This is a genomic window from Halomonas sp. IOP_31 (assembly GCF_021151495.1).
GTDB lineage: Bacteria > Pseudomonadota > Gammaproteobacteria > Pseudomonadales > Halomonadaceae > Modicisalibacter > Modicisalibacter zincidurans.
On record NZ_JAIRBP010000004.1, the window covers coordinates 106167 to 162323 of the forward strand.

Below are 56157 nucleotides of genomic sequence, written 5' to 3' on the forward strand. Positions count from 1 at the left end.
TGATTACTGTTAGAGTACTTAGAAGGGCTTAAGGATAGCTTAAGGAAAATCTGCCAGACTGGCGACCTGCAATAGGGACATCATAGGGCTCCATCGTGACAGCACCGCAGCTTTCCATTCTGATACCCGCCAAAGATGAGGCCGGCAACCTGCCTACGTTGCTCGACGAGATTCAGGCCGCCCTTGCGGATACCGACTACGAGATTCTGGTAGTCGACGATGCCTCGCGAGATGGCAGCTGGGAATTGCTTTGTCGGCGCGCCGAGCAGGATGCTCGACTGCGGCCCTTTCGTCACGCGCGCAGCGCCGGGCAGAGCACCTCGATCTGGCAAGCCGCCGGTGCGGCGCGGGGATGCTGGCTGGCAATGCTGGATGGCGATGGCCAGAACGATCCCGCTGATCTTCCGAGGCTTTTCGAACGCGCCCAGCGAGGCGATGTCACGCTGGTCATCGGCCAACGCACCAACCGTCGCGACGACTGGCTCAAGCGGCTCTCCTCGCGGGTCGCCAACGGCGTTCGCGCGGCGCTGCTCGATGACGCCACGCCTGATACCGGATGCGGCCTCAAGGTCATACGCCGCCAGGCCTTTCTCGACCTACCCTACTTCGACCATATGCATCGCTTCACCCCCGCGCTGGTGCTGATGCAGGGGGGCAATTGTCTATCGCTACCAGTCAATCACCGCCCGCGCGGCAGCGGACGCTCGCATTACGGGCTCAACAATCGGTTATGGGCCGGCCTGGTCGATCTGCTGGGTGTCATGTGGCTGCATCGACGTTCGCGTTTGCCCGCGCCGCTGGAAAGCGTCAGCGGGCCGACAACCCTGAGCAATGACCTGAGTACTGGAGAGCCTGCTCTGCCCGAGCAGGCTCTCCAGAGGGCCGGTCATGCAAGCACCTTGAAGGGGGTATCTCGGTGAGTCAGGAGTGGTTGTGGATCACCATCGGCTTTCTTGGCCAGGCGCTGTTCTCGGCGCGCTTCATGGTCCAATGGATCGCCAGTGAACGCGCCAAGCGCAGCATCGTCCCCAAGGCTTTCTGGTTCTTCAGCCTGGGGGGCGGCGCCACACTGCTCGCCTATGCGCTGTATCGACAGGACCCGGTGTTCATCGTCGGCCAGGGGGCGGGGCTGTTCATCTATGTCCGCAATCTGATGCTGATTCACCGGGAGTCCCGCCTGGAACAGGAAACCTCACGCTCTTAGCCCATTTCCTTCGAATGGTGAGTAGCCATGCAACGCCCCGCTTACCTTCGCGGCAAGCAGCACCTTAGCGGACTGTTGGTGCTGATCGCAGCCGTGCTCTTGCTGGCCCTGGGCATCGGCCTGCGCGATCCATGGCCGGCCGACGAGCCGCGCTTTGCTCTCAACGCGCTGGAGATGCTCGATACCGGCAATTTCTGGATTCCCCATCGCGGCGGCGAGCCCTACCCCGACAAACCGCCGATCTTCATGTGGGCGTCGGCGGCGGCGATCGCCCTGACCGGATCGGTGCGGCTGGGCTTTCTGCTGCCCTCGCTGATCGGCGCGCTGGGCACGCTGGGATTGGTGATGGATCTCGCGCGGCGGCTCTATGGTCGACGCATCGCTACGCTCACCGGCATCGCGCTGCTGACCACCCTGCAGTTCGTGCTCCAGGCCAAGACCGCGCAGATCGACATGCTGGTAACGCTGTGGACCACTCTCGGCGCCTACGGGTTGTTGCGGCATGCCCTGCTGGGACCGGCGCGGCGCTGGTGGTACATCGGCTGCGTGGCGATGGGGCTGGGGGTTCTCACCAAGGGCGTGGGCTTTTTGCCATTGTTGATGCTGCCAGCCTGGGGGCTGCTGGCGTGGCGCGGCCAGGCCGTCCGCCTGGCCTGGAAGGACCTAGCACTGGGGGTATTGGTCCTCCTTGCGACCATCGCGCTGTGGGTGGTACCGATGGTGCTGATTACTACGCTGAGCGACGATCCGACCCTTGCCGCCTACCGCAACAACATCCTGTTCAAGCAGACCGGCGAGCGCTATGCCGAGTCCTGGCATCATCTCGAGCCCTGGTACTACTACCTCGTCATGGTAATTTCCTGGGCCTGGCTGCCATTGATCCTGGGGCTGCCCTGGCTGCTGCCCGCCTGGTGGCATCGCGCTCGCCGGCTCGATGCCCGGATACTGCTGCCGCTTAGCGGAGTGGTTCTGCTGGTCGTGTTCTTCTCGTTGTCGCCGGGCAAGCGTGGCATCTATGTACTGCCGGGGATTCCGCTGCTGGTGCTGGCCATGGCGCCGTTGCTGCCGGGCCTGCTGAGCAAGCGCTGGCTGCATTGGCTGGGCGCTGCACTGCTCGCCCTCCTCGGCGGCATTTTCCTGAGCGCAGGCCTGCTCGGCGCGGCCGGGTTGACGGCGCTCGCCGAACTGGCCGCGAAACACGACCTGTCGCCGTGGCTGTGGTGGATCGTGCTGGGCCTGAGTGCGGCGGCGCTGCTTTATTGGCTACGTCCGCGACGCGGCATGCTGGCGCTGGCCAGCTGGCTGGTGGTGTTCTGGGTACTGTGGTCGACCTGGGGCTATGCCCAGCTCGATGCCACCCGCTCGCCACGCGACATGATGCAACGCGTCGAACGGATCACCGGTGACGATACCTGGCTGGCGATGGTCGACTTCGACGAAGAATTCCTTCTGCAAACGCGCCAGCCGACCGTCCACTTCGGCAACGCCACCCCGCTGGGTCGGCAGTTGCAGCGCGCCTATGCCTGGCTGAATGCCCAGCCTCGGCAACGCTGGCTATTCATCGATCAGAATAGGGCTGATGAATTGCAATGCGCCGATCTTTCGCTGGCCCGTGACCTGGGGTTGCAGAATGGCGATCGCTGGTGGTTGATACCGGGCAAGGCCTTCGGGGGCTGCCAGGGCGACACCCAGGCAGCGCCACTGTATGTCGTGCCAACCAGCCTGGAAACATCGCCGGACGATCGCTGAGCGACATCACTGCGCACTCGACCAGTCCTGGCTGCGTGTAGGCGGGGTCGGTGCGGGGCAATCGAGCATATTCGTCGACCAGCTGTCGCTGCGCAATTGATGGCAGCGATCGGGGCCTTCCAGCGGGTCGCGAAGGGACCGGCGATCATCGCTCGACACGCCGTCGACGATCACTTCGACATTGGGCGCCCAGCCGGGACGGTTGCGATGGCCGTTCCGGTCTCCGCCAGTGTAGCCACGCCAGCGATCACGACCGTCTTGCCAACCCATGCGCGGGTCGTCGCGGTGCCGGTCGCTGCCCGACGTCTGACTGCCGAACGTGATGTCATGGCGCCGCTCGTCGGCGGCCGCCGGGAAAGGCGTCGCGAGCAACAGGATCCCGGCCAGCATGAGGCCACCGGTCAGCGTCGGCTTGTGCTTGAGTCGCATCGACTTCTCCCCTTCAGGCCTGCCTTCACGGTAGTTCGCCATTCGTCTCGCCACCATGTGCCACCAGCCAATCCCACAGCAGCAACGCCTCGGGGCGCGGTGAGCGACGCGCCGGGCGCACCAGCCAGAATCCCTCGTCGCTGGGTACGCTCAGGGCGAACGGTGCCACCAGGTCGGCACGCTTGGCCAGCAGGCTGCGGTGGGCCAGCGCCACGCCGCCACCGCGGGCCGCCAGCGACAGCGACATGACCTGACTGTCGCATATCAGCGAGCCGCACTGACGGTCGAGCCCGGGCACCCCGGCGCGCTCGAGCCAGGCCGACCAGCCCACGGCAAAGCCCACCGCATGAATCAGCGTCTCGCCGGCCAGCGCCTGCGGCGTGGCCAGGCGTTCCGCCGTTCCGGCCGAGCAGGCCGGCAAGAGTTCTTCGTCACCCAGCGAAAAAGCCACCGAGCCCTCCCAGTGGCCGAGCCCGTAACGGATCTCGATATCCGCGCCTTCGGGCCCGAAGTCATCGCGCCAGATCGCGCTGACCAGCCGCACCACCACCTGCGGGTGCCGGCGATGAAAGTCGAGCAGCAGCGGCGCCAGCCAGGTCTGCTGCATCACCGGCGTGGCACGCAGCGTGACCGGCGCCTCGACGCGCGGACCGAACACTTCGGCAGTGCCCTCGGCGAGCCGCGCGAAGCCCTCCTGTACGCTCGGCAGCCAGGCCCGACCGGCCGGAGTCAGCGTCAGGCTGCGCGCATGGCGGACGAAGAGCTTCTGACCGAGGCGATCCTCGAGCAGGCGGATGCGCTGACTGACCGCCGACTGGCTCACCGCCAGCTCCTGGCCGGCCTGGGTGAAACTCAAGGTACGCGCCGCGGCCTCGAAGGCCTGCAGCCACAACATCGGAGGCATGGAATCCATGGAAAAGGCAGCCATTAGCTTAGCTTGGTCATTGACCGTAGATTAATCGTTTGTCCAAGGCCCACGCAAACGTCAAGCTGTGTCGCTCAATCGCTATCGACGTTCGCAACAGGAGGCTACCGATGACCACTGCGCATCCCGATCACACCCAGCAGACAGTCACTCGCCTGCGCGTCGACATGGGCGAACTGTCGGCCTACGACGACGGCCCCGCCCTGAACGACGCCGTGGCGAGCGGCGCGCGTGTCACCGTGACCTGGGACGATGGCGTTCACGGCCACTTCCCGTTGCTGTGGCTGCGCGATCATTGCCCGTGCGCCGCCTGCCGCCACCCGCTGACCCGCGAGCGCCTCTACCTGCCGCTCGAGGGTATTTCCGGTGCGCCGAGCGTCGGCCTCGACGACGGCATCCTGCGTGTGGCATGGGCCGATGGCCATCTCAGTCACTACGATCCGGTCTGGCTTTATCAGCGCCGCCTCGCGGAGACCGGCACCCAGCACACGCAAGCGCTGCCGGCGCGCCGCCCCTGGGCGCGCGACTTCCGTCCTACCTGCGTCCGTCATGCCGATTTCCTCGACAGGCCAGGCGAGCGCGAATGGCTCGAGGCGCTGTTGCGCGACGGCCTGGTGCTGCTCGAGGACGGCCCGCTGGCCGACGAGGAGGTCAGCCGGCTGGCCGGGCGCATCGGGCCGATGCGCGCCACCAACTTCGGTGCGCGCTTCGACGTGCGCTCCAAGCCCAACCCCAACAACGCCGCCTACACGGCCATCGGCCTGGCGTTGCACTCCGACCTGCCCAACTGGCGCCAGCCGCCGGACATCCAGCTGCTGTATTGCCTGCAGAACGAAGCCGAGGGTGGCGAATCGATCTTCGCCGACGGTTTCGCGGTGGCCGAGGCCTTGCGTGACGCCGACCCCGAAGCGTTCCGCGTGCTCGCCGAGACGCCCATCGACTTCCGCTTCCAGGACGAGGAGCACGACATCGCGGTCCGCGCGGCGGTGATTCAGCTCGACGCCGACGGCAACCCGCTGGAAGTGCGCTTCAACAACTGGATCCGCGACACCCTGCGATTGCCGCTGGACAAGGTCGAAGCCTGGTACGCGGCCTACCAGCGTTTCTGGCAGTTGCTCCACGACCCGCAACACCAGATCGAGTTCGCCCTCGAGCCGGGCCAGATGATCGCCTTCGACAACCGTCGCGTGCTGCATGGCCGACGCGCCTTCGATCCCAATACCGGCACGCGTCACCTGCAGGGCACCTATCTCGACCTGGACCTGCTGGAATCACGCCTGCGCGTGCTGGCGCGCTGAGCGGCGGGCCCTACTGTCGCTTGCCCGGGCCTCGCCCCCGGGCACTTTATGGCCAGCAGTCGTTGGTCACCGGCGTTTATCCCAGTATCCTGAGCGCGAACTCCTTCGCGACGAGCTGCACCACCCATGAACCGCTCCCTGGGCCTCGTCATCGTCCTGCTGCTCGGCCTGGTCGGCCTGGGCCTGCTCTGGCAATGGCTGGCGATGAACGATGCACTGACCCCGCAACGACTGATGGAAATGACCCGCTATGCGCTGAGCTGGCGCGATTCGCCCTGGGCGGCGCCAGTGGTCATGGGCGTCTACGTCGCGGCGACGCTGATGGTCTTTCCGCTGAGTATCCTGGTGGCGGTGACCGGTTTGCTGTTCGGCCCGCTATGGGGCTTCGGCTACGCGCTCGTCGGCACTTTGCTGGCCTCGGCCGTCACCTACTGGGTGGGCCGCAAGCTCGGCCGCGAAGTGCTGCTGCGCCACGGCGGCAAGCACCTCAATGGCCTGGCCAAACGACTCGCCGGACGTGGCATCCGCACCATGACGGTGGTCAACCTGTTGCCGCTGGCGCCCTTCACGCTGACCAACATGATGGCCGGCGCCTTCCACCTGCGCTTTCGCGATTACATGGTCGGTTCGCTGATCGGGATCATCCCCGGGCTGGTCGGCGTCACGCTGCTGGGCAGTCAGCTCAGAGAGCTGATTACCGCCGAGAATCGCAGCGAACTGGCGTGGGCATTGGGCGGAATCGCACTAGGCATACTGGTGCTGGTCGCGCTCAAGCGTTACGCGGATCGCAAGCAGCGCTCGCGCCGCCTGTAATGGCGCTGAGCGTCGCCGGTCATTTCTGCGGCGCTTCCGACTCGTCCTGCTTGACCAGCGGCAGGCCGAACATCGGCTCGTCCTGCAGCATCGAGCGCAACACCCGACCGCGATGGCGCAGCAACTGCCATTCCGCCTCGAGCCGGCCGCGGACGCGCTCCCAGGCCCCGTCGTCGGCATGGCTGACCGGGCCGCCGGCGGCGATCACCCGCCGATAGACCGCCAGGCAGGAATCCGCGCAGCACGCCTCGTCGCACGCCTCGGCGGTCGCCAACGCACCTTCGCGCAGCACCTCGCGCAACGCCGGGTCGATGAGCTTGTCGAGCGCCTCGCCGAATGCGGCGATATCGTCGCGCGCCAGTGACAGGCCGTTCTCGCCGTGGCGCAGCACTTCGCGCACCCCCGAGGCGTCGATCGCCACCACCGGCAGTCCCGCCGCCATCGCCTCGACCAGCACCATGCCCTGGGTTTCGCTGTGCGAGGCGAAGGCGAACACATCCATGGCATGATAGGCGTCGATCAACGCCTGATCGTGCAGCTTGCCGGAAAAGTGGAAGCGATCGGCCACACCCTGCTGGGCCGCCGCGCCGTGCATGGCGGCGCGCGCATCGCCATCGCCGACGATCAGAAAATGCGCCTCCGGGTGGCCGGCCAGCCAATCGGCCACCGCACGAGCCAGGAATGGCAGATTCTTTTCCTGGGCCAGGCGGCCGACGTGCCCCACCAGGTAGGCCGACTCGGGAATGCCCATCCGCCGGCGCAGCGCCCGGCCGTCGCCATTGGCGAAGCGGCGCGTGTCGACGCCGCTGGGCACCACGTACACGGCGCTGTTGGCGCCACGCCGGAACAGCAGACTGCGCGTGCTCTCGCTGGGGGCGATCACCGCATCGCAAAGATGGGTGTACTCGGTGGACAGCGCGACGGCGAAACGCTGCATGCGCGGCGAATCGCCCGGCACGTAGTGGGTGTAGTGTTCGTAGAGCGTGTGGTGGGTGAACACCAGCGGCAAGCCGTAGGTCTCGGCGGCCCGCGCGGCGGTATCGCCGAGCAGGAACGGGTGATGCGAATGGACGATGTCGGGTTCGAAGGCCTCGATGGCCTCGTAGAGCTGGCCGGGAATCGGCACCGGCAGCGAGAAATCGCTGCCGTTGAAGTGCTGCACCGCCGCCACACGGATCACGTCCGGCTCATGCCGCGGCTGGCCCTGCAGCTTGGGCGCCACCACCAATACCCGATGCCCTTCGGCCTGCAGGCGTCCCTTGAGTCGCTGGACCGACTCGCTGACGCCGCCCACGATCGGCCGATAAGTATTGGTAAACATGAGGATATTCAAGCCTTCGTCTCCCTTGGCACTCAGCACGCCCATGGGCGGGTGCACATCATATCAGGCCGAGCCGTGCTTGCCTGCTTTCGGGCTGCCGACATCCTGGGGCGGCACGCGTCCGGGCAGGTTGTCTTCAAGGTAGGCGATAAAGGCCCGTAACCGCGCGGGTAAATGCCGACGCGGCTCGTAGACGGCGTAGAAATCGGCCGCCACGCCGTGCCAGTCCGGCAGCAGGGCCTGCAGCTCGCCCCGTTGCAGGTAAGGGTAAACGTCCCACCATGAACGCAGCATGACGCCGTGGCCGTCCAGCGCCAGCCGCGTGACCACCTCGGCATCGTTGCTGGCCAGCCGCCCGCCGACCTTGATCGCCGCCGTCTCGTCGCCGCGATCGAAGCGCCACAGGGCATAGCCGCTGTCGTTCTCGCGCACCACCAGGCAGTCGTGGCCGGCCAGTTCGCGCGGATGCGCCGGCGCCGCGCGATGGGCCAGGTAGCTCGGGGCCGCACACAGCACCCGCCGATTGGCCAGGACACGCCGCGCCACCACGCGGGCATCCGGCGGCGGACCGACACGGATGCCCACATCGAAACCGTGATCGGCCAGATTGAGCGGGAAATTGGTCAATTCGAGCAGCACCTCGAGACGCGGATGCTCGGCGGTGAAGCGCGAGATCAGCGGCGCGACGTGGCGCCGGCCGAAGCCGAATGTCGCGTTGATCCGCAATTGGCCGCTGAGCACAGCCTGACGCGTGCTCAGCGTGCCTTCGAGCTCACCGAGATCATCGAGGATCGCCGCGCCGCGACGCCGGTAGAGCTCGCCCTCCGCGGTCAGCGTCAGTCGGCGCGTGGTGCGGCTGGCGAGTTCGACGCCAAGCCGCGCCTCGAGTTGCTTGAGACGCTTGCTTACCGCCGACAGCGACATGCCCAGTTCCTGCGCGGTAGCGGTGAGGCTGCCGCAGCGGGCCAGCTGCTGAAAGAACGCCAGGTCGTCGAGCGGCGTCATGAGGCGCGCTATTCTCCACTTTTCCGCAACAATGACTTGCATTCTAGCCTGATTATCTCGGCGCACCCAGGGTCTAGACTGGTGGACAGACGCCCACCGATCAACCAACGCATCAGGAGACGTTCCCATGAGTCACAAGATTGCCGTAATGGCCGGCGATGGCATCGGTCGCGAAGTAATGCCGGAAGGCCTTCGCGTGCTCAAGATCGCCGCCGAGCGCTTCGGTATCGCGCTGGATTTCAAGCACTTCGATTTCGCCAGCTGCGACTACTATCGCGAACACGGCAAGATGCTACCCGACGACTGGCGCGACACGCTCGGCGGTTTCGATGCGCTGTTCTACGGGGCGGTCGGCTGGCCCGACACGGTTCCCGACCATGTTTCGCTGTGGGGCTCGCTGTTGCAGTTCCGGCGCGGTTTCGATCAGTACATCAACCTGCGCCCGTGCCGCTCGATGCCCGGCATCAAGAGCCCGCTCGCCGATCGTCAGCCCGGCGACATCGACTTCTACGTGGTCCGCGAGAACACCGAGGGCGAATACTCGAGCATCGGCGGCAGGATGTTCGAAGGCACCGAACGCGAAGTGGTCATCCAGGAGACCGTGATGAGCCGCATCGGCATCGACCGGGTGCTCAAGTACGCCTTCGAGCTGGCCGCCCGGCGCCCGCGCCACAAGCTGACTTCGGCGACCAAGTCCAATGGCATCTCGATCACCATGCCTTACTGGGACGAGCGCGTGGCGGCGATGGCCAGGACCTACCCCGACGTCACTGTCGACAAGTTCCACATCGACATTCTCGCCGCCAACTTCGTCCTGCATCCCGACTGGTTCGACGTGGTGGTGGGCAGCAATTTGTTCGGCGACATCCTCTCCGACCTGGGCCCGGCGTGTACCGGCACCATCGGCGTCGCGCCCTCGGCCAACATCAACCCCGAGGGTCATTTCCCCAGCCTGTTCGAGCCGGTCCACGGCAGCGCGCCGGACATCGCCGGGCGCGGCATCGCCAACCCCATCGGCCAGATCTGGTCAGGCGCGATGATGCTCGAGCACCTCGGCCACGAGGACGCCGGCCGGGCGATCGTCGACGCCATCGAGGCGGTGCTCGCCGCGGGGCCGCAGCAGGCGCCACTGACGCCCGATCTAAAGGGCAAAGGCAGCACCGAAGCGCTCGGCAAGGCGATCGCCGAAAAACTGGCCGGCTGAACGCGATCAAGTCGCCCGACCGAACGGTCCCTCAGGCGTTATCGATGACCCGAAAGCGCGCCACCGCTTCATACAGCTGGCCCGACTGATCTTCCAGCGAACCCGCGGCGGCGGCGGCCTGCTGGACCAGCGCGGCGTTCTGCTGAGTCACCTGGTCCATTTGCGTCACCGCCTGACTGACCTGCTCGATCCCCGACGACTGCTCATTGGACGCCGCGGAGATTTCACCCATCAGGTCGCTGACCCGCTGGGCGCTGTCGCGGATTTCGCTCATCGCGCTGTCGGCCTGGTCGACCAGCTTCGCCCCGGTGTTGACTTGGCCCACCGAGCTTTCGATCAACGCCTTGATGTCGCTGGCGGCCTTGGCCGAGCGACCGGCCAGGTTGCGCACTTCGCTGGCGACCACCGCGAAACCGCGACCCTGCTCGCCGGCGCGCGCCGCCTCCACCGAGGCGTTGAGCGCCAGCAGGTTGGTCTGGAAGGCGATGCCGTCGATCAGCGTGATGATGTCGGCGATCTTGCCGGAGCTTTCGCGGATATCGCCCATCGTGGTGACCACCCGTGAAATCACTGCCTGGCCGCTGGCCACGGACTCCGTGGTCTGGGCGGCGAGCCGGTTGGCCTGGCCGGCGTTGTCGGCGTTCTGGCTGACGGTCGAGGTCAGCTGCTCCATGCTCGCGGCGGTCTCGGCCAGCGAGGCCGCCTGCTCTTCGGTGCGCGCCGAAAGGTCGTTGTTGCCGGTGGCGATCTCGCGGGTGCCGGTGTCGATCGACTCGCTGGCGCGGCGGATCCCCGCGATGGTCGCCGCCAGTTCGCCGCGCATGCGCTCGATGGCGTACATCAGGCTGCTGGTGTCGCCAGCGCGTAGCGGCGTCGGCCGGGTCAGGTCGCCGTCGGCGATGCGCCCGACCACGTCGGCCGCCGCACGCGGCTCGCCGCCCAGGCTGCTGTAGACGTTGCGAATCAACACCAGAAACACGGCCGTCAAGGCACCGCCGGCGATCAGCAGAATCGCCGCATATTGCCAGAGCTTGCCGATAAAGGCCGACTCGATATCATCCGTGTAGACGCCTGCCGCCATGTTCCACCCCCAAGGCTCGAAGCGCTCGACGTAGCTGAGCTTGGAGAGCAACGTCTTGTCCTCGGCGCTGCGCTGCGAGTGATAGGGCAAGTAACCGCCCTCCGAGGCTAGGCTGGCCAGATCGCGATAGACCGCCACGCCATTGGGGTCTTGATAGTCGCGCATGCTGGTGCCCGCTTCGCGACGCGGGTGGTAAACGATATCCGCGTTCGCATCGAACACGAACACATAGTTGTCGCGCTCCTCACCGAAGCGCATGCTATCGAGCGCCGCGATAGCCCGTTGCTGGGCGTCCGCCTGCCCCATCGCACCCGCCGACACTTGTGTCGCATAGCCCTCGAGCAGCGTATTCACCATGCCGACGACGTTGTACAGCGACCGCTGGCGGTCTTCGTACATGGTGTTGCGGCTCTGCCAGGCCATGCCGACGACGATAGCGATCATCACCAGCCACATCAGCGCCAGGGTCAGCCACATCTTCTTCTTGAGCGTCCAGCCTGCCAAACTGGGGAACGAGCGACTCGACGCTCCCCGAGAAGCACCCGCCCGGGAGCGACTCCCGTCATGCACCATCACCGCGCTACTCGCTGCCATCGTCTGCCCTCGCCTCTGCGTCTCGCCCATGTGGACTACCGTCTTATCGGCATCCCGGCTCGGACCTGAAGCGAGGCGGGCCATTTACCGCCCCGACGCCTCTTCAATGGCGCCGCGGAGCTGCCAGGGTTGATAGGGGCACGACCCCGAGCCTCAAGCGGGCCGGACGGTTTTCATTATCGCACCCGCCATTTTCATCAGCTCGACGTGAGCCCTTGCCGCATGTACAACCCCGCCGGATGGTAAGGCATCGCGGTGGCTAATCGGGCATTCGCCCGGCTACTGGCCAGTCAGCCGCAGCGCGTCTTTTCAGACCGCAGGATTTCAGACACCACGAGCCCGGATCACAAGAAAACAGACAGGCATGCCATGACACTCGAGACCTTCTTCGCCCAGTTGTGGGACGACTACATCGCCATGACGCCCCAGGCGCAGCGCATCCACGATGCATTCATCGCCGACGGCGAGACCATCATCAACGATCACGTCGCCTTTCGGACCTTCGATCGCGGGCCGATCACGTTGAGCGACCTGGAACCGCACCTGCTGGCACTGGGCTATACCCGCTACGAGCCCTACGACTTCGCGGCCAAGAAGCTGCGCGCCTATGGCTACCTGCCGCCGGCCGACGATCAGCCGCGGGTGTTTCTCTCCGAACTCAAGTGCGACGAGCTCTCGGACTCCGCCCAGCGCATCATCGACGCTCTCGTCGCCCAGATCGATCCCGCCCGGGTCGCCACCCCCGACGTGATGTGGGCCGGTCGGCTGTGGGACGCGCCGAGCTTCGAGGACTACCAGGCCTTGATGGCAGAGAGCGAGTACGCCGCCTGGCTGGCCATCATCGGCCTGCGCGCCAATCACTTCACCATCAGCGTCAATCAGTTCAGGACCTACGACAGCGTCGAGAAGGTGCTGGCCAAGGTCGAGTCGCTGGGACTGGGCATCAACGAATCGGGCGGTCGCATCAAGGGCTCCCCCGAGGTCCTGCTCGAACAGGGCTCGACGCTGGCCGACCGGGTCGAGTTCACCTTCGCCGGCGGCCAGGTCGAGAAGATCCCCAGTTGCTACTACGAATTCGCCAAGCGTTACCACGGCACCGACGGCACGCTTTATCAAGGCTTCGTTGCCGCCAGCGCCGACAAGATCTTCGAATCCACCGACATCCGCGGCGACCGGCATGCTGGCTGAATGGCTGACCCTGACGCTGGATGGCGAGGCGCCTGACGCGCGCCAGGGTCGTCTGCCCTTCGCCCGCTACGTGGTCCATGCCCCCGGCGTCCTCGAACTGATACCCAGCGCCGCGCGCCAGCAGGCGCGGGCCTGCGTGCTGTCGGCGGGCATCCACGGCAACGAGACGGCGCCGATCGAGCTGCTCGGCGAGTTGCTCGCGCGGCTCGAAGCCGGCCTGCTGCGTGTCGGTGCGCCGACGCTGATCATTCTCGGCAACATTCCCGCGCTACGCGCCGGCGAGCGCTTCACCGCGACCAATCTCAACCGGCTGTTCGACCGTGAGCAACGCGCCGACGGCGACGAGGCGCAGCGCGCACGCCAACTGATGGCGGCGGTGGATGACTTCTACGCGCGCCACTCGCAGCCCAGGCTGCACTACGACCTGCACACGGCGATCCGCGATAGCCGCTATCCGCTGTTCGCCGTCGAGCCGTATACCCAGGAGGCCGCGACCGATGCCGAGCAGTGGCGCTGGCTGGCGGCCGCGGGCATCCAGGCGGTGCTGCATCAGCATCGCCACAGCTGGACCTTCTCGCACTACTCGCGCCACTACCACGCGGCTCAAGCGTTTACCCTGGAACTCGGCAAGGTGCGCGCCTTCGGCGACAATGACCTCGGCGCGCTGCGCCCGATGCGTCAGCTGCTCGAAGCGCTGGTCGAAGGACGCGAGCCCAGCGGCGGCGATCCGCAGGCCATGGCCTTCTTCCAGGTCGAGCACGAGTTGATGCGCCAGGCCGAGAATTTCAAGCTGTGCTTCGCCGACGCTACGCCGAACTTCACCGAGTTCGCCGCCGGCACCCGGCTGGCCGCGGACGCCGTGGCCGGTGACTTCGTCGTCGACTCGGCGCCCCTGGCGGTAGTGTTTCCCAACGCGGCCGTCGAGATCGGCGCCCGCGCCGCGCTGCTGGTGCGCCCGACGCCGCCACCGCAGATCGGCGGCTGACCCCAACGCCTGACACTCGGTACGGCCCTGCGCCGTCGTCGAATGGATCGAAGACAACAACAAGACAGAGGCACTCATGCCCCCGATAGCGTATCTCGACCAGACTCTCTTTCGACCAAAGTCGAATAATCAGACGTCACGCCGGTTCTGATCCCGGGCCGAGCGCCTGTTAGAATCGCTGCTTTTTCGCGCCGGCCTCGTTAGCCTTTCCTGTTCAATGCCGACCGCACCGGCAAGATCCGTCACTGGAGCCCGACTCATGGCCGCACCCCCCCTGCCACTGGAAGTAATCAATCTCAAGAAGCGCTTCGGCGACAACGAGGTGCTCAAGGGTCTGTCACTCAAGGCCCACAAGGGCGACGTCATCAGCATGATCGGCGCGTCCGGCTCGGGAAAGAGCACCTTCCTGCGCTGCATGAACCTGCTCGAACAGCCCGACGAGGGCGAGCTGATCGTTCACGGCGAGTCGATCGATTTCAAGCAGACCCGCCGCGGTCGCGAACCCGCCGACTGGCGCCAGGTCGAGCGCATCCGCGCCAAGCTGTCGATGGTCTTTCAGGGCTTCAACCTGTGGGCCCACATGACCCTGATCGAGAACGTCGTCGAGGCACCCATTCACGTGCTCGGCAAGCCCAGGAAGGCAGCCCTAGAGCATGGCCGCGCCCTGCTCGACCGGGTCGGCCTGCTGGAGCGCGCCGACTATTACCCGACCCAGATGTCCGGCGGTCAGCAGCAGCGCGGGGCGATCGCCCGCGCGCTGGCCATGGAGCCCGAGGTGATGCTGTTCGACGAGCCGACCTCGGCGCTCGATCCGGAGCTGGTCGGCGATGTGCTCAAGGTCATGCGCGATCTCGCCGAAGAGGGCCGCACCATGATCGTGGTCACCCACGAGATGAGCTTCGCCCGCGACGTTTCCAACCAGGTGATCTACCTGCACCAGGGGTTGATCGAGGAGGCCGGCGCGCCCGCCGAGGTACTGGAAAACCCACAGTCGGAACGCCTCAAGCAGTTCCTGGCGCCCAAGTTCTGAGAGCTGGCTGGAGACACTTCCCATGATCGACCTGCAAGGTTACGGGCCACGCCTCGCGGAAGGCGCGCTGGTCACCATCGAGCTGGCCCTGCTGTCGCTGCTGCTGTCGGTGATCCTCGGTCTGCTCACCGCCAGTGCCAAGATGTCGCGCAACTGGCTGGCGCATCGCATCGGTACGCTCTACACCACGCTGATTCGCGGAGTCCCGGATCTGGTGCTGATGATGTTGCTGTTCTTCGGCGGCCAGATCGGCATCAACATGATCACCGATTGGCTCTACTACCAGTTCGATATCGACATCTTTATCAATATCAATGAGTTCGTCGCCGGCGTGGCGACCATCGGGCTGATCTTCGGCGCCTACATGGGCGAGACCTTCCGCGGCGCCTTCATGGCGGTGGACGAAGGCCAGATCGAGGCGGCCCGCGCCTACGGCATGTCCGAGTCGCTGATGTTCCGCCGCGTGCGCTTCCCGCAGATGATGCGCCACGCGCTGCCGGGACTATCCAACAACTGGATGGTACTGCTCAAGACCACGGCGCTGGTGTCGGTGATCGGTCTCACCGACATGGTGCGGGTCGCCGAGGAAGCCGCCAAGGCCACCCGTGAACCGTTCACCTTCCTGATTCCGGTGGCGGCGATCTACCTGCTGATCGCCAGCGTCTCGGAGTGGTTCTTCGCGCGCCTGCAGAAGCGCTACAACGTCGGCTTCGGAGGGGGTGACGAATGGAACAACTGAACGCCTGGTTGACCGACCTGCTGGCCGGCAACGAGATCTTCACCGCCAACACCCTCGGCTATTACGCCGAGGGCCTGGCGACCACCGTGCAACTGGTCTCCCTGTCGTTGCTGATCGGTCTGGTGCTGGCGGTACCGCTGGCCATCGGCCGGGGCTCCAAGCGTCCCTGGATCAAGTGGCCGATCTTCTTCTATGCCTACGTGTTCCGCGGCACGCCGCTGCTGATTCAGCTCTACATCATCTATTACGGCGTGGTCTTCGTGGAGGGCATCCAGGATACCTGGCTATGGCTGATCCTCGAGGAACCCTTCTATCCCGCGCTGATCGCCTTCACGCTGAATACCGCGGCGTATACCACCGAGATATTCCACGGTGCGATCAAGGCCACGGCCAGGGGCGAAATCGAGGCGGCGCGCGCCTATGGCATGTCGCGGGCCAAGATGATGCGGCGGATCATCCTGCCCAGCGCCTTCCGCCGCGCCCTGCCGGCCTACGGCAACGAGGTGATCTTCATGCTCCAGGCCAGCGCCATCGCCAGTGTGGTAACGATCATGGACCTCACCGGCGCGGCACGTTTCGTCTATGCGCGCTTCTACGCGCCCTTCGAGGCCTTCCTGTTCGTGGCGGCGATCTACCTGTGCCTGACCTTCTCGATCATCTACTTCTTCCGTCACCTGGAGAAACGGCTGCTGGCCCATCTCAAGCCGCAAGGTTGAGACCGGACTGAAACGAGCGTTGGAAAAGTGCTGATCTCAAGTGCTTTTCCCTCTTCCGACCCGGCGCGTGGTGAGATAACGTTAGCGGGTCATCGGCCAAGGTCGATCAATACAAGAACGGGGAATTACTACTCATGAAGAAACTGCTTTCCATTACCCTGCTGGGCGCCGCCCTGCTGACCGGCACCGTGCAGGCCCAGGAAGAAACGGTGCGCATCGCCGTCGACGTGCCCTACGAACCGATGGAATACCGTCTGCCGAGTGGCGAACTGACCGGTTTCGACATCGAACTGGGCAACGCCCTGTGCAAGGAGATCGGCATCGATTGCGAATGGGTCGTACAAGGCTGGGACGGCATCATTCCCGGTCTGCTGTCGCGCAAGTACGACGCGATCATGTCGTCGATGACCATCAACGAGCAGCGCCGCAAACAGGTGCTGTTCTCCGACCCGTACTTCATGCCGCCCTCGGCCTGGTTCGTACCGGCCAAGAGCGACATCCGCACCCCGGCCAAGGAGACCCTCGAAGGCAAGAGCATCGGTGTGCAGCGCGGCACCCTGCAGGACAATTACGCCACCGACATGTACGGCGATGTCGCCAACATCAAGCGCTACTCCACCGCCGGCGACATGGTGCTGGACATGGAATCGAATCGCCTGGATATCGTGTTTCTCGACTTCCCGGTCGGCAAGTCCACGCTGATCGACAGCGAAGAGGGTAACTACAAGGTGGTCGGCGGCATGATCACCGAGCCCAAGAAATACTTCGGCGACGGCTTCGGTATCGCCTTCCGCCAGCGCGACAAGGAGCTTGCCCAGAAGTTCAACGACGCTCTTGCCACGCTCAAGGAAAAAGGCACCTACGACGAGATCTTCCAGAAGTACTTCGGCACCAAGAAGCAGTAAGCGTGATCTTGGCCTTGAAGGTCTTGTCCTTGAAGAGCTCATGACCGTGGAGGTCTTGCGCTCGGCGACTTGCCCCCTCAGTCACGCCAAGGCAATACCCAAGCAAAAAGGATGGCCCTCGCGGCCATCCTTTTTGCTGTGTGGTGATGCGCTCAGCCCACCCGCTCGCGCGGCACGTTGCTGAGATGGCTCGCGGTCTGCCCGCCCGGCAGCGCCGCGATCATATCGGCCGCCTCGAGCAGCCGCGGCAGATCAATGCCGGTGTGCACGCCGCCGCCCTGCAAGGCGTAGAGCAGATCCTCCGTGGCGGTATTGCCCGTGGCGCCGGGGGCGAACGGACAGCCGCCGAGCCCCGCCGTGGCGGCATCGAGTGCCGTCGCCCCGTGGTGGATGGCGAACAGCGCGTTGGCCACACCCATGCCGTAGGTATCGTGGCCATGGAACGCCCATGTGAGCCGCGGGTCATTGTGCCGCTCGCGCAGGCGGGTGAAGTGATCCGCCACCTGGTAGGGCGAGGCCCGCCCGGTGGTGTCGCACAGCGCGACTTCCAGCGCGACGTCGCGCACCGCACGGCGCGCCTTGTCGAGCACCGCATCGACCTGCTGCCAGCCGATGGTGCCTTCGTAGGGGCAGTCGAAACTCGTGCCCAGGTCCAGGCGCAGGCAGACGACATCCTGCAGGTCGCGCTCATGCAGCCGCTCGACGATGGCGCCCAGCCCCGTCAGCGACGCATCGACGCTCTGGCGCACGTTGCCTTGGTTGTGGGATTCGGAGACCGAGACCACGTAGACCAGCTCGCGCAGGCCGCCGTCCAGGGCCCGCTCCGCGCCCCTGAGGTTGGGCACCAGCGCCGAGAAGCGCATGGCCGGATGCTGGCTGAATGCCGCCACGATCTCGCCGATATCGGCCATCTGCGGGATCGCCTTGGGGCTGACGAACGAGCCGATTTCCAGGCGCGAGATACCCGCCTCGATCAGCGCCTCGATGCAGCGGATCTTGTCCGCGGTGGGCAGCGGCTCGCGGATCGACTGGAAACCGTCGCGCGGGGCGACCTCGACGATGTCGATACGGGCCGGAGGCGTCAGGGTGTTCATGCGCGGCCCTCCCTGTCCAGCCAGTTGATGACGCCGCCCCGGGAGAGAATCGCCTGCTGCCGGGGACTGAGTTCGTGGCGCAGGTACAGCGTGGCGCTCTCGTTGAGCGTGGCGACGACTCGCTGTCCCTCGGCGAGCTGCTGGCGCAGGCCGACGATATTCAGGCGGTCATCCTGCTGCAAGCGGTCGAAATCCGCCGGCTCCTCGAAGGTCAGCGGCAACACGCCGAAGCACGGCAGATTCTGCCAGTGGATGCGCGCGATGCTCCGGGCGATGACCACCTGCAGCCCCAGGGAACGCGGCACCAGCGCGGCGTTCTCGCGGCTCGAGCCCTGCCCGTAGTTGTCGCCGGCGACGATGATGTGCCCCGCGTCGCCGCGTTCTCGGGCACGCTGCACGTAGCCGGGGTCCACCATCTCGAAGGCGAACTCGGCCGAGGCGTGGATATTGCTCCAGATCGGCAGCACCCGGGCACCGGCGGGGATGATGTCGTCGGTGGAAATGTTGTCGCCGACCTTGAGCAGCACCGGGGCGTCGAGCGTCTCGGGCAGCGGATCGAGCGCGGGCAGCGGCGGTGTGTTGTCAGTGGCCAGCAGCGACACGCCGCGCGCCTGCTCCGGCGGCAGCGGCGGCACGAACATCCGCTCGTTGGCGGTCATGTCCCCGGGTTCGCGGATCCGCGGATAGGCCATGTCCAGCGTGCGCGGATCGGTGATCACGCCGTGCAGCGCCGAGGCGGCGGCGGTCTCCGGGCTGCACAGGAACACGCTGTCCTCGCGGGTGCCCGAGCGGCCGGGGAAGTTGCGCGGCACGGTGCGCAGACTGTTGCGCCCTGCCGCCGGCGCCTGGCCCATGCCGATGCAGCCGTTGCAGCCCGGCTGGTGCAAGCGTGCGCCGGCCGCGACGAGCGAGGACAGGTGGCCTTCGTCGATGAGCGCCGCGAGGATCTGGCGCGTCGACGGGTTGATGTCCAGCGAGATGCCGTTGGCGATATTGCGCCCCTTGACGATCTCGGCGGCCACCGCGAAGTCGCGATAACCCGGGTTGCCCGAGGAGCCGATGTAGGCCTGATAGACCGGTTCGCCGGCAACCTCGCTGACCGGCACGACCTTGTCGGGGCTCGACGGCAGCGCAATCAGCGGCTCGAGCTGCGAAAGCTCGATACGCTCGTCGCTGTCGTAGGCGCAGCCCGGATCGGCGGCCAGCGGCGTCCACTCGGCCTCGCGGCCGCGTGAAGCCATGAACCGGCGGGTGATGTCGTCGCTGGGAAACACGCTGGTGGTCGCGCCCATCTCGGTGCCCATGTTGGCCAGCACGTGACGGTCCATGGCATCGAGCCCGTCCAGGCCGGGGCCGTAATATTCGAGGATGCAGTTGCGCGCCCCGGCCACGCCATGGCGGCGCAGCAGTTCGAGAACGATGTCCTTGGCGCTGACCCAGTCGGGCAGCTGGCCCGCCAGCTCCACCCCGATGATACGCGGCATGGGCAGGTACAGCGGCTCGCCGGCCATGGCCATGGCCACCTCGATGCCGCCGGCGCCGATCGCCAGCATGCCCAGCGCCCCGGCGGCGGTGGTGTGACTGTCGCAGCCGACCAGGCTGTCGCCGGGCTTGCCGAAGCGCTCCATGTGCACCGGATGGCTGATGCCGTTGCCCGGGCCGCTGTACCAGACGCCGAGCCGCTCGCAGGCGCTCTTCAGGAACAGGTGGGCATCGGCGTTGATATTGTCCTGCTGGATCAGGGTATGATCGATGTACTGCACGCTGGGCGAGGTCTTCACCCGCTCGATGCCCATGGCGTCGAGTTCGAGCATCACCAGCGTGCCGAGGATGTCCTGCAGCAGCGCCTGGTCCATGCCCAGGGCGATCTCGCGGCCCGGCAGCATCTCGCCCTCGACGAGGTGGGCGCCGATCAACTTGTGGCTGAGTGTCTCAGGCATGCGAAGTCTCCTTGTCGGCGGCGGGATGGACGAGCCGATACGCCGCCCGGCAGGTCTCGATCAGAAATTGCACGGCCAGCGCCCCGAAGCCGATGGGCAACAGCGCGTAGGGATAGACCATGGGCGTGCCGAAGGCGCTCGACACCCGCTCGCCGTACTCGAAGGACTGCAGCGCCATCAGCCCGCCCCGCCATACCAGGATGGTGCAGAATGTCATGCCGATGAAACCGGTCAACAGCGCGATCAGCGCCTTGACCCGGCCGGGCAGCTTGTCGATGAAGAAGGTGATGCGGATATGCGCATCGTGGCGCTGCGCCTCGCCCGCGCCGACCACCGCAAGATAGACCAGCAGGAAGGAGTTGATCTCCAGGCTCCAGCTGGTCGGCGCGGCGAATAAATAGCGCATGATGGCATCGTAGCAGATGGTCAGCATCATGAACGCCAGCACCGCCATCGATGTCCAGCGCAGGACGGCCAGCAGGCCGTCCCATCCGCGCAAGGCTGGCTTGAGCATCGCCGCCCCCTTCACGCCTGGCCGAGCGCCAGCGCGATGGCGCGCTCGCCGACATCCTGGCCCACCTGCTCCTTCCAGTCATTCCAGACGCCTTGGGTACTCTCGTTGAACGCCGCCAGATCCTCCTTGCTGGGTTCGACGACCTTGACTCCGGCCTCCTTGATGGCGGGCCAATACTTGTCGGGATACACCACGTCGTTACAGTAACTGGCGAAGTTGTCGGAGTACCACTGACTGGCGCCCTGCAGCGCCTGCCTGGTGCCGTCGTCCAGTGCATCCCAGCGCGAGCGCAGCATGAACGGCGCGACGGTGAAGGCGGTCATCGGCAGCTCGTAGCAGGTGCCGAGCTGTTCAAAGAGGCTACGCCCGTAGACGGTAGAGATGTTGGCCACCGCTGCATCCACCGTGCCGCGCTGCAACGCCAGGTAGGTTTCCGAAGACGGGATGCGCACCGCGGCGATAGCGTAGGGCTCCAGCGCCTTGGTGGCCTCGAAGCCGACGATGCGGATCTTCTTGCCGCGCAGCGCCTCCAGCGAGGTGATCGGGCTGGCCCGGGTGCTCCAGATGTACTCCGGCTCGAGGATGCCGCCCCCCGACGACAGCATGTAGAGATTGTCCTTGGCCAACTCTTCGTTGATCAATTGAAATAGCGGGCTGTCCTGGGCCAGGCGTTCGGGATTGCGATACAGCTCGCCCACCACGCCGGGCAGCCCGGTGATCCCGAGGATCGGCAACGAGCGGGTGATGTACGAGGTGGTATGGAACATGAAGTCGATGCTGCCGGCACGCAGCGCCGGCAACTGCTCGTCGGCCTTGAGCAACTGCCCCGAAGGGTAGAAGTCGACGGTGAGCGCCTCGCCGCCGTTCTGCTCGAGATAGTCGACGAAGCCGTTTGAACCGTAGCTCAGCGCTTCGTACGACGGCGTGATGTAGGTCACGCCGGTCAGGGTGGTGGCGGCCATGGTCGGCCGTGCAAACAGACTGTGCCCACCGAACAGCGTCGCGCCGGCGGTGGCGAAGGTACCGTACTTGAGCAGGTTGCGACGGGTGATTGGCATGGTGATTCTCCTTGGCTTGTTGTTGTGGGTTATCACGTTGAATCGCCGGGTCACATCAGGCCCGGCAACCAGAGGCTGAGGCTGGGGAACAGCACGAACAGCATCAGCACCAGGAACTGCACCGCCACGAAGGGCAGCGCGCTACGAATGATTTCCTCGATCGACAGCTCCGGACACACCCCGCGCAAGGCATACAGATTGAGCCCCACCGGCGGCGTGACCACGGCGATCTCCAGGTTGAGCACCAGTACGATGCCGAACCACAGCGGGTCGTAACCCAGCGCCTGGATCAGCGGCAGCAGTACCGGGGTGGTGACCACGATCAGCGATACCGCGTCGACGATCATGCCGAGCAGCACCAGCAGCACCATCACCACGAGCAAGATGGCCCAGGGCGGCAACGTGCTGGCAGTCAGCATCTCGGTCAGCAGCTGCGGCACCCGCACCAGGTTGAGATAGTCGCCGAAGATCTTGGCGCAGCCGATGATCAGCAGGATGGCGCCGCTGACGCGCACCGTGGTGGCAAGAATCTCGAGCAGCTTGCGCCACGACAGCGAACGGAACACGACAGTGGCGATCAGCAAGGCGCCCAGCGCACCGATGCCGGCGGCCTCGCTCGGCGTGGCCAGGCCGGAATAGATCGAGCCGAGCACGGCCACCACCAGCAGCGCGGCGTGCCAGATATTGGCCAGGCTGCGAAAGCGCTCGCCCCACGTGAAATGTTCCTCGACGCGGGGGGCCTCACCGGGATTCAGGCGTACCCGAAAGTAGATATACAGCGACAGCGCCAGGGCGAGCACGATGCCCGGCACGATGCCGCCGATGAACAGGTCGGCCACCGACACGCTGGACACCGCGCCGTAGATGATGAACGGCACGCTGGGTGGAATCAGCATCGCCAGCGCCCCGGCGCTGACCACCGAGCCGGCGGCCAGCGAGCGGCTGTAGCCGCGCTCGAGCATCTGCGGCACGGCGATCGAGCCGACCGCGGCGACCCCGGCCAGGCTCACCCCGGACACCGCCCCGAACATCGCCGAGGCGCCCACCGAGGAAATCGCCAGGCTGCCGCGCAGCCAGTTGAGCCAGCGCACGGCGGCCTGGAACAGGCTCGCTCCCACCGGCGTCGCGCCGAGAAAGTTGCCCATCAGCACGAACAGCGGCAAGGCGATCAGCTCGAAACTGTTGAGCTGGCCGAACAGCGACGAAGGGGCGAAAAAGAACGCCAGCGAGCCCTTGGCCAGGTACAGCCCGACCAGCCCCGAGAACCCCAGGGCCAGGAAGATCGGCATGCCCAGGCCGATCAGCGCCACCAGGGCCAGCAGGACGATGACGGTATCGCTCATGATCGCGCTCCGCTCATATCACGCCACCGTCGCGCAGCGCCGCGATGCCGGCATCGTCGAGTGCCAGCCAGTCCTTGAGCACGGCGTCGCTGTGCTCGCCCAGCGCCGGGCCCACATGCCGCACGCGCCCGGGTGTCGCCGACAAGCGCGGAAAGACGTTCTGCATCGGCAGCGGCCGGCCATGACGGTCCGCGATCTCGACGATCGCCTCGCGGGCCTGGAAGTGCGGGTCGTCGAGCATCTCCGGGGCGCGGTAGACCAGCCCGGCGGGCACCCCGGCCTCGGCCAGCCAGGCGACGATGTCGTCGGCGTCGTGCTGGCGGGTCCAGCCAGCCACCGCCGCGTCGATGGCCTGCTGGTTGTCGCCGCGGGCGCGATGGGTGGCGTAATCCGGATGGTCGGCCAGCGTCGGTTGGCCCATCATCTCGCACAGACGGCGGAAGACCGAGTCCTGGTTGGCGCCAATGATCACGTCGCGCCCGTCGCGGGCCGGATAGGCGTTGGACGGGGCGATCTTGGGCAGGAAACTGCCGCTGCGCTCGCGAATCTTGCCGGCGCGGGCATAGTCGGGAATCAGGCTCTCCATCATGCCCAGCACCGACTCGAAGATCGCGCTGTCGACCACCTGGCCGCGTCCGGTGCGCTCGCGCTGGTGCAGGGCGAGCAGCGCGCCGAGCGCGCCATGCACCCCGGCCAGGGTGTCGCCCAGCGAGATCCCCACCCGGACCGGCGCGCGATCGGGGTAGCCGCTGACGTAGCGCAACCCGCCCATCGCCTCGCACACGGCCGCGAACCCGGCCCGGGTGGCGTAGGGGCCGTCCTGGCCGAAGCCGGTCACCCGGACCATGATCAGGCCGGGGTTGCGCTGGGCCAGCGCATCGTAGCCCAGCCCCCATTTTTCCATGGTGCCGGGGCGAAAGTTCTCGATCAGGATGTCGGCCTCGGCGGCCAGCTCGCGCAGGATTTGCTGGCCACGCGGCTGGCGCAGGTCGAGGGTCAGCGACTGCTTGTTGCGGCCGATGACGTTCCACCACAGCGGCTCCCCGTTGGCATCGGCCTCGCCCCACTGGCGCATGGCGTCGCCCTTGCCGGGCGGTTCGATCTTGATCACCTCGGCGCCGAAATCGGCCAGCACCTGGCCGCAGTAGGGGCCGGCGATCAACTGGCCGAGTTCGAGCACCTTGAGATCGGACAGTGGCGTGTCGGGAAGCATTGTTGTTGTAATCCTCGCGTTCGCTGGAGGTCGAAAGGCGCTCAGCCGCCGCCATCCTCGAAATTCAGATGCAGATCCCGCGCCGCCAGCAGGTGGGCGCGCATCACGTTCTCGGCCCACTGAGCGTTGCCCGCCTCGATGGCGACCAGCATCTCGCGGTGGTGACGCATGCTGCGCAGCACATGATCGTGCCGGTAGTTCTGCAGATTGCGCCGTGTCACCGAGGTGCGCACCACCATGTCGAGCACCGTGGCCAGGCGTTGGCTACCCGAGGCGCGGATCAGCTCGCGGTGGAACTCGTGGTTCAGGGCCGCGATGTCGTTGCGCGCCGAATCGCCGGCCTGCTCGGCCAGCAGTTCCATACGCTTGGCCAGTTGCTGTAGCTGCTTCAATTGGGCCGCCTGGATATGCCGTGCGGCGCGATGGATGGCGAGCGGCTCGAGCAACAGGCGGATCTCGAAGACCTCCTGGGCGTCCTGTTCGGTCCAGGCCGTGACGCGGGCGCCGTGATGGGGAATCGCCTCCAGCCAGCCCTCGGTGACCAGCTCGCGCAAGGCCTCGCGTACGGGGGTGCGGCTGACTTCGAGCTCCTTGGCCACGCCGGTTTCGCGCACGTACTCGTGGGGCCGGTAGCTGCCATCGAGGATGCGACGCTTGATCGCCTCGTAGACCTGCGCCACCGCCGTCGGATAGGACGTCTGTCTGGTCGTCACAAAATCCCCCATTGCATGCAATCAAAGCGTAGAACCCGCCATCGGACGCTGCCTATTGCGCTTTGGTCGTAAGATTGCATGCAATCCAGGTATTGCTCTCACTGCAGTATCGCCGCTCCGGAGACTGACCGGATCGGGCATCCCCTGTCATTTTCAGAAGACGGTTGAACGGATCAAGAGTGCAATACCAGCGACCCACACGGTAACGACCACGCCAGCCGCCAAGCGGCTGACTGGCCGTTCGCTCGCTTTGGCCGCGGCTTCTCTGTGCTCCTCCATCACTTCGGGCGGTATAAGCCGGACAACCAGCAGGAGACCGAGCGGCACGATGATCAGATCGTCAAGATAACCCAGTACCGGGATGAAGTCGGGGATCAGGTCGATGGGCGAGACGGCATAGGCTGCAACAACCAGCGCAAGCGCCCGAGCTATCCACGGTGTGCGCGAATCGCGCGCGGCTAACCAGACTGCATGTACATCCCGCTTGATCGTTCGCGCCCATTGTTTGGCGTTCCAGATTGGTCGTCTTGTCATGGTGTCACGCATTTTTGCTCCTGCCGGATCGCTAGGGCGCCATGTGGCGCAACAACGCGGTTCGCTGAAACGTCAACAGGATCTAAGATTTCGTTAAGACTCTATCTCCATAGTGGCCACTCCCCGCTTCCCGGAGAGGCCTTGCCATGTTCCTGCTCACCCGCCTACGCCGCCACACCGCCATGCGCCAGCTGGGCAAGCGTCTGGAAAAACGTGCCAAGGCGTGGCTGTACCGCTGGCTCGCCGGCTCGGCCGCCGGTACTGCCGCGACCCCGGCGACCCTGGAAGGCGTCCAGCGAGTCCTGCTGGTGCGCCCCAGCTTTCGTATCGGCAACGCCCTGATCAGTGCCCGGCTGATCCACGCGCTGGCCGAAGGGCGCCCCGAGCTCGAGATCGACTACCTGGCCACCGACACCACCGTCTCCCTGTTTGCGGGGATGCCAGTGACCCATTGCCATGCCCTCGGCCGGGACATGCTCGTTCGCCCCTGGAAGCTGGTCGCGCTGTGGCGCACGCTGCGCCGGAGACGCTATGACCTGGCCATTCAGGTGGCGGATACCTCCCTGACCGGCAGGCTCTGCCTGAAGGCCGCCGGCGCCCGACGCACCCTAGGCGCCGCTTCACGCCTGGCCGGCCTCTACGATCAGGTCTACCGCGTGCCGCCCGGCCAGACGCATGTCTATGACGTGGCCGCGGTCATCGCTGGTACCCTGGGGCTGGATTGCGAGGCGCGCCCCTGGATGACGGTCTCGGACGCCGAACAGACGCGGGCACGGGCCGGACTCCAGCAACTCACCGACAAGCCATTCGATATCGGCGTGTTCGTGGGCGGCCACCTGAACAAGCGCCTGCCACTGGCTTTCTGGTTGACGCTCTGCGATGCGCTCAACGATCGCGGCCTACGCTTCTTGCTGCTGATCGGCCCCGAAGAAGCTGCGATGCGCCCGGATCTGGAAGCCCGCAACGGCCATCATGGCTGTGTGGCCCCCGCCATGGCGTTGCGCGACTTTGCCGCCACGCTGACGCAGTTGCCACGCCTGATCACGCCGGACACCGGCCCCATGCACATGGCGGTCGCGCTCGGGGTGCCCGTTACCGCCGTGCTCAACACGTCCATTTCTCGGAAATTCGCGCCCCGTGGCCAGGCCGATCAGGTGTTGCTGTCGCCCTCCCCGGCGGAGGTCGTGGCCTCGCTCGATTGCACGATGCCTTATCCGCCCGTTTCGCTTCCCGGCGCGCTCACCCCCATGCCACTCGAGGCCGCCGGGCTGTCCTAAACTGAGACATGCCATCAACGGCCTGACCGGCCAGTTTTCCGCGCTCGAGACCCTGATGATCACCGTCACCCGCGTCGGCGTGCCGGGTCGCTTGTATTGGTGACGAGTCGATGCGCGACGGTTGGCGAGACGCCGGCGAACGCCTAATCTGGGCACACGCCACCGGATAATCAGGGACATCGATGATTCGTACCTTCGAGCTTCACCGCCAGACCATCATGGAAGTCACCGAGGAGACGCAGCCGCTGGCCCGGCGCCTCGCGCACTCCACCTGGATCGATGCCCACGAGCCCGACGAAGACGAACGCGATCGGCTCAACGCCTTTCTCGCCGACGAACTGCCCGCCGGAGAGGATGTCGAGGAAATCGAGTCCTCGGCGCGCTATTTCGTCGACGCCGACGGCATCCACGTCCACTCGCTGTTCCTCTCCCAGAGCGAAGGTCGCCACGGCAACACCACGGTCGCCTTCATCCTGCAGCCGGAGCGGCTGATCACCTTCCGCGACTGCGAGCTCGCCGATTTCCGGCTGCTGCGGCTGCGCGCGCGCAGCGGCCAGGTCGAGGCGAGCTCCGCGCAGACGCTGATGATGACCATCTTCGAGCAGAAGGTCGAAAACCTCGCCGATACATTGGAGGACATTCACCGCAAGCTCGAGGATGTCAGCCATCTGGTCCTCGAGGAGGAAGGCTCGGATCTCGAGGACGCCATCGACCAGCTCGCCAAGCTCGAGGACAGCAACGGCAAGATCCGGCTGTGCCTGATGGACACCCAGCGCTCGGTGTCGTTCCTGATTCGCCATTTGCGCGGCCACAGCGAGATTCAGGAGACCGCCCGCGAGGTGATGCGCGACGTCGAGACGCTGATGAGTCACACCGCCTTTCTGTTCGACAAGATCAACTTCCTGATGGACTCCACCCAGGGCTTCATCAACATTCAGCAGAACCAGATCATCAAGATCTTCTCGATCGCTGCCGTGGTGTTCCTGCCGCCGACCCTGGTCGCCAGCATCTACGGCATGAATTTCACCTATATGCCCGAACTCAGCTGGAGATTCGGCTATCCGCTCGCACTGGGGCTGATGGTGGTCGCTGGCGTATCGCCGTACCTGTATTTCAAGCACAAGAACTGGTTATAGATTGCCCAGAAGCTTGCCAAAGTAGCTAAACCATCGGGAACAAGTTCCCTCCCACAAGCTCGGTACCGTCTCAGTGGCAGCAGGGGTTCGGGGGAGGGAATTTATTCCCGAAAGACAACGGCTACAGGCTTCATCGCCCCACCGCCACGAACCAACGCTCGATGATTTTTCAATCTCAGTGCGCGCCGCCGATATGCCGCACCGCCGGCGACTCGCCACTCTCCTCGTCCTCGTCCGCCGGCTGGGCGAGTTCGCGGAGAATGCCGCAGGCGCCGATATCGGCGTCGCCGCGGCAGCGCGCGCGCAACTCGATCAGTGCAGTGCGCAGGCTGTCGAGCTGGGCGAGCCGCGTTTCGACATGGCCGATATGCTCGTCGACCAGATCGTTGACCTCGGCGCAATCGCGCTCGGGATGGTCGCGGTGCAGCAACAACCGGCGAATCTCACCCAGCGTCATGTCCAGCGCGCGGCAGTGGCGGATGAACATCAGGCGCTCGACGTGCATCATTCCGTAGAGCCGGTAATTGCCGGCGCTACGCGCTGGCTCCGGCAACAGGCCTTCGCGCTCGTAATAGCGTATGGTCTCGACCTGACAGCTCGCTCGCTGTGCCAGTTCACCAATTTTCATGATGCCTTCCTCTGCCTGCCGCACCCGCGGGCGCAAGCCGTGACTTGCCGGTGGATAATTTCCAAGACGTGCAGTGTAAAGCCTGAGGCAAACCCCCGACCATCGAGTTTTGGGGTCACGATAGCTGGAACAGACGTTATCGCTGACCCGCCCGACGATTGAGTGCCTGACGCATGAAGTTGAGAATCCAGCGCACCATCAGCTGGTCGTCGACCGGCGCGTTGAGCGAGGCCTGACCCTCGCGGACCCGGTTGCCGGGGATCTTGCCGCGGCGGAGCTCCATCAAATCTGCGGAGTAGGCCTTGGAAAACTCCGGGTGACCCTGCACGCCGAGGAAGATCTCGCCGACCTGCATCACGTAGACCGGGCAGAAGTCGCTGGCGGCGAGCACCACGGCGCCCGCGGGCAGCCGCGATACCTGATCCTGGTGGCTGACCACCAGATCGAGCCCCTCCTGCCACGGGTCCATCCACGCGGCGCGCTCGGTGAGCCGATTGAACGACATGCCCACGCCCCAGCCGCGCTCGCTCTTGACCACCTCGCCGCCCAGCGCCTTGGCGATCACTTGGTGACCGAAGCAGATCCCCACCAGCGGCTTGCCGGCCGCCCACAGTTCGCGCACGAAGCCGCCCAGCGCCTCGATCCACTCGTCGCCATCGTTGGCCCCGTACTTGGAACCGGTGGTCAGCCAGGCATCCACGGCATCGACGTCACCGGGAATCTCGCCATCCAGGCAGCGCCACACCTGGAACTCGAGGGTCGGGTCGACGCGGGTGAACAGCCGCTCGAACATCTCCGGGTAGTTGCCGTGGCGGGGCTGCAGCTTCTCATCGACGTCGTCGCACTGCAGCAGGCCGATTCGCATGGCATTGTCTCCTTGAAAAATTGAACGCGCCGCATTCTACCCAACCCGGGAGTTTACAGACGACCCTCGACGGCGTTGCACAGCAGCGTCTGGTACTGCGCGGCGTCGAAGGCGATGGGATTGGAGCCGGCGGACGGGTCGGCCACGGCCATGCGCCCCACCGTCTCGGCCTGGGCCAGATCGATATGCAGCTCGGCCAGGGTATGCGGGATGCCGAGCCGCTCGCGCAGCTCGAGCACCCAGTCGATGATCGCCGCGGTGCCCGGCTGACGCAGGTCGAGATAACGCCCCAGGCGCACCATCGGCTCGCCGATCGCGCACTCGTTGGCGCGCAGCACGTAAGGCATGAGAATCGCGTTGAGGGTGCCGTGGTGAGCGTCGTACAGCGCGCCCAGCGGATGGGCCAGCGCGTGTATCGCGCCCAGCCCGCGCTGAAAGGCGGTCGCGCCCATCATCGAGGCGACCAGCATCTGCTGGCGCGCCTCGATATCCTGGCCGTCGCGATAGGCGGCGGGCAGGAAATCGCGGATACGCCGCATGCCCTCCACGGCGATGCCCTCGGCCAGCGGATGGTAGTTGGGCGCGCACCACGCTTCCAGGCAATGCGACAGCGCATCCATGCCGGTCGCCGCGGTGATCGCCGGTGGCAGGCCGACACAGAGTTCGGGATCGAGAATCACCGTCGCCGGCAGCATGCGGGGATGAAAGATGATCCGCTTGACCCGCGCCTGCTCGTCGGTGATCACCGAGGCCCGACCAACCTCGGAGCCGGTGCCGGCGGTGGTGGGCACGGCGACGATCGGCACGACCGCCTCGCCGTCGGCGTGCTTCCAGTTGTCGCCGACATCCTCCAGCGACCAGATCGACAGGCCATCCGGCTGCTTGGCCATCAGCGCCACCGCCTTGGCGGCGTCGAGTCCCGAGCCGCCGCCGAAGGCGATCACCCCGTCGTGGCCGCCGTCGCGAAAGGCCGCCACGCCGTCGGCCACGTTGGTGCCGGTGGGGTTGCCCTTGACGGCGCTGAACAGCCCACAGTCGAGCCCCGCGTCGCGGCAACCCACCAGCGCCGCCTCGACCATCGGCAACCGGGCCAGGCCGGGGTCGGTGACCAGCAACGGCGCGCGCATGCCCAGGGCACGGCACGCCTCGGGCAACTCGCGTATCCGACCGCTGCCGGTGCGGATTTCGGTGGGGTAACTCCAGGTGGTAGTGAACTGGCTAGCATGTTGGTTCATGGAGACCTCGTTTCGTTAGAGCCGTAAGCTCGAAGCTGTAAGCTTTAAGTAGAACCTCCATTCGGCTTACGGCTTACGGCTTACGGCTTACGGCTTATGGCTTCAAGCGTGCTTCAAGTGGAACGACTTCGGCCGGGTTACACTCTCGTAACCGATCCGCGACAGCGAACAGCCACGCCCGGACTGCTTGACGCCGGTCCAGGCCAGTTCGGGATCGAGATAGTCGCAGCGGTTGGTGAATACCGTGCCGGCCTCCAGCCGCCGGGCCAGCGCTTCGCCCGCGGCGATGTCACGGGTGAATACCGCCGCGGTCAGCCCGAACGGGCTGTCGTTCATCAATGCCACGGCCTCGTCGTCATCGGTCACCGGCATAACGCCGACCACCGGCCCGAAGCTTTCCTCGCTCATCACCCGCATCGAATGATCGACGCCGGTCAGCAACTGCGGTGCCAGATAGGCGCTGCCGGGTGCCGACAGCGGGTAGTCGTCGGGGTCGATCCAGGCCTTGGCGCCGGCGGCGACGGCCTCCTCGATCTGGCCGCGCACGAAATCCGCCGCCTCGGGGCGCACCAGCGGGCCCAGGCTCGTCGCCGGATCGCCGGGGTTGCCGAGCTTGAGTTGACGCAACCAGGCCACCGCCCGCTCGACGAAGGCCTCGAAGAGGGACTGATGGACGTAAATGCGTTCGATGGCGCAGCAGCTCTGCCCCGCATTGAAGAAGGCGCCGTCCATCACACCCTCGACGGCGGCGTCCAGGTCGGCGTCGGCGCGAATGTACGCCGGGTCCTTGCCACCCAGTTCCAGCCCGCTGGCGATGAAGCGCCCGGCCAGCGCCGACTCGACCCGCTCGCCGCCGGCCACCGAACCGGTGAAGGAGACGTAAGCGATGCGCGGATCGCGCATCACCCCCTCGGCCGCGGCGTGCGACAGATGCAGATACTGGAACACGCCCTCGGGCAGGCCGGCGGCAGCGAAGGCCTGCTGGATGCGCTCGGCGCACAGCGGGGTCTGGGCGGAATGCTTGAGGATCACCGCGTTGCCGGCCATGATCGCCGGCACGATCGCGTTCACCGCGGTCATGAAGGGAAAGTTCCAGGGCGCGATCACGAAGGCCACGCCCAGCGGCTCGCGACTGATATAGCGGGTAAACCCCGGCTTGTCGGCCAGCCGGATCGGCGCCAGCGCCTGCTCGGCGAGCGCGATCATGCCCCGCGCGCGCTCCTCGAAGCCGCCGATCTCGCCGCCGGCCGCGGCGATCGGCCGGCCCATCTGCCAGGTCAGTTCCTCGGCCAGCGCATCGCGCATCGCCACGAAGGCATCGACCATCGCCGAGCAGTAGCGCGCCCGCTCGGCCAGCGGCACCTCGCGCCAGGCCCGCTGCGCGGCGCTCGCACGGTCCAGGGTGGCCTCGACCCGCGCCGGATCGGCCAGCTCGCGCTCGACGTAGACCGAGCCATCCACCGGGGAAATCGTTTTTTGTGCAGCCATGAATATTCCTCAGCTCACGAGCTTCGGGCTTCGAGCCACGAACCCCAAAGGCTCAACCAGCGCTTGTCTTGGCCCATGGTCCGGTGGGAGGCAACTTGTTCCCGACGAAGCCCATTCCATCGCGAATAAATTCGCTCCCACCTGATGCCGAATCAGGCCTTCGTAGCCCGTAGCCCGTCCGTAGCCCGTAGCCCGTAGCCCGTAGCCCGTAGCCCGTAGCCCGTAGCCCGTAGCCCGTAGCTCAGATTATCTCGAAGTACCTATCGAGCTCCCAATCGGTAATATGCCGGCGAAACTCGCGCTCCTCCCACTCGCGGGTCGCCGCGAAGTGCTCGACGAAGGCGTCGCCGAACAGCTCGCGCGCCGGGGCCGAGGCCTTGAGCCGCTGCGCCGCGTCCCACAGCGTGCGCGGCAACGCCTGATGGACGGGATGCTCCAGCGTGTAAGCGTTGCCGACGACCTGCTCGTCGGGCTCGAGCTGATGCTCGATGCCGTAGAGTCCCGCGCCGATCGCCGCCGCCAGCGCCAGGTAGGGGTTGGCGTCGGCGCTGCCCAGGCGGTACTCGACCCGCTGCGAGGTGTCGCTGCCGGGGATCACGCGCAGCGCACAGGTGCGATTCTCCACCCCCCAGGTCGCCTCGGTGGGCGCCCAGAAACCGGGAATCAGCCGCGTGTAGCTGTTGACGGTCGGCGAGAACAGCGCCAGGAATTCCGGCATCAGCTGCTGTTGACCGGCGACGAAGTGGCGCTGCACGGCGCTCATCGTGTAGGGCTTGGCGGCGTCGAAGAACGCCGACCTGCCGGCGTCGCGCTCGCGCAGCGACAGGTGGATGTGGCCGCTCTGACCGGGATAGTCCGGCGACCACTTGGCCATGAAGGTCGCCATCAACCCCCGCCGCTGGGCCCAGACCTTGACGAAAGTCTTGAACAGCGCGCCCTTGTCGCCAGCGGCGAGCGCGGCGTCGACGCCGATCGCCGCTTCCAGCACGCCGGGGCCGGTCTCGGTGTGCAAGCCTTCGATGGGAAAGTCCATGCTCTCCGACAGCGCCAGCAACTCATGGTAGAGCTCGCTGTGCACCGAGCTTCTGAGCATCGAATAGCCCATCATGTCGGGCGTCAGCGGCTTGAGGTTGCGAAAGCCCTTGTCGCGGATCGATTCCGGCGTTTCCTGGAACAGGAAAAACTCGTATTCCAGCGCGCCAAACACCTCGAAACCCAGCCCCTCGGCACGCGTCAGGACCCTTTCGAGCAAACCACGCGGGCAGATCTCCCGCGCCGGCCCGGCGAACTCGGCAAGAAACAGCAGCATGCCATCCTCGAAGGGAAGTTCGCGGCAGCTCTCCGGGACGATGCGTAGCGCGGCATCGGGATACCCGGTGTGCCAGCCGGTGTACTGGACGTTGTCGTAGAGCGCGTCCTTGCTGTCCCAGCCCAGCACCACGTCGCAGAACGCGAAGCCGTTCTCCAGCGCATCGAAGAACTTCTTCTTGCTCATGTACTTGCCGAGCATCACGCCGTCGATGTCGAACAACCCGACCTTGACGTGGCTCAGCCCGCGCTCCTCGACCAGTTGCCGGGCCTGGTCGGCGCTGGTCACTTGCCTGGCTTGCTTGACGCCCATCGCTCTACCTCGCTGGCCATGTTGGGATTGTCATAGGGCGGCACTCGCCTCATGCGTTGTCCGCACGCTCGCGGTGCGCGACGGCGAACTCCTCCTCCGGGGAGAGTATCAGACGATGCCGGCCGATGAGCGCGAAGTAGACGATGCCCACCGCGAACCAGGCCGCCACGCCCACCACCCCAACCCGGTAGGTCGTATCGGAGAGCTGGAAGAAGATGGTCACCACGGCGATGACGATGGTCGCCCAGGCGCCGGCATTGCCGAACGGGCTGCGATAGGGCCGCTCCATGCTCGGGTAGTTCTTGCGCAGCAGAATGAACGAGACGGCCTGGGCGATGTACGAGCACATCGCCCCGAACACCGCCATGTTCAACAGCGTGCCGCCGATCACCGCCGAGCTCTGGTCGGCACCCAGCCCGACGAAGCTGATCAGCATGATCGTCAGGCCGACCAGCGCGCCGGCGATCATCGCCACGTGCGGAGTCTTGCGCGAGCCGTGGGTCACCGACAGGAAGGTCGGAAAGTAACCGGCACGCGACAGCGAATAGATCTGCCGACCCTGGGCGAAGATGATGGTATGAAAACTCGAGATCAGCCCGACGATCGCCACCAGCGCCAGGATCTTGGCCGTGCCGCTGCCGAAGATCGCCTTGAAGCCGTCGAGCAGCGGTTCGCCCGACTGGCCCAGCGCATAGGCGCCCACACCGACGACCGAGGGGTTGAGGAACAGGATCATGAACGCCGAAATGATCAGCGTGACGATGCCCAGGATGATGCCCTTGGGCATGTCGCGCTTGGGATCGACCGATTCCTCGGCGGCCAGCGGTAGCTGCTCGATGGCCAGGAACAGCCACACCGCGAATGGCATGGCCGCCAGCGCACCGACGATGCCCATCGGCAGGAAGGGCCCATTGCCGCCCTCCAGCAGCACGCCACCCTCGCCGATATTGAGCGCCCAGGCCGAGAAATCGATATTCGGGAAGGCGCTGAACCAGAACACCAGCAAGACCGCCAGGGCGAGTAGCGTCACGCCCAGGGTGACCTTGAAGGAGAGTTCCACGCCGACGATGTTCAAGCCCACGAACAGGATGTAGCCCAGCACCCACCAGATCGGCTGAAAGGCCGCTTCGGTCTCGAAGATCCCGGTCAGGTAGGAGCCGATGAAGAACACGATCACCGCCGGGGTGAGAACGTACTCGACGTTTTCGCAAAGTCCGGTGACGAAACCGCCCCACGGCCCCATCGACGAGCGGGCGAAGGAGTAGGCGGCCCCGGTGTGCGGCAGCGCCGGCGACATCTCGGCGATGCAGAAGGTCAGCCCCAGATACATCACCGCGATCAGCACGGTGGCGATCAGCATGCCGCCCCAGCCGCCCGAGGCCAGCCCCAGGTTCCAGCCGGAGTAGTGCCCGGAAATCACCGCCCCCACGCCCAGCGCCCAGAGCGACCAGGGCCCGGCGTGGCGACGTAGCCCGCGCTTCTCGAAATAGGCGGCATCTTCGTGCCGGTAGTGAATACTGCTCGTATCCTTGCGGGTATTTGTGGTCATTGTTGTGCCCTTCCAGCTGATCGGTATAACGCGGGCGAGCGACTCGCCGCACGCAGACGCGACTTTCCGCGGCAACGGTCGCGGCTTCCTGCAGTCTGGGCAGACTCGTCCCGGCGCGGCAACTAGCATCGGCGCCAGACACCGGTTGGCTATCGAAAAAATCGATAGTGCACCGCAACGCAGCACGCAGCCTTCAGCGCACGTCGATCTGCGCGGCCAACCAGGGCAGATGGCGCAGGAGCTCACCGGCGCAGCGCGTCTTCAGCAACCCGCGGCTGTCGCGGGCCAACTGCGAAGGCAGGTCGCCAAGCTCGTCGCGCCGCGCCACCAGCGTCAATTCGCGACGCAACGGGGCGATGGGCAGCTCGACCACCTGCACGTCGAGACGCTCGAGCCCGGCCTGGCACAGGCACAGCGGCGTGGTGATCGTCCAGCCGACGCCGGCGTCGACCATGCGCAGCAGGGCGAAGGTGTTGTCGAGATGCAGCCGGGCGGGCAGTTCCAGCTGGTTGAGCCGCAAGTGTCGCTCGATCGCCTGGCCGATCAGCGACTGCGGGGTGTAGCGCACGAAATCCAGCTGCCGGGCCAGCCAACGCAGGTTGTCGTGGCCGCCATGCCAATGCCGAGGCAGTACCAGCACGAAGGGTTCGTCGAGCAGCGAATGGCGCTCGAGCCCATCGTAGTTCTCGAGCCGGTCGTCGGAGACGATGATATCGACGTGACGGGTCAGCAGCGCATGGCCGTGCAGGTGGGAGAGCCCGGTGGTCAGGGTGTAATCGCGGGTATGACGCTTGATCGCCTCGATCAACGGCTGGCCAACCGCGGTGGCCAGCGAATCCACCAGCGCGATGCGCACCTGATGAAGCTGCTGGAAGGCGCCGCTGCGCAGTTCGCGCCGCGTTGCGCGGGCCTCGCCGAGCATGCGTTGGGCTCGGTCATAGAAGAAGCGCCCCGCGGCGGTCGGCTCCAGCGGCCGGGCGTGGCGCAAAAACAGCGACACCCCCAGCGTTTCCTCGAGATTGGCCAGGCTCTGCGAGACCGACGACTGCTTGAGTCCCAGGTGCAGCGCCGCCGCCGTCTGGCTGCCCCGCTCCAGGGTCTCGACGAAGATTTCCATGCTGCGCAGATCGAAGCCGAATGCCCCACGCATATCGCCACCTCGTTAGCGGGCCGATAAGGGCGCCGCACGATACCGAGCCTGCCGGCGCTCTTGTCGACGACCATGCGGCATTCGCCGTGCCTCGGCAATGCCCTTTGCGCTGGGCCATGCGAAGATGCGACTGGAGCCGATCGAGCAACGAGCCATGGTACATTGTGCCAGCCGGCGTCCTGCCTGGGCCGAGTACATCACCCCGTTGCCGCCATAGCCCAGCGCGTGATGGCCGCCGGGCTGGGGATCGCAGTCGATATCGGCGATCAGGCTTGAAGGTTTGCATGCCCGCCACGCACTCCTCGTGCATCCTGAGCGCCCCGGCGTGGCGTTCTTCACCGCGATCTTGCCGTCGCGGAAGGTGAAGGCGTCGATCATGCGCGCCTCGGAGCGGACGCCATCCACGGTCGTGCCCTTGCAGGTGCTCTCGCTAAAGCCCCGGTCCCCCACCACGACATGTTCGCCATCGACCCAGGCCGCGTCCGGCGCACCTTCCACGCATTCTCGAGGGCCTGACGCACCTCGGCCTGCCCGACGAAGCGCTTGCCCATCAGTTCCGGTCCGGCAAGGGCATGGAATTCGCAATCCTCGGTCATCATCGCCATCACCGCATCGATGTCGTGGCGGTTCAAGGCCTCGCTGAAGGCTTCCAAGAGTTCAATACCGAGCTGGCTCATGTGGTTCCCCTCGACTGGGGTAGTCCGCGATCGGCCAGCGGCCACCGCGATGACTTCGAGGGTAGTGCCAAGCATCCGCATGACTTAGCGCCAGTGGGGAGTCGCTTGTTGGGCCAGCATGGCGGGCTCATGATCCGTGGACGCCGGTACCCGGTAGGGCGCGGTATCGACGATCGGCTCACGTCCCAACAGTTGATCGACCAGCAGGCGCGTCGCGGCCGGCGCCAGCACCAACCCATTGCGGTAATGCCCGGCGTTGACGAACAACCCGGCGATGCCCGGCACCTCGCCGATGAAGGGCACGCCCTCGGGCGAACCGGGGCGCAGCCCCGCCCAGTGATGCTCCACCTCGCACTCGGCCAGCCCCGGCAGCATGGCAACCGCACTGGCATGCAGCGATGCATGGGCCGCCGCGGTGGGTGTCTTGTCGAAGTCGGCCTCCTCCAGCGTGGAGCCGATCAGCACCCGGCCATCGGCGCGCGGAATCAGGTAGCGCCCGTCCTTCAACACCACGCGCTCGAGCAGTTGCCGACAACCGGTCGTCAGCGGCGTCTTGAACAGCATCATCTGGCCCTTGACCGGGCGCACCGGCAGCGCCACCCCGACTTCACCCAACAGCCGTCCACTCCAGGCACCGCCACAGACGATCACGCGTGCCGCCCCGAAATGCCCCCCGGCGGTCTGCACGCCCGTCACCCTGCCCCGTTCGACGACCAGCCGCTCGACCCGGCAGCCCTCGTGCACGGCGACCTTCGGCAAGGTGCGCAACCGGGCGCGCAGCGCCTGGCCCAGCCGCGGGTTGCGGATGCTGCCGAGGGTCGGCATCCACAGTCCATCGTCGAGCCCGGCCGCCAGGTGCGGCTCCTTGCCATAGACGAAATCGGCATCCACGCGCACCAGCGGCTTGCCCCGTTGCCGCGCCCACGCCACGGCGTCGGCCTCGTCGTCGACGTGGAGATACAGCAATCCCGTCTGGCGGTACTCGGGGTCGATCCCCGTCTCCCCGGTCAGGCGATTCGCCAGAGCCGGGTAACGTCCTTCGGACCACTCGGCCAGACGCGAGATCGCCTCCTCGTAGCGCCAGGGATACAGCGGCGAGACGATACCGCCCCCGGCCCAGGAGGCCTCCTTGCCGCATTCGCCGCGTTCGAGCAGCGTTACCGAGTGGCCGGCCTCGGCCAGTTGCCAGGCGGTCATCATGCCGATGACACCCCCGCCGATGATCAGGAAGTCCTGCATGCCATGCCCCTCCGATAGTCGCTCGTGCCCGGCCTTTGCGCGGTGGCGACCGCACAGCCACGGCGCCCCTGCCACGTGGCGATAAAGCCAACCGGAACGCTGGATTCCAACGAATGGAACATGGGGAAAGAATCTAGCGACCGTCTCGCCTCATCGTCAATGAATATTTCAAAAAATGGTATGCTTTTTACCAAATATAGGAATTGGTATATTGCTCTCATGCCCACGACCATCCGTACGAGAGGCTCGACATGACGTCTGACGTAGCCAAGATCGATGGCGACACGCCAACGATGCGCCTGCTGGCGCTGCTGGAAGTCATCGCGGAAAAGGATCAGTTCTTCACGCTGCAGGGGCTGGTGGAGGAGACCGGGCTGCCCAAGCCCACGCTGCACCGCATGTTGCAACAGCTCGAGGCCGCCGGCATGCTGCAGCGCGATGGCGACAGCCGACATTACGGGACCGGTATGCGTCTGCGGCGTCTGGCCGAGACCCTGCTGATGAACAACACCGTGCACGGCGCTCGTCATGGCGTGCTCAGCCGGCTAGTCGAGGAGATCGGCGAAAGCTGCAACATCACGGCTCTGTCGGGCAACGAGGTGCTGTATCTCGATCGTGTCGAGACCAGCGCGCCGCTGCGCTTCTACCTGCACCCCGGTTCACGGGTGCCGGTGCATGCCTCGGCGAGCGGCAAGCTGTTTCTGGCGCAGATGCCACCGGCCCAGCGCAAGCGGTTGCTCGCCCACGTGACGCTGGAGCGCTTCACGCCCAACACCCGGGCGGATGTCGAGGCACTGGAACACGAGATCGAGCGTGTGCGTCGCGACGGCTACGCCTTCGACGACGAGGAGTTCCTGCCGGGACTGCTGTGCATCGCGGTGCTGGTTCCCGGCAGCAAGGGGCGCTCGAATCTGGGCATTGCCGTTCAGGCACCGACCATGCGCCTGACGCCGGAGCGCGCCCGGGAGTTCCTGCCGGCCCTGCAACGGGCAGCCGAGGCAATTGCCGCCATCGATGCCGAAGCCGCACCCGGCAACAGTGCATCCGCTTGACCGGCGCCATATGCCCGGCTGTTCGGGAGCGCTCACGCCGTGCTCTGACAATCGTTGATCGCCGCGACCAGCGCATCGAACGGCAACGGACGAAAGAACCAGAAGCCCTGGAAGATGTGACAGCCGTTGCGCAGCAGGAAGTCGCGTTGCGCGGCGCTCTCGACGCCCTCGGCGACGACCGTCAGATGCAGGTTCCGAGCGATCGTGATGATCGTCTGGACGATCGCCTCGTCATTCGAGTTGTCGAGTTCCTGAATGAAGCTGCGATCGATCTTGAGTTCGTCCAGCGGCAAGCGTTTCAGGTAGGACAGCGACGAGTAGCCGACCCCGAAATCGTCGATCGCCAGGCCCACGCCGATACGCTTGAGGTCGCGCATCGTCTCGATCGTCTCGATCAGGTTGTCGATCATCACTCCCTCGGTGATCTCGAGCTGCAAACGCGACGGATCGATGCCCGAACGCTCGATGCAGCGTCCGATCGAGGCGACGAACTCGGGCTGGCCGAACTGGCGCGGGCTGATATTGATCGACAGCCGAGGGAGCTGCCGCGCATCGAGTCGCATGAGCGCCTCGCAGGCCTGGTCCAGCACCCACTGGCCGATATCGAGGATCAGCCCGCTCTCCTCGGCCACCGGAATGAATTCGACCGGCTGGACCATGCCGCGCTTCGGGTGCAACCAGCGCAACAACCCCTCGCCGCCGACGATCCGTCCATCGCCGTCGACCTGGGGCTGAAAATGCAGCTGCAATTGGTCGCCTTCGAGCGCCAGGCGCAGGTCCTGCTCGAGATTCAGTCGCCATACCGCCGCCGTGTGCATGCTCGGCAAGTAGCCGCAGGCCTTCGCGCGCCCCTCCGTCTTGGCCTGGAACATCGCCGTTTCGGCCTGCTTGAGCAGCCCGGTCGCGCTGCTCTGCTCTTCGCCGAACAGCGCAAAACCGATACTCGGCGTCACCAACAGCGGTCGATCGCTGAGATGGTAGGGCTCGGAAAGCGCGCTCATGACACGCTCGGCAACGCCGTTGACGCCATCGATCACCTGCTGACGATCGCCTCTGATGCGTGCGACCACCACCACGAACTCGTCGCTATTGACGCGCGCGGCGATGTCGCCATCGCGCAGCAGCTCGGTCAGGCGGCGCGCCGTGGCATTGAGCAGCCGGTCGCCGACCGAGTGGCCAAGCGACTCGTTGACCTCCTTGAAGCGGTCCAGATCGATGAACAGCACCGCGCCGTGCTCGCCACGGTGGGCCGATTCGGCCATCAGCTGCGCCAGACGCTCGCTGAGCAGGCGCCGGTTGGGCAGTCCTGTCAGCGCATCGTAATAAGCCTGACGGTGGATGGTCTCCTCGGCCTGGCGCCGCTCGGTCAAATCCTCGACGACCGCCACGCCGGCAACGATAGCGCCCTGATCGTCACGCACGCCGCTGAACAGGATTCGCACCGGCAAGGCCGGGCCCGATGCCGTCAGCATGCTGTAGTCGCCCTCGTAATAGCCTTCGCCATGGCTCAGCGCACGTTGCACGGCCCGCTTGACGCGGATGCTCTGCACGGATTCCAGCATGTCGAACCCCAGAAAGCGCTCGCGGGACTCGCCGGTAATCTGAAGCAGCTTGTCGTTGCAGTCGGTAACCCGGCCCTGGGCGTCGAAATGCAGCATGCCCAGTGGCGAGGCCTGGAAGATGGTGTAGTAGCGGCTTTCGCTCGCGCGCAGCGCCTGCTCGCGCGCCTCGCCCTCGGCCTGGAGATGAAAGTTGTCGCGCAGGATGCGGTTCCAGCGATGGCTGACGGCCAGCGTAAAACCCAGGAAGAGCCACACCATCGCCGCCGCGGTCAGCGACGCCGGGCCGCCCAGCCACAGGTAACGCAGGCTCAATGGCAGCAGTGTAAGAATCAGGAACGTCGCCGCGATCGGCCACACCGGCGCCATGGTCGCCGCCCCGCCCGAGGCGATGCCGGCCAGCGCCACGACCAGGATCACCTGATGCTGGAAGTCGGAGACCGGAAACAGCCATAGACCACATGCGCCCCACAGCAAACCGCTGGCGGTCGAGCCGATCGCGTAGCCGATCATCCAGCGCCGCGCCGCTTCGGCCGGCGGTTGCTTGCGCTGAAAGCGCCAGGCCAGTCCCAGACGGGCGAACGTGATCAGTACCACCGCCGTCACCCAGGCCAGCATCTGCCGCTGGTCGACGACCGACCACAACGAGACCAGCAGCAGCCCCGCGACCAGTACCACCGAGACCATCGGCAGCCACAACCCGTCGTAGAGGATGCGCACCTGTTCGCTGCGTATCCGCAAGCGCTGTGTCGCGCCGTCCATGCTTCCCCGTGTACGCTTCGTTGAGGCTTCCAATACCCGGCCCCTTTTATGTCCCTGCCCGGTTAATCATCGCTGAAAACGCTCGCCCAGCGATCCGTTAGCGTCACGTCAGCCTTTTACCTCAAGGATATCAGGCGACATGCGAAGATCTTCTGTCCGTGATCGAACGCCCTTCAGCTAAAATAACCAACCCTTCATGCCGCGTATAGGTGCCAGAAGATTCGTATTGAGTGTCCCCGCGGCTGCTCTCCATACTGACTATCCACTCACACGGACTTGTGAGGGTTCTAGTGCAGCCGTCAAACGCTCCTTTACCGCTCTATCCTGGGCACTGGTATGCCTGGCAATGCATCAGCGCCGACGACGGCGCCGACAGCTACTTTTCGCCGGCCTATCTGAAACGGATAGTGGCGCGGGGCGGCCTGGCGCCGGTACTGACGCTGGCGATAGCCAATGTGCTCAATCTCGACCGGCCCCAGGACGAGATACTCTCGCTGCGCACCATCCGCCACGATTGCCGGCTACTGATCGCCGACGTCATGGAGCCGGGACAAGCGCCCGCCAGCACTGTCATCGTCACGCCGATCACCTTCGGCTGGCTGCGTCGCCATACCCCGCACATCCTCGACCAGCACCCCTCGACACTGCTCGATCATGCGGACACGGCCAGCGCCGATCGCTACCTGGGACGGGCCTTTCCCTATGTGGCAAGACCCAGCCTGTGCCACGATGGTGGGGGTCGCTGAAAATTCTCCAGCCCTCTATGCTAGCCTGTATGTCGGGCTCCGCGGAGCCCGACGGCCATTTTTCAGCGCGCAGCCATCGGCTTCGATCGGGCCAGATGACGATGTCGCGTGGCTAGCGCCACCATCCAACCAGCCTTGGGAACCCAATGATGAAACGCCCCTTCCGCATCGCCGTCACCGGCGCCGCCGGTAGCATCAGCAACTCGTTACTCTTTCGTCTCGCCGCCGGCGAGGTCTTCGGCACCGATCAGCCCATCATCTTGCAGCTGATCGAGCGCAGCGAAGCCATGGAAGCGCTACGCGGTCTGGCCATGGAGCTCGAGGATTGCGCCTTCCCGCTGCTGCATGCCGTGCGGCTGCACGACAACCCGGAAGACGGCTTTCGCAATGTGCATTTCGCCTTTTTGATCGGCGCCAAGCCGCGTGGCCCGGGCATGGAGCGTGCCGATCTGCTGGCCGCCAACGCCGAGATCTTCAGCCGTCAGGGCCGTGCGCTCAACGACCACGCCAACCCCGACGTCAAGGTGCTGGTGGTCGGCAACCCGGCCAATACCAATGCGCTGATCGCCAGTCGCAACGCGCCCGACCTGTCGCCGTCGCAGTTCACCGCGATGAGCCGGCTCGACCACAACCGCGCCAAGGGCATGATCGCCAACCGCACCGGCTTCAACACCGCCGACATCCGCAAGGTCGCCGTGTGGGGCAACCACAGCGCCAGCCAGTTTCCCGACGTGCGCAACGCCGAGGCGATGGGCGAACCGATCTGGCCCGGGCTCGATCACGACTGGGTCGACAACACCTTCATTCCGCGCGTCCAGAAGCGCGGCGCCGAGATCATCGACGCCCGCGGCCAATCCAGTGCCGCCTCGGCCGCCCAGGGCGCCATCGATCACATGCGCGACTGGTACATGGGCACGCCCGAGGGCGACTTCGTCAGCATGTGCATCGTCTCCGACGGCAGCTACGGCATCGCCAAGGGCATCGTGTTCTCGTTCCCGGTGCGCTGCCGCTACGGCCGTTACCAGATCGTCCAGGGCCTGCCCATCGACGACGCCGCCCAGAAGCGCCTCGACGCCACCGAAAAGGAGCTGCTCGAGGAGAAGGACGCGGTCAAGCACCTGCTGCCGGCCGAGACCGAGGACGCGCACAACAACCTGAGCGTCAGCCTGCGCTCCGGGGCCAATCGTTACGGCGAGGAAGACCGTGACGACGACAGCGAGGCCTGCGTGCTGCGTACCGATCGGGTCATCTAACGCACGCCCCTCCCGTTGCACGGCGCAACGCCGTGCAACGGTATTCCCCTGCCGAACGCCCGCCGCGAGCCGGCCCTGGCCGATCGCGATATCGCCAACGCGGTGATGTACGCCATCAGCCAGCCCCAACACATCGACGTCAACGAGATCCTGGTGCGCCCCACGCCGCCACGCGACGAGATTTGACGCCTCGCGACGGTAGCGGCCGATGCGCGGCAAGATGCCCCTGAAAAAGCTTGAATTTGCACTGGTCGCGCGGGAAAAAATTGCGCATGCTTGAGGGGTCCGATTGTCACTTCTGGAGCCTCATGGACGCGGTACGACAAACCGGCAACTGTGCCTCACGCGCACAGTGCCGCAAACGGGACTTCGATGTTCGAGACATGGAACATCGCACCCGTCTGATGCGCATAGTCACTCGCCGCATCGCCCTTTCAGAACTCGGCAACCGTGAAATCGCCCGGCGCGCCGGCATCCCCTCTCAGCGCATCAGCGACCTGCTCGCCGGTCGTCTGGAGCATTTCTCCGCCGACGACCTCCAGGCGATCCGCGATCGGGTGGAAAGCGTCGTCGACGACGGCGAGTCAACCCCGAGCGTAGCCACGGCCACGCCACCCTGAGGAGCCTGTGTCGGGCTGGGCGCTGACCCGTTGTGGATCGCGGCCATCGGCTACTCCGGCAGGTCCGTCACCGCTCCAAGCGATGCCGAACTCACGGTGCGCGCATACTTGGCCAGCACCCCGCGCCGATAGCGCGGTTCGGGCTGGCGCCAGGCCGCGCGGCGCAGCTCGAACTCGTCGTGACTGAGCGCGACGTTGATGGTGTCGGCCTCGGCATCGATGGTGATCTCGTCACCATCCTCGACCAGCGCGATCGGCCCGCCGTTGAACGCCTCCGGCGAGACGTGGCCGACCACGAAACCGTGGCTGCCGCCGGAAAAGCGGCCATCGGTGATCAACGCCACCCGATCGCCCAGCCCACGCCCCATGATCGCCGAGGTCGGGGTCAGCATCTCGCGCATGCCCGGCCCGCCGCGCGGCCCCTCGTAGCGGATCACCACCACCTCGCCGGCGACCACGCTGCCGTCGTTGATGCGCGCCTGGGCCTCCTCCTCGGAACCGAACACCCGCGCGCGGCCGGTGAAGCGCGTGCCCTCCTTGCCGGTGATCTTGGCCACCGCGCCCTCCGGCGCCAGGTTGCCATGCAGGATGCGCAGATGGCTCTGCGCCTTGATCGGCGCATCGAGCGCCGCGATGATCCGCTGATCGTCCGGGTACGGCGCGACCTCGGCGAGATTCTCGGCCAGCGTCTTGCCGGTCACCGTCAGGCAATCGCCGTGCAGCAGGCCGGCCTCGAGCAGCGTCTTCATCAATGGCTGGATACCGCCGATCGCCACCAGTTCGCTCATCATGTAATGCCCGCTGGGCCGCAGGTCGGCGAGTACCGGCACGCGCCGGCCGATCCGCGTGAAGTCGTCCACCGAAAGCTCGACGCCGATGGCGCTGGCCATCGCCAGCAGATGCAGCACCGCGTTGGTCGAGCCGCCCAGCGCGATGACCACGGTGATGGCGTTCTCGAAGGCATCAGAGGTCATGATGTCGCTGGGCTTGAGGTCACGCGCGAGCAGCGCGAGCACCGCCGCCCCGGCGGCACGGCTGTCGTCGCGCTTGGTGTCGGAGACGGCGTTCTGCGCCGAGGAGTTGGGCAGGCTCATGCCCAGCGCCTCGATCGCCGAGGCCATGGTATTGGCGGTGTACATGCCGCCGCAGGCGCCCGGTCCGGGAATCGCCGTCTCCTCGATCTGCTTGAGCGCGATCAGGTCGATGTCGCCGCGCGAGTGGGCGCCCATCGCCTCGAACACCGAGACGATGTCGGTGTGATTCGCGCCCGGCAGAATGGTCCCGCCGTAGACGAACACGCTGGGCCGGTCGAGCCGCGCCAGGCCGATCAGACAGCCCGGCATGTTCTTGTCGCAGCCGCCGATCGCCACCAGCCCGTCGAAGCCCTCGCAACCGGCCACCGTCTCGATCGAGTCGGCAATCACCTCGCGCGAGACCAGCGAATACTTCATGCCTTCGGTACCGTTGGCGATGCCGTCCGAGATGGTGATGGTATTGAACACCACGCCCTTGCCGCCGGCCTCGTCGGCTCCCGCCCGGGCCTGCTCGGCGAGTTCGTCGATATGACTGTTGCAGGGCGTGACCTGGCTGGCGGTGGAGGCGATGCCCACCTGCGGCTTGCAAAAATCGTCGTCCTCGAAGCCCACCGCACGCAGCATCGCGCGGCTGGCCGACTTGCCAGGGCCGTCGACCACCGGGCTCGAATAGCGACGACGCGGGTCGGCGTGGGGTTCATCACTCATCACGGCTACTCCCTGAACTGGTCACGTGGGCGGGTCTGTTGCGAGGCTGCATAACAGCCTAGCCGACTCAGTCTGAAAGCGCGGCGGCCCGCTTGCAAACTGCCTCCGGTCGCGGAGTGGCACAGCGGGCAGCCAGCGAGCCAGCCGATCACTGGGCCGACAGCGCCCTCACCGGCCGCAGCCATGCCACCGCCACGCTCACCACCGCCGACGCCGTCAGCGCGCCGAGGAATGGCGCCAGCGTTGGCGCGCCGCCTGGGAAGCTCGCCGCCAGCAGACCGCCTGCCAGGCTGCCCTGGGCGATCCAGCCCGGCAGCACCGCGCCGCTCAGCCCGGCCAGCCCACCGGCCACCGCCGCAGCGGTGCTCATCCGCGACCAGAGCCCCAACAGCACCGGCACCACCGCCGTGGCGCATAACAGATCGGCGATCAGAAACAGCCGCAGCACCGACACGCCCTGCAGCGCCACCAGCATTGCCGGCACCATCAACGCCAGGGTGATCCAGCGCGCCCCGCTCAGCGACAGCCCGCGTCGGTCGAGGCTGTCACCCTCGCCGACCAGTAGCGAGGCGATGCCATTCTGCAGCGTATCGACACTCGAGGCGACCAGCGTCACCGCCAGCACCAGCGCCAGCAGGCTCAGCCAGCCCGGCGCGCCGTTCAGCAGGGCGAAGAACGGCATCGGCGGCTCGCCGAGCCGGGCGCCGCTCAGCGCCGCGAGGATTCCCAACCCGCCGACGACGGCGACCACCACTACCGTCGTCACGGCGCCGAGTACGGCGCCGCGTCCCAGCGCCCGGGAATCGCGGGCGGCCCAGACGCGCTGCCAGTAACCCTGGTGGAACAGGTTGGCCGCGGTCACCGCGATCACCAGCGTCAGCGCCACGCCCAGCGCATCGCCGAACGCGACGTCGGGCAGTGCGGCCGAGGCCGGCAACGCGGGCATTCGCGCCAGCGCCACCCCGCCGACGACCAGCAGCAGCGCGCTCAGCAACAGCGCCTGCCAGCGGTCGGTGACCAGACTCGCGCGCAGCCCGCCCCAGGCGGTATAGGCCAGCGTGGTCACCGCCACGGCGACGATCGCCACGCTGCCCGACAGCGGCGAGAGCAATTCGGTGATCCCGCCGATGGCGCTCAACTCGGCGGCCAGGAAGCAGGCCATGTAGAGTACCGAGATCAGCGCCACGTAGCGGCGTACGCCACTGCCGAACCGCGCCGCGGCGAACTCGCCGATGCTGCGCCCCTCGGGCAGGCGACGGCGGATCGCCGGGCCGCACAATGCCAGCACGAGAAACGGCAGCGCCGAGCCGATGGCGTAGCCGGCCAGCGCCACCGGGCCGACGAAGGCCCCCACTTCCGGCGGGGCGAAGAGAATCCACGCGCCCATTCCCGAGGCCAGGAACGACAGCCCTAATGTGGTAGCCGGCTGCGAATTGCGCGCGGTCATGTAGTCGTCGAGCGCGTCCCCCGCGCGGCTCGCGCGCAGTCCCAGGATGGCAAACAACAGCAACGCCGCAGCGAGCGCGGCCAGGGTCGCGTAAAGCATGTCGCACTTCCTCCGCCGGTATGAACCGGATCAGGTTCCAGGGTCAGCGCTTTCGTAAAGCCGCACTCTCAGCCCGCCCTGTGGACAGGACTCCCCTGGCGACAGTGAATGTAGGTGTGTCGATTAAAGATTAACGCCGCAGCGCCGATAACCCAAGTTATGGCAAATTGTCGTAACCTCGGATGTGCCGGGCATAGCGTCCGGCCTGGCGGTGCTGCATGAACCGCCGGCTCAACGTATCATTCGACGGTCTGAAACGATGACACAACAACGAAGAATAACGCAGACATAGGGTCCAAGCGCCATGCCTTATCACGAAGCCAACGAGCATGCCCCCGGCCGGCTGCATGCGCTTTTCGCCGATCCCTACCAGGCGTTCGGCAATCACGTTCATGCACGCTGGGACCACCTGCCGGTCGCTCTGCACGCTCTGCTCGACCGCCCGCTGGCCGCGGCCGACCTGAAGGTGCGGGTGATCCACGGCTGGGAAAACGGCAACTTCCAGCTCGGCGAACTCAATCATAGCGATCATGCCCTGCGTAACCTCGCCGACCTGCGCCACGTCGAGGCCCGCTATCGCCAGGCGCGACGCGACGGCCAGGCGCTGCCCTGCGACGACCGCTCGCTGCTCGAAAGGCCGCTGGACGACGCGATCGCCCAGGCCGAGCAGGCCGGCCAGGCGATAGACGAGCTGACTCGCAGCACCCCGGCGCGCTGGCCCGCGTTCGACCAGGGGCTGCTTCTCTATACCTTCTTCAAGATCTATCATCGCCTTACCTACGGCGAGGACGACGTCTACCGCTCGATCCGCTGCCTGACGACTTCCGGGCCCTGCGAGGTCCACGAATTCCACCTCGAAGAGGGCGAGTTCGCCATCGTCACGCCCGCCGAGGGCGAGCCGCAGGCCACGACCCTGCTGGTGCTTCACGAAAGCCAGCTCGAGCCGGTCATTCAGTTGCTTCAGAGGTGCCGGATCGTCTAGACGCACTGACTCTTTGTTTCTCTCAACGCAGGACGGCCCCGTCTCCGGCGAGACGAGGCCGCGTTACAGCATGGTACGAATCAGCCCATCGAGATGGTGCTGTTGATTCCCGAGGAGACGTTTTCCGGCTCGAACCAGCGCGCGGTGACGGTCTTGGTCTGGGTCCAGAACTGGATCGCCTGCTTGCCGTTGGGCCCCAGGTCGCCGAGCTTCGAGGCCCGCGAACCGGTGAAGCTGAAATACGCCACCGGCACCGGGATCGGCACGTTGATACCCACCTGGCCGACGTCGATGTCGCTCTCGAAGCGCTTGGCCACCCAGCCGGAGTTGGTGAAGATCGAAGTGCCGTTGCCGTTGGGGTTGGCGTTGATGAACGCAATGGCGTCGTCCAGCGTGTCGACACCGACCACGCACAGCACCGGACCGAAGATCTCCTCGCGATAGATGGCCATGTCGGCGGTCACGTCGCTGAAGAGGGTCGGCCCGACGAAGTTGCCGTCCGGATAGCCGTCGACGCTCAGGCCGCGGCCGTCGAGCTTGAGCGTAGCGCCTTCGGCCTCGCCCTTGCCGATCAGCGCCACCACCCGCTCGCGCGCCGGCGGCGACACCAGCGGGCCCAGGTCGGCGTCGCGCTGGGTGCCGGGGCCGACGGTCATGGCGCGGGACTTGTCGACGATCTCGTCGAGCCACTCGCGCGCTTCGCCGACCAGCACCAGTACCGAGTTGGCCATGCAGCGCTGGCCGGCGGCGCCGAACGCCGAGCCCAGCAGGTTGTTGATCGCCTGGCTGCGATTGGCGTCGGGCATGATCACGCAATGGTTCTTGGCGCCCATCATCGCCTGCACGCGCTTGCCGGCGGCCCCGGCGCGGGCGTGGATCTGTGTGCCGACCGGCGTCGAACCGATGAACGACACGGCCTTGATGTCCGGGTGGTCGCACAACCGGTTGGCGACCTCGGGGCCGCCGTGCACGACGTTGAGCACACCGGGCGGCACACCCGCCTCATGGGCCAGCTCGACCAGCCGCATGGTCGACGACGGGTCCTGCTCGGAAGGCTTCAAGACGAAGGTGTTGCCGGTGGCGATGGCCAGCGGAAACATGAAGCACGGCAGCATGATCGGGAAGTTGAACGCGGTAATCCCCGCGCCCACGCCCAGCGGCTGGTTGAGCGAATAGACGTCGACGTCGCTGGCGGCATTCTCGGCGATTTCGCCGAGCTGCAGCGAGGTGATCGAGCAGGCATGCTCGACCACTTCCAGGCCGCGCCCCACCTCGCCCTCGGCGTCGGGCAGGGTCTTGCCGTGCTCCTCGGTGATCAGCGCCGCCAGCTCGCCGGTGTGTTCGCGGATCAGCGCCTGGAAGGCGAGCATGATGCGCATGCGCTTGGCCAGCGGCACCTTGCGCCAGGTCTTGAAGGCGACCTGGGCGCTGGCCACCGCAAGGTCGACCTCCTCGACGCTGCAGAACGGCACCCGGGCGACGACCTTCTGGGTCGCGGGATCGATCACCTCGCGCCAGTCACCGGACTGCGACGGCACGGGCTTGCCATCGATATAGAGGGCGATATCTCGGACGGACATGCGGGCGGCTCCTGTTGTGATTGTGGCTGTCGCTAACATTCTTGCTATGGCCAGTTTACGCGCACGGCAACCCCGCACAACGCCTGCCCGCGTACGACTTTCGTCCGCCTCAGGTGCCGCAGAAGGTGCGCAGCACCTGCTCGCTGGGCGCGGCGGGCAGCGCGTACTCCTCGCGCCCCGGCTGCTCGTCGAAGGGTCTGGAAAGCACCTCGCGCAGCGTCTCGAAGGGCCCTAAGTCGCCGTCGTCCGCCGCCGTCAGCGCCTCCTGGACGCGGTGATTGCGCGGGATGTACCTGGGATTGGCCGCGCGCATGCGCCGGGCGATCTCGTCGGGCTCGGCCGCCTCGCGCGCCAGCCGCTCGCGCCACCGGGCGAGCCAGGCCTGGATCGGCTCGCTGCGTTCGAACAGCTCGAGCAGTACCGGTTCGGCCTCGGCCGAGGCCGCCACGTCACCGAGTTGCCGGAAAGTCAGGGTGAAGTCCGCGCGCCCCGCCTGCATCGCCTCCAGCAGTGAATCGACGAGCTCGCCGTCGCCCGCCTCCTCGCCGGTCAGGCCGAGCTTGGCGCGCATCACCGCGAGTTTCTCGGCCTCGAAGCGCCCCGGATAGGTCTCGATCACCTGGGTGGCTCTGGCAATGGCCTGCTCCTGGTCCGCGTCGATCAACGGCAACAGCGTCTCGGCCAGCCGCGCCAGGTTCCACTGACCGATGCCCGGCTGGTTGCCGTAGGCGTAGCGCCCGCCCTCGTCGATGGAACTGAACACGGTGCGCGGATCGTAGGCCTCCATGAACGCACAGGGACCGAAATCGAGGGTCTCGCCGGAGACGCTCATGTTGTCGGTGTTCATCACTCCATGGATGAAGCCGACGCCCATCCAGCGGGCGATCAGCGCCGCCTGGCGGGCCTGGACCGCCTCGAGCAGCGCCAAATAGCGCTCGCCCTCGGGACGGTTGAGATGCTCGGTGTCGGCGAGTTCGGGCTGCAGTTGTGGATAGTGGCGCTCGATGACGTGGTCGGCCAGCGCGCGCAGGCCGTCGATATCGCCGCGCCCGGCGAAGTATTGGAACGTGCCGACGCGAATGTGGCTCGCTGCCACGCGGGTCAGGACCGCCCCCGGCTCGGGGATGCGCCGAACCACTCGCTCGCCGGTGGTGACCGCCGCCAGCGCCCGGGTGGTAGGAATAGCCATGGCGTGCATCGCCTCGCTGACCAGGTACTCGCGCAGCACCGGACCAAGCGGCGCGCGCCCATCGCCGCCGCGCGAGAACGGCGTGCGTCCGCCGCCCTTGAGCTGGATGTCGCGCAGCCGCCCCTGGCGGTCGGTGACCTCGCCGAGCAGCACCGCCCGGCCATCGCCCAGACGCGGCACGAAGTTGCCGAACTGATGCCCGGCGTAGGCCATCGCCAGGGGCTCGGCGCCGTCGGGCACGCGATTGCCCGAAAACACCTGGGTGGCCAGCGCCGCGTCGTAGGCGTCCAGGTCGAAGCCCAGCTCCTCGGCCAGCGGGCGGTTGAAGGCCACCAGTTGTGGCGAGGCAACGGGCACGGGAACGAAGCGCTCGTAGAAGTGCGCTGGCAGGCGGACATAGCGCAGGGTGAACGTAGGTAACATCGAGCCTCCAAGTTGCCGATGGATGAAAAGCAGTGGTGTTGTCCTTGAGGATAGGTGATAGCGAGCGACGCACTTTGCAAGGTTTCGATTGCCACCCATGGCAAGGTTCCGGTTGCTATTTACAGTGCCGATTCCGGCGAGTCCTCGGCCACAGACGCGATACACTGGCCGACAGGTTGACCCTTAAAGCCAAGGAGAACGCCGTGCTCGACCCCGAACGCTGTCGCCAAGCGCGCCTGTCGCGGGATGCGCGTTTCGATGGCCAGTTCTTCACCGCGGTCAGAACGACTCGGATCTACTGCCGGCCGATCTGCCCGGCCACGCCGCCGCACGAGCGCAACGTCAGCTATTTCGCGAGCGCGGTGGCGGCGGCCGAGGCGGGCTTTCGCCCCTGCCTGCGCTGTCGGCCGGACAGCGCCCCGGGCTCGCCGGCCTGGAAAGGCGTCGACACTACCCTGGAGCGGGCGCAGCGGCTGATCGATGGCGGCGCCCTGCAGCAGGGTTCGCTCGGTGAGCTGTGCGAGCGGCTGGGGATCGGCGAGCGTTACCTGCGCCGGCTGTTTCACGACCGTTTCGGCGTCTCGCCCAAGACCTACGCTCTCTACCAGCAATGCCTGTTCGCCAAGCAACTACTGCACCAGACCGACCTGCCGGTGACCGAGATCGCCTTCGCCAGCGGCTTTCGCAGCCTGCGTCGCTTCCACGACGCCTTCCGCTCGCGCATGGGCATGAACCCCGGCGAATTACGCCGCCGCGCCGCGACCGGTGGCCGCGGACTGACGCTGCAACTGGCCTATCGCCCACCCTATGCCTGGGAGCGGCTGTGCAACTTCTTAGCCCAGCGCGCGGTCGACGGCCTCGAGTGGGTCGGCGACGATCACTATGGTCGCTGCTTTGCCTGGCAAGGCGCCAAGGGACATTTCACCGCCCGCCACGAGCCGCAGCATCACCGCTTCACGGTGACCCTCGAACTCGATCGGCTGGCGTCGCTCAAGGCGGTGGTCGGCAATATCCGCCGCGTGCTCGATCTCGATGCCGACAGCGCCGCCATCGAGGCCCACCTGGCCCAAACGGCCCCGGGGCTCAAGCTGGTCGAAGGCCTGCGCCTGCCCGGCATCTGGAGCCAGTTCGAGGCCGGCATCAAGGCGATTCTCGGCCAGCAGGTTTCGGTCGCCGCCGCCCGCAGGCTGACCCAGGTATTGGTCGACACGCTGGGTGAGCGTGAGGATGAGGCTGCTAGCGAAGGGCGTCGCCGCTTTCCCGAGCCGGCCGCTATCGCCGCCAGCGACCTGGCCTTTCTCGGTATGCCGGGCGCGCGGCGCGACACGCTGCGCCGTCTGGCCGAATGGCACCTCGCCCACGGCCACGACGAGGACGCCCAGTCCTGGCTGACGCTCAAGGGCGTCGGGCCCTGGACGGTGGATTACGCGCGCATGCGCGGCGCCAGCCATCCCGATATCTGGCTGGGCGGCGACCTGGGCGTGAAGAAGGCGCTCGGCGAGCTCGACGGGGCCGATCCCGCCGCCGCCTCGCCCTGGCGCAGCTATCTGACCTTCCAACTGTGGAACCGCTGACATGTCCCTCGACACTCTTCACTACCTCGACTACCTCGCCACGCCCGCCGGCTCGCCTATCGGCCTGCTGGAGATTCGCGCCAGCGACCAGGGCATCACCCACATCCGCTTCGTCGACGAGGCTGCGCATAGCGCCCGCCCTCATCCACTGATCGAGCGCTGCAAGGCCCAGCTCGCGGAATACTTCCGCGGCGAGCGGCGGGCGTTCTCGCTGCCCCTCGCCCCGCAGGGCACCGAATTCCAGCAGCGCGTCTGGCAACGCCTGCGCGAGGTGCCTTTCGGTGAAACCTGCAGCTACGCGACGATCTCGCGGGGTATCGGCAGCCCCAACAGCCACCGCGCGGTGGGCGCCGCCAACGGCCGCAACCCGCTGGCGATCGTCGTGCCCTGCCATCGCGTGATCGGCAGCAACGGCCAGTTGACCGGCTATGCCGGCGGCCTGCCACGCAAGCAATGGCTGCTGCGGCTCGAGGGTGTGGGTCTCGCCGCCTCGGACGATCTGTTCGCCACGTCGTAAACAGCTGACAGTGTAAGCACCTGACAGTGGCACCGGCTTGAGGGAGAATGCGCCTCAGACGGTAGGGCTTTCCGAGAACAACCTATCGGGAGATCACACCTAGTGGTTTACATAGGACTTCCGACTGTTTTGCCATTACGCAGCGCCAGCCAGCAGCTGCTCTTGAGACCTTGCGGGCAATCTTGTCGTCCCACAGTTGATTGGCTGATCGACGCACACCCAACCCACCATATCGCGCCTGTACTTGGCCACCATATGAAGAGAATCATCGACCACCACTGTGTTGGAGTATTGGGCCTGCACTTCGTGATAGAACGCCGAGCTTATGCCCATGATCTGCTGGTGGTTTACGCGCTGCGAGGGTTCAACCCACGCTTGCTGACGGGTACCGGCGAGCCCTTTACTAAGCGTCGAAGAAAACCCGCAACACATGGTCGAGATGCACTTCCATGGCCCTTCGAGCTTCATCTGGATCACGGTTTTCGATCGCGGTGACTATTCTCAAGTGGTCTTCCTGAGAATGACGCGGCATGTCGGTCTCCATGAACAGGTCCTGTAATCGGCGGAACATGACGCCGTACTGATGCCCCAGAAGATGCTTGATGGTCATGGCATAAGCCGCGTTGCCGGACGCCTCGGCAATGCGGATGTGCATCAATCGGTCGCCCGGCTGATTGCGCCCCCCGAAGCGATTATCCTCGACGTTTCTCTCATAGGAAGCATGAATTGCTGCAAGTTCATCGTCAGTAGCATTTATTGCCGCCAACGCGGCAGTTTCAGGCTCCAGGAAGCGCCTGGCCTGCAGCAATGCAAATGGCGGGATCTCCTGGTCGAGATCTAGTTCAATCTCACTGGCAAATTCCGGATCCAGCGCCCATGGCTCCTTGCGCCGCGCCGCACTCATCACCGAAGACTCGACCTTTGTCGATCTTGGCAGCACCAGGACACCATGGCCGACCCTGACTTCGACCTGGCCCACTACCTCCAGAGCAATCAGAGCCTCCCTCACCGAGGCCCGGCTGACGCCCAGCTTCTGGGCCAGATCCCGTTCCGGGGGCAACAAACTGCCGGGCGGAAATTCACCTTGTTGGATCAATACCAGTAACTGATCGGCAATCTGACGATAGAGCCGCTGTGAACGAATGGATTGGATCGGCATTCACGCATCTCCTGGCGTTGACGCATCAGACATAAGTTGTAAAGACGGGTAATTCATCGGGACCGCCAAAGCCCTCTTAGACGTTTGGATATTTGCGAACGGATGCATTATAGGCCAATACTTGGCCCAAAGGTCAGGCCTTTAGACATTAAAACCAATAACACGGCTAGCCCGGATATTTCATCAGACATGAAAAAAGCGGCTGAAAATCGGTTATAATTCAAGCTCCTACACAAGAATCAACCGCATCAACCGCCATGACGAAATGTACCATGCCGACCGCCTCGTTTCCACGCTGTAAAGGCCGCCAGGTCACCGCCGGTTTCGACGGCGGTGAGATCACCTCCGATGGCGGTGTCCTGCTGCTTCGCCAGCTCGATCGCGAGATGGGCCTGACCCGATCCATCGCCCGTCGTCTGGATGACGCCCGGGCCGCTCGCCGTTGCCAGCACCGGGCGGAGACCATGCTCCGGCAGCGCGTGTTCGGCCTGGCACTGGGCTACGAAGACCTCAACGATCATCATGCCCTGCGCCGCGACATCGCCCTCCAGACCGCGGTCGATACCGATGGCGTGCTGGCCAGCCAGTCGACGCTGTGTCGCTTCGAGCAGCAGGCCAGTCGCCAGTGGGCGGTGGCCATCCAGGAGGAGATCGTCGAGCAGTTCATCCGCTCCTTCCGCCGACCACCGACGAAGCGCTTGATTCTCGACTTCGACGCCACCGACGACCCGGTGCACGGCGAGCAGCTTGGCCGGCATTTCTCCGGCTTCTACGACGGGTATTGTTTCCTCCCCCTCTACGTCTTCTGTGGCCAGCAGTTGCTGGTCAGCTACCTGCGCCCGGCCTATCGCGACGCCGCCCACCATGCCGGTGCCATCCTGGCCCTGCTGGTGCGGCGCCTGCGCCAGGCCTGGCCCGAGGTGAAGCTCGTCTTCCGTGGTGACAGTGGCTTCTGCCGACCGCTGATTCTCGATTGGTGCGAGCGCCATGGCG

At 65.9% G+C, this 56157-nt stretch carries 51 protein-coding genes, 1 pseudogene and 1 riboswitch; of the genes and pseudogenes, 23 read left to right on the forward strand and 29 right to left on the reverse strand.

Going from position 1 to position 56157, the window contains the following annotated elements:
* Positions 1-95 precede the first annotated feature (95 nt).
* Genes K7I12_RS04015 through K7I12_RS04025 form a run of 3 tightly spaced genes read left to right on the forward strand, consistent with a single transcriptional unit; the run spans position 96 to position 2953 of the window.
* Positions 96-920 carry a glycosyltransferase family 2 protein gene (locus K7I12_RS04015; protein WP_051907333.1) on the forward strand — a complete coding sequence of 275 codons (825 nt, stop codon included), beginning with the start codon at positions 96-98 and terminating at the stop codon, positions 918-920.
* Positions 917-1204 (forward strand): lipid-A-disaccharide synthase N-terminal domain-containing protein, encoded by a 288-nt coding sequence (locus K7I12_RS04020; protein ID WP_031382615.1) that lies wholly within the window; start codon positions 917-919, stop codon positions 1202-1204. The genes K7I12_RS04015 and K7I12_RS04020 overlap by 4 nt, the downstream gene beginning before the upstream one ends.
* Positions 1205-1231: 27 nt before the next feature.
* Positions 1232-2953: an ArnT family glycosyltransferase gene (locus K7I12_RS04025; RefSeq protein WP_031382614.1), complete on the forward strand. Its 1722-nt coding sequence runs from the start codon at positions 1232-1234 to the stop codon at positions 2951-2953.
* Between the two features lie 6 nt (positions 2954-2959).
* Here the strand turns inward: K7I12_RS04025 and K7I12_RS04030 are convergent, their stop codons facing one another.
* Both K7I12_RS04030 and K7I12_RS04035 read right to left on the reverse strand, forming a co-directional pair.
* Positions 2960-3424 (reverse strand): hypothetical protein, encoded by a 465-nt coding sequence (locus K7I12_RS04030; protein WP_150113068.1) that lies wholly within the window; start codon positions 3422-3424, stop codon positions 2960-2962.
* A complete protein-coding gene (locus K7I12_RS04035) occupies positions 3408-4295 on the reverse strand; it encodes a LysR substrate-binding domain-containing protein (protein WP_031382612.1) in 888 nt (295 codons plus the stop codon). Before K7I12_RS04035 ends, K7I12_RS04030 begins: the two co-directional genes overlap by 17 nt.
* 122 nt (positions 4296-4417) lie before the next feature.
* Here K7I12_RS04035 and K7I12_RS04040 point away from each other — a divergent pair, with 122 nt between their 5' ends.
* Together K7I12_RS04040 and K7I12_RS04045 are read left to right on the forward strand one after the other, a co-directional pair.
* A complete protein-coding gene (locus K7I12_RS04040) occupies positions 4418-5605 on the forward strand; it encodes a TauD/TfdA family dioxygenase (RefSeq protein WP_031382611.1) in 1188 nt (395 codons plus the stop codon).
* A 126-nt stretch (positions 5606-5731) separates the two neighbouring features.
* Entirely contained in the window at positions 5732-6418 is a 687-nt protein-coding gene (locus K7I12_RS04045) for a TVP38/TMEM64 family protein (RefSeq protein ID WP_031382610.1), read from the forward strand.
* A 19-nt stretch (positions 6419-6437) separates the two neighbouring features.
* Here the strand turns inward: K7I12_RS04045 and K7I12_RS04050 are convergent, their stop codons facing one another.
* Together K7I12_RS04050 and K7I12_RS04055 are read right to left on the reverse strand one after the other, a co-directional pair.
* Positions 6438-7739 carry a glycosyltransferase gene (locus tag K7I12_RS04050; RefSeq protein ID WP_031382609.1) on the reverse strand — a complete coding sequence of 434 codons (1302 nt, stop codon included), beginning with the start codon at positions 7737-7739 and terminating at the stop codon, positions 6438-6440.
* 63 nt (positions 7740-7802) lie between these two features.
* A complete protein-coding gene (locus K7I12_RS04055; RefSeq protein ID WP_031382608.1) occupies positions 7803-8744 on the reverse strand; it encodes a LysR family transcriptional regulator in 942 nt (313 codons plus the stop codon).
* A 127-nt stretch (positions 8745-8871) separates the two neighbouring features.
* Between K7I12_RS04055 and K7I12_RS04060 the strand changes: the two genes are divergently transcribed.
* Complete coding sequence (locus K7I12_RS04060) at positions 8872-9948, forward strand: tartrate dehydrogenase (protein WP_031382607.1); 1077 nt, start codon at positions 8872-8874, stop codon at positions 9946-9948.
* Between the two features lie 31 nt (positions 9949-9979).
* Here K7I12_RS04060 and K7I12_RS04065 read toward each other — a convergent pair whose 3' ends face one another.
* Positions 9980-11506 (reverse strand): methyl-accepting chemotaxis protein, encoded by a 1527-nt coding sequence (locus tag K7I12_RS04065; protein WP_031382606.1) that lies wholly within the window; start codon positions 11504-11506, stop codon positions 9980-9982.
* A gap of 486 nt (positions 11507-11992) precedes the next feature.
* Between K7I12_RS04065 and K7I12_RS04070 the strand changes: the two genes are divergently transcribed.
* From K7I12_RS04070 to K7I12_RS04095, 6 genes are all read left to right on the forward strand, one after another.
* On the forward strand, positions 11993-12811 hold the full coding sequence (locus tag K7I12_RS04070; RefSeq protein WP_031382605.1) for a DUF1338 domain-containing protein: 819 nt from the start codon (positions 11993-11995) through the stop codon (positions 12809-12811).
* The gene (locus K7I12_RS04075; RefSeq protein WP_231663096.1) at positions 12801-13796 is read left to right on the forward strand and encodes a succinylglutamate desuccinylase; all 996 of its coding nucleotides are present in this window, start codon (positions 12801-12803) and stop codon (positions 13794-13796) included. Before K7I12_RS04070 ends, K7I12_RS04075 begins: the two co-directional genes overlap by 11 nt.
* 259 nt (positions 13797-14055) lie before the next feature.
* Positions 14056-14826 carry an ABC transporter ATP-binding protein gene (locus K7I12_RS04080; protein ID WP_231663098.1) on the forward strand — a complete coding sequence of 257 codons (771 nt, stop codon included), beginning with the start codon at positions 14056-14058 and terminating at the stop codon, positions 14824-14826.
* Positions 14827-14848: 22 nt separating this feature from the next.
* Positions 14849-15565: an ABC transporter permease gene (locus K7I12_RS04085; RefSeq protein WP_031382602.1), complete on the forward strand. Its 717-nt coding sequence runs from the start codon at positions 14849-14851 to the stop codon at positions 15563-15565.
* Positions 15553-16281 (forward strand): ABC transporter permease, encoded by a 729-nt coding sequence (locus K7I12_RS04090; RefSeq protein WP_031382601.1) that lies wholly within the window; start codon positions 15553-15555, stop codon positions 16279-16281. The genes K7I12_RS04085 and K7I12_RS04090 overlap by 13 nt, the downstream gene beginning before the upstream one ends.
* Before the next feature lie 134 nt (positions 16282-16415).
* Positions 16416-17186: a transporter substrate-binding domain-containing protein gene (locus tag K7I12_RS04095; protein WP_031382600.1), complete on the forward strand. Its 771-nt coding sequence runs from the start codon at positions 16416-16418 to the stop codon at positions 17184-17186.
* A gap of 152 nt (positions 17187-17338) precedes the next feature.
* Here K7I12_RS04095 and K7I12_RS04100 read toward each other — a convergent pair whose 3' ends face one another.
* The 8 genes and pseudogenes from K7I12_RS04100 to K7I12_RS04135 form a co-directional block, all read right to left on the reverse strand.
* Positions 17339-18280, reverse strand: coding sequence for a hydroxymethylglutaryl-CoA lyase (locus tag K7I12_RS04100; protein WP_231663099.1), 942 nt, complete (start codon positions 18278-18280; stop codon positions 17339-17341).
* On the reverse strand, positions 18277-20220 hold the full coding sequence (locus K7I12_RS04105) for an aconitate hydratase (RefSeq protein WP_231663101.1): 1944 nt from the start codon (positions 20218-20220) through the stop codon (positions 18277-18279). Before K7I12_RS04105 ends, K7I12_RS04100 begins: the two co-directional genes overlap by 4 nt.
* Positions 20213-20734, reverse strand: a complete 522-nt coding sequence (locus tag K7I12_RS04110; protein WP_031382597.1) for a TRAP transporter small permease subunit — start codon at positions 20732-20734, stop codon at positions 20213-20215. The genes K7I12_RS04105 and K7I12_RS04110 overlap by 8 nt, the downstream gene beginning before the upstream one ends.
* An 11-nt stretch (positions 20735-20745) precedes the next feature.
* Positions 20746-21792, reverse strand: coding sequence for a TRAP transporter substrate-binding protein (locus K7I12_RS04115; RefSeq protein WP_031382596.1), 1047 nt, complete (start codon positions 21790-21792; stop codon positions 20746-20748).
* 50 nt (positions 21793-21842) lie between these two features.
* The gene (locus K7I12_RS04120; protein ID WP_031382595.1) at positions 21843-23135 is read right to left on the reverse strand and encodes a TRAP transporter large permease; all 1293 of its coding nucleotides are present in this window, start codon (positions 23133-23135) and stop codon (positions 21843-21845) included.
* Positions 23136-23148: 13 nt separating this feature from the next.
* A complete protein-coding gene (locus tag K7I12_RS04125; protein ID WP_031382594.1) occupies positions 23149-24348 on the reverse strand; it encodes a CaiB/BaiF CoA transferase family protein in 1200 nt (399 codons plus the stop codon).
* 41 nt (positions 24349-24389) lie between these two features.
* Positions 24390-25061: a GntR family transcriptional regulator gene (locus K7I12_RS04130; RefSeq protein ID WP_231663104.1), complete on the reverse strand. Its 672-nt coding sequence runs from the start codon at positions 25059-25061 to the stop codon at positions 24390-24392.
* A gap of 195 nt (positions 25062-25256) precedes the next feature.
* A pseudogene (locus tag K7I12_RS04135) lies at positions 25257-25571 on the reverse strand (YkvA family protein); the annotation flags it as partial.
* 170 nt (positions 25572-25741) lie between these two features.
* On the opposite strand from K7I12_RS04135, the gene K7I12_RS04140 reads away from it, so the two are divergent.
* Complete coding sequence (locus tag K7I12_RS04140; protein WP_231663105.1) at positions 25742-26872, forward strand: glycosyltransferase family 9 protein; 1131 nt, start codon at positions 25742-25744, stop codon at positions 26870-26872.
* 182 nt (positions 26873-27054) lie between these two features.
* Entirely contained in the window at positions 27055-28008 is a 954-nt protein-coding gene (corA, locus tag K7I12_RS04145; protein ID WP_031382590.1) for a magnesium/cobalt transporter CorA, read from the forward strand.
* 175 nt (positions 28009-28183) lie between these two features.
* Here the strand turns inward: corA and cadR are convergent, their stop codons facing one another.
* The 10 genes from cadR to thiO all read right to left on the reverse strand — a co-directional run bounded on the left by cadR (position 28184) and on the right by thiO (position 38460).
* Positions 28184-28636 carry a Cd(II)/Pb(II)-responsive transcriptional regulator gene (cadR, locus tag K7I12_RS04150; RefSeq protein WP_035575089.1) on the reverse strand — a complete coding sequence of 151 codons (453 nt, stop codon included), beginning with the start codon at positions 28634-28636 and terminating at the stop codon, positions 28184-28186.
* Between the two features lie 136 nt (positions 28637-28772).
* Entirely contained in the window at positions 28773-29501 is a 729-nt protein-coding gene (locus K7I12_RS04155; RefSeq protein ID WP_031382588.1) for a glutamine amidotransferase-related protein, read from the reverse strand.
* 53 nt (positions 29502-29554) lie between these two features.
* Complete coding sequence (locus K7I12_RS04160; RefSeq protein ID WP_031382587.1) at positions 29555-30736, reverse strand: iron-containing alcohol dehydrogenase; 1182 nt, start codon at positions 30734-30736, stop codon at positions 29555-29557.
* A 102-nt stretch (positions 30737-30838) separates the two neighbouring features.
* Positions 30839-32224: an aldehyde dehydrogenase family protein gene (locus K7I12_RS04165; RefSeq protein ID WP_231663107.1), complete on the reverse strand. Its 1386-nt coding sequence runs from the start codon at positions 32222-32224 to the stop codon at positions 30839-30841.
* A 241-nt stretch (positions 32225-32465) separates the two neighbouring features.
* The gene (locus K7I12_RS04170; RefSeq protein WP_031382585.1) at positions 32466-33845 is read right to left on the reverse strand and encodes a glutamine synthetase family protein; all 1380 of its coding nucleotides are present in this window, start codon (positions 33843-33845) and stop codon (positions 32466-32468) included.
* Between the two features lie 49 nt (positions 33846-33894).
* Positions 33895-35394, reverse strand: coding sequence for an amino acid permease (locus K7I12_RS04175; protein ID WP_031382584.1), 1500 nt, complete (start codon positions 35392-35394; stop codon positions 33895-33897).
* Between the two features lie 193 nt (positions 35395-35587).
* Positions 35588-36544 carry a LysR family transcriptional regulator gene (locus K7I12_RS04180; protein ID WP_031382583.1) on the reverse strand — a complete coding sequence of 319 codons (957 nt, stop codon included), beginning with the start codon at positions 36542-36544 and terminating at the stop codon, positions 35588-35590.
* A 12-nt stretch (positions 36545-36556) separates the two neighbouring features.
* On the reverse strand, positions 36557-36922 hold the full coding sequence (locus tag K7I12_RS04185; protein ID WP_201448164.1) for a hypothetical protein: 366 nt from the start codon (positions 36920-36922) through the stop codon (positions 36557-36559).
* Positions 36919-37221, reverse strand: coding sequence for a nuclear transport factor 2 family protein (locus tag K7I12_RS04190; protein ID WP_231663108.1), 303 nt, complete (start codon positions 37219-37221; stop codon positions 36919-36921). The genes K7I12_RS04185 and K7I12_RS04190 overlap by 4 nt, the downstream gene beginning before the upstream one ends.
* Positions 37222-37305: 84 nt before the next feature.
* Positions 37306-38460, reverse strand: a complete 1155-nt coding sequence (gene thiO / locus K7I12_RS04195; RefSeq protein ID WP_051907330.1) for a glycine oxidase ThiO — start codon at positions 38458-38460, stop codon at positions 37306-37308.
* Between the two features lie 251 nt (positions 38461-38711).
* Here thiO and K7I12_RS04200 point away from each other — a divergent pair, with 251 nt between their 5' ends.
* Positions 38712-39512: an IclR family transcriptional regulator gene (locus K7I12_RS04200; protein ID WP_231663109.1), complete on the forward strand. Its 801-nt coding sequence runs from the start codon at positions 38712-38714 to the stop codon at positions 39510-39512.
* 32 nt (positions 39513-39544) lie between these two features.
* Here the strand turns inward: K7I12_RS04200 and K7I12_RS04205 are convergent, their stop codons facing one another.
* On the reverse strand, positions 39545-41833 hold the full coding sequence (locus K7I12_RS04205; protein WP_231663110.1) for a putative bifunctional diguanylate cyclase/phosphodiesterase: 2289 nt from the start codon (positions 41831-41833) through the stop codon (positions 39545-39547).
* A 290-nt stretch (positions 41834-42123) separates the two neighbouring features.
* Between K7I12_RS04205 and K7I12_RS04210 the strand changes: the two genes are divergently transcribed.
* The 4 genes from K7I12_RS04210 to K7I12_RS04225 all read left to right on the forward strand — a co-directional run bounded on the left by K7I12_RS04210 (position 42124) and on the right by K7I12_RS04225 (position 44452).
* Complete coding sequence (locus K7I12_RS04210; protein WP_231663111.1) at positions 42124-42579, forward strand: hypothetical protein; 456 nt, start codon at positions 42124-42126, stop codon at positions 42577-42579.
* Positions 42580-42728: 149 nt separating this feature from the next.
* Complete coding sequence (locus tag K7I12_RS04215; protein ID WP_031382578.1) at positions 42729-43832, forward strand: malate dehydrogenase; 1104 nt, start codon at positions 42729-42731, stop codon at positions 43830-43832.
* A gap of 15 nt (positions 43833-43847) precedes the next feature.
* Positions 43848-44018, forward strand: a complete 171-nt coding sequence (locus K7I12_RS04220; RefSeq protein ID WP_331460572.1) for a hypothetical protein — start codon at positions 43848-43850, stop codon at positions 44016-44018.
* Positions 44019-44215: 197 nt separating this feature from the next.
* Positions 44216-44452: an XRE family transcriptional regulator gene (locus tag K7I12_RS04225; protein WP_231663112.1), complete on the forward strand. Its 237-nt coding sequence runs from the start codon at positions 44216-44218 to the stop codon at positions 44450-44452.
* A gap of 50 nt (positions 44453-44502) precedes the next feature.
* Here K7I12_RS04225 and ilvD read toward each other — a convergent pair whose 3' ends face one another.
* Complete coding sequence (gene ilvD / locus K7I12_RS04230; protein ID WP_231663113.1) at positions 44503-46194, reverse strand: dihydroxy-acid dehydratase; 1692 nt, start codon at positions 46192-46194, stop codon at positions 44503-44505.
* A gap of 148 nt (positions 46195-46342) precedes the next feature.
* Positions 46343-47740, reverse strand: a complete 1398-nt coding sequence (locus K7I12_RS04235) for a sodium:solute symporter family transporter (RefSeq protein ID WP_231663115.1) — start codon at positions 47738-47740, stop codon at positions 46343-46345.
* Positions 47730-47847: riboswitch (TPP riboswitch) on the reverse strand. (Overlaps the previous gene by 11 nt.)
* A gap of 197 nt (positions 47848-48044) precedes the next feature.
* Here K7I12_RS04235 and K7I12_RS04240 point away from each other — a divergent pair.
* A complete protein-coding gene (locus K7I12_RS04240) occupies positions 48045-48722 on the forward strand; it encodes a hypothetical protein (protein WP_031382575.1) in 678 nt (225 codons plus the stop codon).
* A gap of 80 nt (positions 48723-48802) precedes the next feature.
* Here the strand turns inward: K7I12_RS04240 and K7I12_RS04245 are convergent, their stop codons facing one another.
* Together K7I12_RS04245 and K7I12_RS04250 are read right to left on the reverse strand one after the other, a co-directional pair.
* Positions 48803-50302 (reverse strand): CoA-acylating methylmalonate-semialdehyde dehydrogenase, encoded by a 1500-nt coding sequence (locus K7I12_RS04245; protein ID WP_231663116.1) that lies wholly within the window; start codon positions 50300-50302, stop codon positions 48803-48805.
* A gap of 109 nt (positions 50303-50411) precedes the next feature.
* Positions 50412-51914, reverse strand: a complete 1503-nt coding sequence (locus K7I12_RS04250) for a protein adenylyltransferase SelO (RefSeq protein WP_031382573.1) — start codon at positions 51912-51914, stop codon at positions 50412-50414.
* Between the two features lie 203 nt (positions 51915-52117).
* On the opposite strand from K7I12_RS04250, the gene K7I12_RS04255 reads away from it, so the two are divergent.
* Both K7I12_RS04255 and K7I12_RS04260 read left to right on the forward strand, forming a co-directional pair.
* Positions 52118-53488, forward strand: a complete 1371-nt coding sequence (locus K7I12_RS04255; protein WP_231663117.1) for an AlkA N-terminal domain-containing protein — start codon at positions 52118-52120, stop codon at positions 53486-53488.
* A 1-nt stretch (position 53489) separates the two neighbouring features.
* Complete coding sequence (locus K7I12_RS04260) at positions 53490-54005, forward strand: methylated-DNA--[protein]-cysteine S-methyltransferase (RefSeq protein WP_231663118.1); 516 nt, start codon at positions 53490-53492, stop codon at positions 54003-54005.
* Positions 54006-54408: 403 nt separating this feature from the next.
* Here the strand turns inward: K7I12_RS04260 and K7I12_RS04265 are convergent, their stop codons facing one another.
* A complete protein-coding gene (locus tag K7I12_RS04265) occupies positions 54409-55164 on the reverse strand; it encodes a FadR/GntR family transcriptional regulator (protein WP_231663120.1) in 756 nt (251 codons plus the stop codon).
* 257 nt (positions 55165-55421) lie between these two features.
* Here K7I12_RS04265 and K7I12_RS04270 point away from each other — a divergent pair.
* A partial coding sequence (locus tag K7I12_RS04270) for an IS1380 family transposase (protein WP_442908016.1) occupies positions 55422-56157 on the forward strand: 736 nt, incomplete at its 3' end.

Coding starts and splice junctions, on each gene's coding strand:
- K7I12_RS04065 (WP_031382606.1), bottom strand. CDS start 11,506: ATGTGGCTGACCCTGGCGCTGATGTGGCTGGTGATGATCGCTATCGTC.
- K7I12_RS04175 (WP_031382584.1), bottom strand. CDS start 35,394: ATGACCACAAATACCCGCAAGGATACGAGCAGTATTCACTACCGGCAC.
- K7I12_RS04070 (WP_031382605.1), top strand. CDS start 11,993: ATGACACTCGAGACCTTCTTCGCCCAGTTGTGGGACGACTACATCGCC.
- K7I12_RS04240 (WP_031382575.1), top strand. CDS start 48,045: ATGCCTTATCACGAAGCCAACGAGCATGCCCCCGGCCGGCTGCATGCG.
- K7I12_RS04140 (WP_231663105.1), top strand. CDS start 25,742: ATGTTCCTGCTCACCCGCCTACGCCGCCACACCGCCATGCGCCAGCTG.
- K7I12_RS04205 (WP_231663110.1), bottom strand. CDS start 41,833: ATGGACGGCGCGACACAGCGCTTGCGGATACGCAGCGAACAGGTGCGC.
- K7I12_RS04245 (WP_231663116.1), bottom strand. CDS start 50,302: ATGTCCGTCCGAGATATCGCCCTCTATATCGATGGCAAGCCCGTGCCG.
- K7I12_RS04170 (WP_031382585.1), bottom strand. CDS start 33,845: ATGGGCGTCAAGCAAGCCAGGCAAGTGACCAGCGCCGACCAGGCCCGG.
- K7I12_RS04080 (WP_231663098.1), top strand. CDS start 14,056: ATGGCCGCACCCCCCCTGCCACTGGAAGTAATCAATCTCAAGAAGCGC.
- K7I12_RS04225 (WP_231663112.1), top strand. CDS start 44,216: ATGGAACATCGCACCCGTCTGATGCGCATAGTCACTCGCCGCATCGCC.
- K7I12_RS04165 (WP_231663107.1), bottom strand. CDS start 32,224: ATGGCTGCACAAAAAACGATTTCCCCGGTGGATGGCTCGGTCTACGTC.
- K7I12_RS04115 (WP_031382596.1), bottom strand. CDS start 21,792: ATGCCAATCACCCGTCGCAACCTGCTCAAGTACGGTACCTTCGCCACC.
- K7I12_RS04060 (WP_031382607.1), top strand. CDS start 8,872: ATGAGTCACAAGATTGCCGTAATGGCCGGCGATGGCATCGGTCGCGAA.
- K7I12_RS04250 (WP_031382573.1), bottom strand. CDS start 51,914: ATGTTACCTACGTTCACCCTGCGCTATGTCCGCCTGCCAGCGCACTTC.
- K7I12_RS04045 (WP_031382610.1), top strand. CDS start 5,732: ATGAACCGCTCCCTGGGCCTCGTCATCGTCCTGCTGCTCGGCCTGGTC.
- K7I12_RS04095 (WP_031382600.1), top strand. CDS start 16,416: ATGAAGAAACTGCTTTCCATTACCCTGCTGGGCGCCGCCCTGCTGACC.
- K7I12_RS04105 (WP_231663101.1), bottom strand. CDS start 20,220: ATGCCTGAGACACTCAGCCACAAGTTGATCGGCGCCCACCTCGTCGAG.
- K7I12_RS04090 (WP_031382601.1), top strand. CDS start 15,553: ATGGAACAACTGAACGCCTGGTTGACCGACCTGCTGGCCGGCAACGAG.
- thiO (WP_051907330.1), bottom strand. CDS start 38,460: ATGCAGGACTTCCTGATCATCGGCGGGGGTGTCATCGGCATGATGACC.
- K7I12_RS04040 (WP_031382611.1), top strand. CDS start 4,418: ATGACCACTGCGCATCCCGATCACACCCAGCAGACAGTCACTCGCCTG.
- K7I12_RS04185 (WP_201448164.1), bottom strand. CDS start 36,922: ATGATCGACGCCTTCACCTTCCGCGACGGCAAGATCGCGGTGAAGAAC.
- K7I12_RS04055 (WP_031382608.1), bottom strand. CDS start 8,744: ATGACGCCGCTCGACGACCTGGCGTTCTTTCAGCAGCTGGCCCGCTGC.
- K7I12_RS04050 (WP_031382609.1), bottom strand. CDS start 7,739: ATGTTTACCAATACTTATCGGCCGATCGTGGGCGGCGTCAGCGAGTCG.
- corA (WP_031382590.1), top strand. CDS start 27,055: ATGATTCGTACCTTCGAGCTTCACCGCCAGACCATCATGGAAGTCACC.
- K7I12_RS04180 (WP_031382583.1), bottom strand. CDS start 36,544: ATGCGTGGGGCATTCGGCTTCGATCTGCGCAGCATGGAAATCTTCGTC.
- K7I12_RS04260 (WP_231663118.1), top strand. CDS start 53,490: ATGTCCCTCGACACTCTTCACTACCTCGACTACCTCGCCACGCCCGCC.
- K7I12_RS04235 (WP_231663115.1), bottom strand. CDS start 47,740: ATGCTTTACGCGACCCTGGCCGCGCTCGCTGCGGCGTTGCTGTTGTTT.
- K7I12_RS04160 (WP_031382587.1), bottom strand. CDS start 30,736: ATGAACCAACATGCTAGCCAGTTCACTACCACCTGGAGTTACCCCACC.
- K7I12_RS04215 (WP_031382578.1), top strand. CDS start 42,729: ATGAAACGCCCCTTCCGCATCGCCGTCACCGGCGCCGCCGGTAGCATC.
- K7I12_RS04265 (WP_231663120.1), bottom strand. CDS start 55,164: ATGCCGATCCAATCCATTCGTTCACAGCGGCTCTATCGTCAGATTGCC.
- K7I12_RS04030 (WP_150113068.1), bottom strand. CDS start 3,424: ATGGCGAACTACCGTGAAGGCAGGCCTGAAGGGGAGAAGTCGATGCGA.
- K7I12_RS04100 (WP_231663099.1), bottom strand. CDS start 18,280: ATGAACACCCTGACGCCTCCGGCCCGTATCGACATCGTCGAGGTCGCC.
- K7I12_RS04190 (WP_231663108.1), bottom strand. CDS start 37,221: ATGAGCCAGCTCGGTATTGAACTCTTGGAAGCCTTCAGCGAGGCCTTG.
- ilvD (WP_231663113.1), bottom strand. CDS start 46,194: ATGAGTGATGAACCCCACGCCGACCCGCGTCGTCGCTATTCGAGCCCG.
- K7I12_RS04075 (WP_231663096.1), top strand. CDS start 12,801: ATGCTGGCTGAATGGCTGACCCTGACGCTGGATGGCGAGGCGCCTGAC.
- K7I12_RS04125 (WP_031382594.1), bottom strand. CDS start 24,348: ATGCTTCCCGACACGCCACTGTCCGATCTCAAGGTGCTCGAACTCGGC.
- K7I12_RS04120 (WP_031382595.1), bottom strand. CDS start 23,135: ATGAGCGATACCGTCATCGTCCTGCTGGCCCTGGTGGCGCTGATCGGC.
- K7I12_RS04200 (WP_231663109.1), top strand. CDS start 38,712: ATGACGTCTGACGTAGCCAAGATCGATGGCGACACGCCAACGATGCGC.
- K7I12_RS04155 (WP_031382588.1), bottom strand. CDS start 29,501: ATGCGAATCGGCCTGCTGCAGTGCGACGACGTCGATGAGAAGCTGCAG.
- cadR (WP_035575089.1), bottom strand. CDS start 28,636: ATGAAAATTGGTGAACTGGCACAGCGAGCGAGCTGTCAGGTCGAGACC.
- K7I12_RS04085 (WP_031382602.1), top strand. CDS start 14,849: ATGATCGACCTGCAAGGTTACGGGCCACGCCTCGCGGAAGGCGCGCTG.
- K7I12_RS04110 (WP_031382597.1), bottom strand. CDS start 20,734: ATGCTCAAGCCAGCCTTGCGCGGATGGGACGGCCTGCTGGCCGTCCTG.
- K7I12_RS04035 (WP_031382612.1), bottom strand. CDS start 4,295: ATGGATTCCATGCCTCCGATGTTGTGGCTGCAGGCCTTCGAGGCCGCG.
- K7I12_RS04025 (WP_031382614.1), top strand. CDS start 1,232: ATGCAACGCCCCGCTTACCTTCGCGGCAAGCAGCACCTTAGCGGACTG.